Origin of the sequence: Eremococcus coleocola DSM 15696 (assembly GCF_000428865.1) — a bacterium.
GTDB classification, from domain to species: Bacteria; Bacillota; Bacilli; order Lactobacillales; family Aerococcaceae; genus Eremococcus; species Eremococcus coleocola.
On the sequence record NZ_AUAT01000002.1, the window covers coordinates 57,672 to 115,342 of the forward strand.

Genomic DNA, 57,671 nt, shown 5'->3' on the forward strand with positions numbered 1-57,671 from the left:
CCGATAGACCGCCGGATGCCAATTTCCCGGGTTCGTTCTGAAACGGAAATATACATCATATTCATCACCCCTACGCCAGCAATAAACAGAGAGATTGAAGCAACCGCTGAAATAAAGAGGGTGACCATATCCAATTGTTTGCCAATTTCTGCCATCATCTCTGAGGTATCATAGTAACCGTATTCTCCATTATCTTTATCGGGGCCATGGTCTTTTAGATAATCCGCTATGGCTTTAGATACAGACTTAATATTCGTCCCTTCTTCAAAATATGCCGTGATTCCAAAATTTTTGCTTTCTTGGGGATGGTCTCGTTTATAGCTTGCTTGCGGTATGTAGGCTTGGGGATTAGAACTGGTCCCAAAACCAAAACTATCCTGATTCGCCAAGTCTTCTTCACTCATCTGAGACTGAAAAATACCCACAATCGTATAAGGTTGTTCATCCAGGTCGACACTCTGATTGATGGCTGCTTGAAAATCCTCGAAATAATTAGCAGCTAAATGTTCGTCAATGATCAAATAATGACGCTTAGCCTGATTATCTGCTTTCATTAAGTTACGTCCAGCCAATAGTGGTAAATCAGTCTGTTCCTCATAGCCATAAACAATATCAACTTTGTCCTTCCGTCCCTGCTTAAAACTAGCATATACTTGCGGGTCACTTTCTTCTGAGTCAAGTTTAATTTCATCCACACCTGGAAGTTCTTCGAGTTCAGCTACAATTTGATCATTAAAAGGATTTAATTTCTGGTAATCCTCCTCTTCCAAGCTGGTCACGTTAAAATAAAAAGACTGACTCTGACGGCCCTGGTCGTCTTTGACTAATTCGTCCAAGGTTTTTTGGCGGAAACCATTTCCTAGACTTAATATGGTAATGACAGCAGCAATCCCAATAATAATGCCAAACATGGTCAAGAAGGTCCGGCGACCATTCATTCTTAAGGACGTAAAAGAAGATTTAATAATCTCAATAAGTTTCACGATTAAAAACCTCCTGAAAAATTAAAGGTTGATCTGCGAGTTGGTGTTCAATCTCAGTTGCGTAATTGGCTTCGATTTCGCCATCAACAATTTTAATCTGTCGATTGGCATAGGCTTGTAAATTAGGATCATGGGTAACCATAACAATCGTCACCCCTTCTTCTTGATGAAGACGGGCAATGATGTCCATAATAACCGCGGAAGTTTTGCTATCTAAAGCTCCCGTAGGTTCATCGGCGATAATAAATTTAGGCTGATTAATGAGCGCCCGCGCAATCGCCACTCTTTGCTTTTGGCCCCCCGATAATTCTTTAGGATAGGCTTGGGCTTTTTCCTTAATCCCCACGCGATCGAGGGCGGCTAGAACTTGTTTTTTCACTTTATAACTGGGATTACCTTGATATAACAAGGGTAAGCGCACATTTTCAGCCACCGTCATTGATTCGATTAAGTTAAAATCTTGAAAGACAAAGCCAACCATGCTATTTCGCAATTGCGAAACTTGTCGGTCCGTTCGTTGCTCAACTGCTTGACCTTGAAAGCGATAGTCCCCTTCAAAATCTTTATCTAGAAAACCTAAAATATTAATGAGGGTCGATTTTCCTGACCCCGATGGACCCATAATGGTCACAAATTCTCCGCCATAAATATTTAAAGAAATATTTTTTAAGATTTTGAATGACTGTTTGCCTAACTGATAGGATTTATTGACTTGGTTCAACTGGATTAGGGGTACTTCTGTTTTAAATTCTGCCATGCTCATCCCCCACTTTATTGGGATCCCTCAGCTGAAAGAGGGGCTTCAATATTTTGGTTATCTATTATATCAACAGTTTGACCATCACTTAAGTCAATAGGATTTAAAATAACTTGTTCGCCTGCTTTAAGTCCCCGTTTAATTATATCCTGACCGGCCTCTTGCTCTAGCTTTATTTCTTTTTTAAAGGCTCGTCCATCTTGGTAAATAAAGACATATGTTTTGCCCGCTTGATCAAGAATAGCCTCAGCTGGAATAACATAACCGGGTAACTTTATATTTACTTTTGCTGAAAAACCTGCTTGCAGTTTTGTTTCAGGTTTTACAACAAAGGCAAATTTAGCACTTTCTGCATTACTTGAGCTAGGACTAGGATTCGTATTAAGCCCTTCTTGTTGACTGCTACTAGCATTAGTGCCACTGTAGGCAGGAATATCTTCATACGAAATAATACTGCCTTTCACCGTCCGATCTTCGGCCGGTAGATAAATTGTCACCGGTCGGTCTTCGGCTAGGACATAGAAATCAAACTCATCGACTTGACCCCGAACCACAATATCTTCGGAAACAATTCTGACCAATGGCAGACTAGAATCCGTTTGCCCGTTTAAGTCTAAATAGACCTTTCCATCCGCTTGAGCCTTAACACTGGAACTCTGTTTTTCTTTCAAACGTTCAATCTTAATGGTTGCATCATCAATTTGCTGGTTTAGTTGACGAATTTGTTCCTTAACAGATTCCCCCCCATCTTGGTCATCTAAACCTTCCGATTCTGCTTCAGCTGAAGAATTGGGTGCAGACACACTCTGTCCGATTTCTGCGACAACATAGTATCCGTCCTTAGCGTTAGGATCTAATTCAATTTGATCTCCTTTAAAATTATAATAGACCCCAGTCAATTCAGTGAGTTGATTCAATAAAGATTGTCTTTGGTCAATCAGCCTTTGATTCTCCCTTTGGGCATCCTCTAATTCATATTTAAGATCTTGGCCGTTATTATTATAAGTAAAGAGAATATCCCCCCGCTGAACTTTCTGTCCATCCTTAACCTTAATGTCAGCAATATCTCCCTGATTCGAATCATAAAAATAAGCGCTATCCCCCGCTAATTGGACTGTCCCATTGACAGTAACTGGGGCTTGGTCTGCTACAGCATATACCATATAAGCTGCTCTATCATCCGCTTCACTTTGACTTTGCTCAGCATCCTCTACGAGAAGCAAAACTTGTTTGACCGCAAGGCCCAATCCTGAAAGAAACAATAGGACCAGGAGTCCAATAAATACACCTTTTCGAAGCTTGAACATGATACACCTCTCTTTTCCACGTTTTGTGGAAGATTTCACTATCAGTGTATCCTATCATTTTAACAAAATCAATATGATCATTACCATTTTTAATATTTTTTTAGGCGCGCCAATATATTTATTAATAGGATTTTTCTCATAAAATAAAAAAGACGACCCTATTCTCTATAATTAGAAGAGGTTCGTCTTCAAAGCTATGAATTATATCACTTAGGCTATCTCTTTACTTTTAATCGTTAAATGAAAGAAATAGTAACCTAATAAGAACATAAACGATAAAGAGAAAACCGCAATTTGTTGGTTGCCGGTCATTTGAGTAATCACAGAAACCAAGAGGGTTCCCACAAAGGAAGCTCCCTTTCCACAAATATCAAAGATACCAAAATACTCACCCGATTTATAACTTGGGATTATCTTGGCATAATAAGACCGGGACAAGGCTTGAATCGCTCCTTGGAACATCCCCACAGCCACCGCTAAAATCCAAAATTCATGCAGTTGATCCAATTGAACCCCATAAATTGCAATACCGGTATAGGCCAAGATACACACCTTAATTAAGGTTTCAGTTTTGAAGCCTTTAGAAAAACGAGCAAAAAGTAAAGCAAAAGGAAAGGCGACTATTTGCGTCACTAATAGAGCGAGAACTAAACCCATGGTATCTAGACCTAAAGAAGTGCCATAGGCCGTAGCCAGATTAATTATGGTATATACGCCATCAATAAAGAAAAAGAAAGCAATTAAATAAAGGAAAATTTGACGGTTTTGTTTAATTTCTTTAAACGTAAGAACTAAATCTTTAAAGACTTGACCTATCTTAGGCGTAGATTTATGACTAGAGATTTGTTGGTAACTTTTTAAGAGAGGCAAGGACATGATACCCCACCAGATTGCATTTACGAGAAAAGCAAGAATAATAGAAATTTGACTGGACAAGCCAATTTCTGGACCTCCAAAAATCAAAACAATCGCAATTAAGAAAGGCACGACTGAACCAATATAGCCCCAGGCATAACCATGAGAAGAAACCCTATCCATTCGTTCGGCTGTCGTCACATCATTCAACATCGAATCATAGAATATTAAAGAAGCATTATAGGCTGACTTAGTCACCACAAAGAGTAATAAATATGCCAACCAATGCTGGGCAAATGGTAAGGCTGTACAGCCTATCACACCAATTATTAAGGCAATGGTAAACATCCGCTTCCGTTGCTTGGGTAAATCTGAAAGCGAGCCCAAGATTGGCCCCATAAGGCCTACAATCAAGGTAGAGGCCGTCACAGCATAACCCCAATAAGCTAAATAGGTATCGTCATCCAAATGTCCTTTAGCTAAGTTATTAAAGACAATCGGAATAATCGTCGTCACCAGTAAAATAAAAGCAGAGTTACCAACATCATATAAAATCCAATCACGTTCAAGTTTGCTTAACTTATCCTTCATGTTCAATCTCCTGACCATTATAATCTAAATTAAAGTCTGCCAATAAGGGTTGGTCTTCAAAAATATAGGCAAAAGCATTTGCCAATAAATCTGGGGCTTGTCGTAGGCTTGCTTCATAGGCTGCTACTAATTGAGGATTGCTCTGACTTGCTTGGGGAAAGGCCGCTACTTGCATAATTAATCCGTTATAAGAGGCTTTCTTACCTACTAAATCAAAGATTTTCAAGAAAATCTCACCCTTAATCGGATTTGGACTATAAAACAAGTGTTTTATCATCCGAAAATATGCAACCGAAGCTTGTAGATTAATGAATGACCCTAACCCATAGGAATAATAAAAGTCATTCATTAGCTGACGATAAGTTTTCTTGCGCGGAATTAATTGAGCTGGATTAAACTGGGTTGGCTCATAACCATCGACTTCAAGAAAATACCTGTCAAGTTCTGTTTCTACAGTGAGATGGGTAAAATCATTAGGCTCACTGAGGGCATCCACTAAGGGGTGGACTTTTGAATCGAGAATATAGTGACACATTGTACCTAACAAATAAGCTGCTTGGGGACTATTGAGACCCAGATTTTTAAGCCAAGACTTTTGCCGGTTTAAATAATCCTTACCAGCATGATTATGAATAATCATTCCAAGACTATCTGGCCTCATTAACCATCTGGGATGAGCAAAAAAGATATCTGGGCCTTGTTGACCTAATTCATACAAATCAGGATATAGAATAGCGAGATTTTTTAATTCAGGTTTTAAATAGTCTACGAGGTCGCGACCAAAACGATGATGGGTATAAATACTAGGCATAGCAATACTCCTCTCTGCTTATAGTTTATCAGATAAAACGAAGTTTGCTTGTAAAGATTATGTAAATATTTCAATAATTCTCTCCATAAAAAAGAGCAAGCCCAAGAGCAGGACTTACGTCCTAACTCATTGCCTGCTCCAAAAACCTAGCTAAATGGATAAGTTTTCAGCTCATTTAATTGATTCAATGGGCTGATTCAAGACCTGCTTAATATTTACCCGTTTGATTCGCCCTTTTTCACTTTCGATTACTTTAAAATGCAAGCCTTCAATCTTACAATCATCCCCCAGTTGGGGAATCCGTCCCATTTCTTCCATAATTAAACCCACTACAGTAAAAGATATCCAAATATCAGGATTATCCATCTCAAAAAAATCTAAAATATCTTGAATAGCAGTTAAACCCTCTACCTGAATTTTTTTATCCGGCTCAATAATTTTAAGATCTTCACGGTAGACATCATACTCATCAAAAATATCTCCAACTATGAATTCTAAGAGATAAACCAAAGTTGCCAATAGCTTGGTAATTAAATGAAGAGGCTCTGCAAAACGCTTAGCTATACTTTCTGCTCTCATCTTAGCAATATACTTAGGTGAATTTTCCGAAAATATTAATAAGACTACTGTGGTGACAACCGTAGACACCATGGCCCCGTAATGGGGATACAATTATACAAAAGAAGTCAGTCGCAACCGCAGAACTGGCAATAATAAGAATATTATTTCCAATAAGAATCGTTGATAAGAGACGATCGAAATGTTCCATCAAATAAATTGCTTTAGCCGCCTTTTTATCTCCATTTTTGGCCTCGCCAGTCAGACGAATCTGATTCAAAGAGGTAAACGCAGTCTCTGAAGAAGAAAAAAACAGATAAACTAGCACACACGATGAAAAATATAATACTGGATATCTGGTCAGAATCCAAGAAGTAGTCCCCCTCAAGGTAAACTAATATTAGCTAGGTTAAAAAAACTGTATATGTAGAAAAACTCGGCCACTTCTTAGCATAAAAGTCTTAAACAAGCTTTTACAACTAAGTAGTGGCCGAGAATTATAATATTAAAAAATTATTTATTAACTAAATCATTAACTAATTGAACAACTTCTTCAGCTGTCGTACATTCAGTCACAGCCTTATGAGCCAACGCTTGAACATCTGGCATTGATAAGCGACTCATCAAGCTCCGCGTTTTCAAGATACTTGAAGCAGACATAGAGAATTCATCCAAACCTAAACCTAATAATAATGGCACAGCTGTTTGGTCACCAGCCATTTCGCCACACATCCCCGTCCATTTACCTTCTTTATGAGAGGCTTCAATTACGTTTTTAATTAAACGTAAAATAGATGGATTATATGGTTGGTATAGGTAAGATACTCGTTGATTCATCCGGTCAGCGGCCATGGTGTATTGAATTAAGTCGTTAGTACCAATTGAGAAGAAATCAACTTCTTTAGCAAATTGATCTGCTAAAACAGCCGCAGCTGGGATTTCAATCATGATACCTACTTCAATTTCGTCTGAAACTGGAATGTTTTCAGCCACTAAGTTAGCCTTTACTTCTTCTAAAATAGCTTTGGCTGCCCGAAATTCTTGTAAGGTAGCAATCATTGGGAACATGATTCTTAATTTACCATGGACAGAAGCTCTTAGTAGGGCTCTTAATTGAGTTTTGAACATATCAGGACGATCTAAACAGATCCGAATAGCCCGGTAACCCAAGAAAGGATTCATTTCTTCTGGTAAAGATAAATAAGGTAATTCCTTGTCGCCACCAATATCCATGGTCCGTACAACAACGGCCTTATCACCCATGGCTTCTAAGACAGCTTTATAAGCTTCATATTGTTCATCTTCAGTTGGGAATTCAGCTGAATCCATATATAAGAATTCAGTCCGGTATAAACCAATAGCTTCCGCACCATTAGCAATCGCACCCTCTGCATCCTTAGGCGTACCAATATTGGCCGCTAATTCAACATGGTTACCATCCGCCGTTACGGTAGGAACATCGACCAATTTAGCCCATTCTGCTTTTTGATCTTCAAAAGCTTGTGCTTTTGCTTGATATTCAGTAATTTCCGCTTGGCTAGGATTTAAAATTACTTTACCTTCTAAAGCATCCACGATAATCACTTGGCCATCTTGAACATGGTCCGTAATTTCTTTAGAACCTACAATGGCAGGAATTTCTAAAGAACGGGCCATAATAGCAGAGTGAGACGTCCGACCACCGATATTAGTTACAAAAGCTTTTACATACTTTTTATTTAACTGTGCGGTATCAGAAGGAGTCAAGTCATTGGCTACAATGATTACTTCTTCTTGAATGGTTGCAGGACTGGCTAATTTAACCCCTAATAAGGCAGCTAAAATACGTTCTGACACATCCTTAACATCGGCAGCACGTTCTTGCATATAAGGATTATCTTCCATAGAAGAGAAAATCATAATAAACATCTCAGAAACTTCTTTTAGAGCAGCTTCTGCGTTTACAGCTTCATCTTTAATCTTAGCAGTAACTTGACCCGTAAATTCAGGGTCTGATAAAAATAATAAGTGAGCATCAAAAACTTGAGCTTCTTCGGCCCCTAGTGATTCAGCCGCGATATCACGAATAGTAGAAATTTCGTGGGTTGCTTGTGCCACAGCCGCATCAAAACGAGTAGCTTCGGCTTCAACATCTGCAACTTTAGTCGTTTCAAAGCTTAAATCGGGGTCTGCTAAGAGATAAACAGGAGCAATTGAAATCCCATCAGAGGCAGCAATACCTTTTAACTCAGCTTTTGTCATTATTCAGACAAACCTTCTTTTTTCATGGTTTCTTCGATGGCGGCAATCGCTGCAGCTTCATCTTCACCTTCAGCAGTAATCACTACATCAGCACCTTGGCCAACACCTAGTGACATAACACCCATAATAGATTTTAAGTTTACTGATTTACCCTTATATTCTAAGTTTAAGTCAGAAGCGAACTTGCTAGCAGCTTGTACTAACAAAGTAGCGGGACGAGCGTGAATACCTGTTTCTGCTACAACGTGAAATTCTTTCTTTTCCATAATCAAAGTCTCCTTTAAAATTTAATATTCGCTGAGAAAAAATCAGCCTTTACTTATAGATAGTATCATTTTTGCTAATAAAGCACAAGAAATTTAGGAAAAGGCTTTAATTAAACCTCTTACAATAGCTTTTCCAGCTCAATGTCAGGATATTTAGATGTAAACCAATTTTCTGCAAACTGATTTTCAAATAAGAAGACCGGCCGATCAAAGCGGTCTTTGGCTAAAATATTCCGACTAGAGGACATCTTGGGATCCAAGTCTTCCGGCTTAATCCAGCGGGCAATCTTATGCCCCATTGGGATCATTTCAACTTCAGCATTATATTCATTTTGTAAACGATATTGAAAAACTTCAAATTGGAGTTGGCCTACCGCACCAATAATATAATCTTCGGTGTGGTAGGTTTTATATAATTGGACCGCTCCTTCTTGGACCAGTTGTTCAATCCCCTTATGGAAGGACTTCTGTTTCATAACATTCTTAGGCGTTACCCGCATAAATAATTCGGGAGTAAATTGTGGTAAGGCAGGAAACTTAACCACCTGTTTGCCCTCATAAATTGAGTCTCCAATTTGTAGATTTCCGGTATCATAAAGACCGATAATATCTCCCGCAACTGCACTTTGAACTTCTTCCCGGGTATCGGCCATAAATTGAGTAGTATGTGACATTGATAAGGACTTACCGGTCCGTTCTAACGTAGTTGACAGACCTTTTTCAAACTCACCCGAACAAATCCGAATAAAGGCAATACGATCGCGGTGAGCTGGATTCATATTTGCTTGAATTTTGAAAACAAAACCGGTAAAACGTGAATCAGCAGGATCAATTACTTGTTCATCTACAGTTAATGTTGCAGAAGGGGCAGGAGCTAGATCCACAAAGGCATCAAAGAAAGTTTGAACCCCGAAACCAGTTAAGGCTGATCCAAAGAAAACAGGGGTTAATTTACCAGAATTAATCCGATTTTGATCGAAAGGATTTCCTGCTTCGGATAGTAATTGAGCATCTTCCAGTCCTTGAGTATAGAGACTAGAGGATTTAAAGTCATAGTCCCCTTCAACTTGCCCTTCATCATTTAAAGGTAGGTAATGACTATCATCATCGCCCCGCCGTAATTCTACTCGGTGATTATATAAATCATATAAGCCTAAAAGACTAGAGCCCATCCCCATTGGCCAGTTCATTAAATAGGCATCAATGCCTAAGACTTCTTCTAATTCCTCGACCAATTCAAGCGGTTCGCGGCCATCTCGGTCCAACTTATTCATAAAGGTAAATATTGGAATGCCACGGTGACTCACAACCTCAAACAAACGCTTCGTTTGTGGTTCAATCCCCTTGGCAGTATCAATGACCATAACGGCAGCATCCACTGCCATTAAGGTTCGATAAGTATCTTCCGAGAAATCCTCATGGCCCGGGGTATCTACGATATTTACCTGATAGCCATCATAGTCTACTTGCATTACCGATGAAGTTACTGAAATCCCTCTTTGTTTTTCAATTTCCATCCAGTCTGACTTAGCAAATTTATTTGACTTCTTCCCTTTGGCCTTAACCGTGCCAGCTTGACGAATGGCACCTGAAAAAAGCAAGAGTTGTTCGGTTATCGTGGTTTTACCCGCATCTGGGTGAGAAATAATTGCGAATGTACGTCTTTTTTTAACCTCTTGGGCTAATTCCTTACTCATAGGTCACTTCCATTTCATAGTTTGCTTTTAATAAATAGGAAAAGGAGCGGGCAAGAAGCATGAAAATCTCTGATTTTCGCTACGTCTGCCCACCCCCGCACAGCTGATTAGGTTAAATTAAGCCGCCTAGCGACACCCAACCTAAAGTTAAATTCACCGTTCTATTTATGAATTATTTGAAAATAATAAGCGGATTTTTTCTTGATCACTCTCAACTGACTTATCTTCTTTATTCTCTTCTTTTTTCTCGTTATCAATGACATCAGAGATTAGCTTTTGTAATTCCGCTTTTTCAGCTTCACTCAAATTCGCTTCTGGACTGAGGTCTTGGTGACTCTTCCAGGCATCCATTGATTCAGTTTCAAAGTTCTCAACTTGGAGTGAAAATTGTTCAATTTTCTTCTTAGGATATATTTTATCAAAGTTAGTGGTATCGAGCATATCTTGGTATTCCTCTAAAATCGCTTGCATCCGATTTTTCATTTCTTTAAGCTGATCTTTAAGTCCAACCCCAGATTCAATGAGCCCCTGACTTTGAAAAACAAAATCTTCCTTATATTGAGTAATTTGCTCTTCCGTTTGATTTATCATTTGAACCGCTTTGTCATTTGATTCTTGGATAATTTGATTTCCTTTTTGCCGCGAATCTAAAATGGAGTCTTTAATGCTGGCTTCTAACTCTTTATATTTTTCAATTTCACTTTGAGCTTGAGCTAACTGTGCTTGTAGATCAGCTATTTTTTGCTTTTGTTCTCCGAGCAAATGATCAACTTGACTCTTTTTATAACCGAATAAGCTTGAGCTTAACTCTTTTCCTATTACCATCTGACTCCCCCCTTTTTCTTTTATTCAATCCGTTACTAATCTATTCTAGCAAAAAATCACAAAAGATTCATTAAATTATTGAATTAAATTCAAGAAGAAAGAAGCAATTGAAAAATAAATAAATACTGAGGTTAAGTCACTTAAAGTAGAAATAAAAGGTCCCGAAGCAACAGCCGGATCAAAACCTATCCGATCCATTAGTTTAGGAATCAGCGACCCTGCTAGATTAGCCACAATAATGGCCATCATCATAGCAAAACCAATAATAGCTCCTAAAAACAAATTATGTTGCCATACTAAAACAATAACCATGACCGCTAAACCAACCACTAAGCCCGTGATAGCTCCGGTTAATAACTCAAAAGATAAGGATGAAGTAAAATCATCTTCTTCACTTTTATTGGTCAGCTTGCGGACTGCAACCGCTAGGGATTGAGTTCCAGCGTTCCCGGCCGTACCAGTAATTAGGGTGACAAAAGCAGATAAGATTGAGGCTGAAGCAATGACATCTTGGTACTGGGAGATAACCGTAGAAGTTCCCATTCCCAAAAATAACAAGGTAATTAGCCAAGGTAAACGACTCTTTGCAGCTGAAAAAGGTGATAAATGTTGCTCTGATACATCGACGGCAGCCAAACCAGAGTAATCACTATCAGCCTCTTCCCGAATAACATCCATTATATCATCAACTGTAATCAGCCCTAGTAAAACTTGATCAAAACCAACTACAGGTAAGGCTAGCAAGTCATAATCTTGGACCATTTGAGCAACTTCTTCTTGGTTGTCATTCACTTGCACGGTAATAACTCGATTATTCATGAAGTCTTTTACCTGCTTATCTTCTTCATTTACAATTAAGTCCCGCAAGGATAAAACACCGGTTAACCTACCTTCTTCATCCACCACATAGACATAATAAATGGTTTCTGCTTCTGCCGCTTGTTTGCGAACTTTCCGATAGGCGTCACCCAAGGTGATATTTTCAGGAATCGATATAAATTCAGAGGTCATAATCGCCCCGGCAGTTTCTTCCATATAGGACATCAACTTAGAAATTTCGCGGGCACTTTCTACCGGCATCAGGTGCAAATAGATATTCACTTGATTACGGTCTTTCAATGAATTTAACACATCTACCGCATTATCGGAGTACATGGCTCCCAATAAAGAAGCTGCATAAGAATTCGACATCTCGTCAAAATAACCAATTACTGAGTCATCTTCGTTTTCTAACATATCAAAGATATCGGCTAACTCAGTAGGCGAAAGGTATTGATAAATTTTATTACGATCATCTACTTCCAAAGCCGCAAAAATTTGGGCCCGGTCATAATTATGCAAGGCCAAAAATTCAGTCCTGAACCGGGTCATCCGATTATGGGCTAATAATTGATGAATAATTTCAATATTTTCTTCTAAGGATCTTTCAAAGATTTCCATAACTAATTCCTCCTTAACTCCTTAGCTTTCTCAAGCTTGGGCCTCAAGCCATGCTTGCATATCAGCCGGTAAGGCTTGTTTAAGTATAATCTGCTCATGACTAAAGGGCTGTTTGAATTCCAGTTGGCCACAATGCAATGCTTGGCGCTGGATTTGGTCTTGATAAGACCCGCCATATAAAGTATCCCCTACGAGTGGACCTCCCAAATGAGCTAAATGCACACGAATCTGATGAGTCCGCCCCGTCAGCAGTTGTAATTTTAATAAAGTTGCCTCTGGATACTTATCTTGGACCCAAAACCGGGTCAAAGCAGGCCGCCCACTTACGTCTACTCTTCTTTGGATAATTGAATCAGGGTGACGGCCAATCGGCGCATCAATCAAGCCCTCCCTTGGCCAATCAATACCTTCTGAAATAGCATAATAGTACTTTTTAATGGTCTTATTCCTGATCTGTTGATCAAAGTAGGCATGAGCCAAGCGATGCTTAGCAATTAACATTAATCCCGAGGTATCTCGGTCTAAACGAGTCACTATATGAATCACTTGATCAGAGTAGCCCTGTTGCTGGTAATAACCTTTAATCCGGTTAGCCATGGACGAATCTGGATGTTTCTGTGATGGAATTGAAACTGTGTTAATAGGTTTATTTACCACCAAACAGTCTGGATCTTCATAAACGATTTCTATTGGGAGTTGAGAAGCAGGAACTGTTTCATGACCGAGTTCTGGTGCTGCTTGTACTTTCAATCGATCGCCTGGTCTCAAGCTTGCTCTGACTGTCACTGCTTGTCCATTTAATAATATACTACCGCCTCGATATTTAACTGCCGACAGAAACTTCCGCGGAATTCCCTGTGCTTGTAAAAAATTACGAACCAGTTGAGGCTGGTCGGCTTGATAAATCCATTCTAATTCCATACTATTTCCTTACTAGTCTATTATAATTTAATACTTGCGACCAATAAATGAGCCTTCAACACGGTTCCAAAAATGCAGGTGTTTAAAACTAGCAAAAGCAATTCGTTCTTGAGCAATCTGTACGCGAATGGCTTGAACCGCTTTATCTTCATAATGAAGATGGTCCACACTCAGAGAGAAGGCAGTTTTATCTGCGATCGGAATTAATTTAATCCATTCATCTTTAGCAATAATAATTGGTCCGCTTAAGGTACGATAAACCCGGTTATTAATTGAAGCCATTTCAGTCATTTGGAGAGCATCGAGTCTTGGATGGATAACTGCCCCACCCAATGACTTAGAGAGACCGGTTGACCCTGTAGGTGTTGCTACACATAAACCATCTCCACGAAATGTTTCAAAGAAGTAATCTTTAATAAAAACTTCAGAGACAATCGTTCCTTTATTAGACCTTAAAGTAAATTCATTCAAGGCCAAAAGCGATTCTTTCTTACCGTCCTTATATCTTAGGGTGACCTGTAAAAGAGGATAGGTAATGGATTGCCCTTTGGGTTGGCTTAGAAACTGAATTAATTCATCCATTTGTTGAGGTTGCCAATCTGTGTAAAAGCCTAGATGCCCCGTATGAATACCGACAAATTGAGCCTGGCTCAAGTATGCTTGAAATTGATGAAAAGCTTGCAGAAGCGTCCCATCCCCCCCAATAGTTACAATATAGTCTGGACTATCCTGATCATCGACGATCTGTAAACCTTTGGCTTGGGCTTTTCGTAAGAACTCCTCTTTCACCAACCGTGACCGTGAACTATTGTTAGTATAAATCAATAGCTTATTTTTCAAAGTTAGTCCTCCCATTCCTTGTTTCTTTCCTCATGACGTTTTTCGAAAAATCGAGTCGCCTCCTGGATTTCATTTCGAATCTCAGACATTTCTTCATCCAATAGGAAGGCAGCTTCTGAGGCTCTTTCTAAGCGTTTTAAAATATGATCAGGGTATTTTCCTTGATACTTATAATTTAAAGAATGCTCAATCGTGGCCCAAAAATTCATAGCCAACGTTCTGATTTGAATTTCACAAATGACTGGAATAACCTCTTGGGCTCTTTGAACCGGATATTCAATTACCATGTGGTAAGAACGATAACCAGATGGTTTATGATTAGCAATATAGTCTCTAATTAGAAGGACTTTAAAATCTTGACGTTTACTTAGTAAATCAGCAGTATAATAAATATCTTCGACAAATTGGCACATAATTCTAATCCCTGCAATATCTTGTACACCAATTAAAATGTCTTCTGGCGCAATTTGGCGAACTTCCATCTTTTCCAAGATAGACTCTTTTGATTTTACCCGCCCGGTTACAAATTCAATCGGCGCATGCAAGTGTTGGGCCTGATATTCTTGTCGTATTTGTTTTAATTTTAATTTAAGTTCTGAAACAGCTTGTTGATAAGGTGCTAAGAAAACCTGCCAATCTTCAATAAAATTATCTGCTATCATTTTTCTTGCGCCCCTTTCCTTAAGCTCACAGATAACATTTTAACATAAAATTCAACTGAAACTATATAAAATAAACAGAGATAAAATTATTATTAATTAATTTTTGAGCTTTCTATTGGTAATAAATTTTTTTCTTTGTTAACATGTAAATGAACGCAAAAGCAAGAAAGGAGGTCACTCGTGAGACAACAGAATTATCAAGTAGAATATAAATATAATGGCGTCCAAAATATTTTTGAATTTTATTTATTTATCAATCCTTTAGGCACTCTTTGTTATCAGTCTGAACAAGAAATTACCAAAGCAATTGATGTTATCTCCACGAATACTGACATCTATATCTTGCCCTTCCATAACCAGGATATCGTTAATTTATTTATGGAAAGGAAAGGGATTAAACGCTGCCATCTTGGTCTCCGAAACGAATTCTATCGTAAAATGTACCATGCTTCCCTGGCTTTTATTGCTGCTAGTATGCAGGGGCAGAAGAAAGGCCGACATTTTCTAATGGAAATGCAAGCCCAAGTTTCAGGTGAAATTGACCGTTTTGATAAAGCCTTAGTCTTAAAAATTGCCAAGCAATGTCATTTAGATTTGGAAACCTTCCGTCAAGATATAAATTCTGACTTTGTCCGAAATCTCTACCTAAAGAATCAAAACATTGCAAAAGAAATGTTAGTCCATCGCACACCTACCTTAGTGATTCAAGAATTACAATCAGGCGATGTACGTACCCTAACAGATAATGACATTGAATTTAATTCTATTCTGGATGAAACGGATGATATTGTGGCTCAGTACTTTTATCAAGTAGCCCAAGGGCCGGTACAAAAAACTAAAAAACACACCCAACTCCGTATCCTACGCAAAAAGTAGAATAAAAGGAAGCGGCTGGAACCTAAGATTGTTCCAGCCGCTTCCTTTTTCTATAATTTATAAAATTGACTAAGACAATTGACATCACTCATCTTCTTATATCTATCTGTTGTTCCTAATCCTTAGCTGACGTGAATTGGCTATTATACAAATCATAATAAAAACCTTGGGCCGCTAATAGGGAGGCATGGTTACCAGACTCAATAATATGCCCCTGATCCATCACTAAAATTAAATCAGCATCTTGAATGGTAGATAAGCGGTGGGCAATCACAAAAGAAGTCCGCCCTTCCATTAATTTATCCATTGCTTTCTGGATTAGGAGCTCTAAGCGGGTATCTACAGAAGAAGTCGCCTCATCTAAAATTAAGATTTTTGGATCGGATAAAAGAGCCCGAGCGATGGTTAATAATTGCTTTTGACCCAGAGATATATTAGAGGATTCTTGATTCATATGCATATGATAACCGCCTGGTAAAGTACGAATAAAATGATCGACATTAGTAGCTTTTGCAGCCGCTACGATATCTTGGTCTGAAGCATCTAAATTTCCAAACCGTAAATTATCCTGAATGCTTCCTTCGTACAACCAAGCATCCTGTAATACCATTCCAAACTGTTTACGATACTCTTGGCGGGATAGTGACCGGATATCAATGCCATCTACTTCAATAGACCCTTCATTTACATCATAAAACCGCATTAATAGATTGATTAGGGTGGTCTTACCGGCTCCAGTTGGTCCAACAATCGCCACAGTCTGACCAGGTTCTACTTCAACTGAGAAATCTTCAATTAAGGGTTTATCCGGACTATAAGAAAAAGCCACATCTTTAAAGGAAACCTGACCACTAAGAGCTTGCTGTAATTCTTGGTCATAAGCTTGAGTCTCTTCCTCAGCCTCTAGTACTTCCATCACCCGGTCAATGGCTGCGGTGGCAGATTGAACCATGGCTGATAATTGTGTAATCATTTGGATAGGTTGGTTTACTTGCCATACATATTGGGTAAAGGCCTGCAAATTACCAATTGTCAAACGTCCAGCAATGGTCAAAAGTCCACCGACAAGAGCTACCGCTAAATAAGCTAAATGAGAGACCACGGACACAAGTGGCATCATCAAACTTGAAAGAAAGGAGGATTTAAAACCTGTATCAAATAATTCTTGGGTAATTTGACGGAATTCAGTCTTAGATGAATCCTCATGGCCAAATAACTTGATGACATTAAAGCCAGTCAGGGATTCTTGCACAAAGCCATTTAATTTACCGAGAATATTGGCTTGCTTTTTAAAATGAGGCTGGGAGACTTTTACAATCGCTCTAGCGACTGCATAAGATAGGGGCATTGAAATTAAAACAATTAAAGCTAATTGCCATTGGAGAATAAACATCATAATTGCCACAAAGAGAATTGACAAGATAGCATTGACAACCTGGATAATCGCTTGCTGTGCAGCATTAGCAATCGCTTCAACGTCATTAGTAAAGCGACCTAACATATCTCCAAATTGTCGTCGGTCAAAATAAGATACGGGCAAACGATTAATTTTGCTCATGATTGCATCTCTCAAATCCCGGGTCATGGCTTGAACTGCTTCAGTTACATAGTAGTTAGACCCATATGTCCCCAATTGATTAATTAAACCCCGTAGGAAATAAAGTAGCAAAATCATTAAGATATAGCGGTAATTTAAGCCCGCTCCTGCTTGACCTTGAGCCATGGCGAGGACATTGGCGGTAATTTCAGTAATGGCAAGACCTAAAACGAAGGGCTCTAGGACATTAGTGATGACCGTCATAACCACACAGACAATCGATAAAATTAATTTAAACCGATAAGGTTTGAAGAAAGGCCAGATTTTTTGAAATGAATTAAGCATGATCTTCATCCCCTTCCTTAAATAATTGATCACCCTTCATTTGTGAGGCGGCAATTTCTTGGTAAATTTTATTTTCAGCCATTAGTTGTTCATGAGTGCCACGACCAACAATCTCCCCTTCATTTAAGACAATGATTTGATCAGCTTGGCGGATTGATGAAATACGTTGGGCCACCACAAGGACGGTCGAGTGTTTGGTAATTTCACTTAACCGACGCCGAAGTTCGGCATCGGTTTTGTAGTCTAAGGCAGAGAAGGAATCATCAAAAACATAGATTCCTGGCTCTTTCACAATGGCACGCGCAATGGATAGCCGTTGTTTTTGGCCTCCTGATAAATTAGCGCCACCTTCCGCTAAAAAGGTTTGATACTTTTCTTGCGTCCGTTCAATAAAATCAGATGCCTGGGCCACATCACTGGCCCGGATTAATTCCTTTTCTGAAGCATCATATTTACCATAGCGTAAATTTTCACTAATGGTGCCGGTAAAAAGTAAGGCTTTTTGCGGAATATAGCCAATTTTCTGCCGCAGGGCTGAAAGTTTATAATCTCGCACATCGACCCCATCGACTAATATCCGTCCTAGCGTCACATCAAAAAAACGCGGCACTAATTGAACCAAGGTTGATTTCCCCGACCCGGTCGAGCCAATAAAAGCCACCATCTGTCCTGGCTGAGCTTTGAAGGAAATATTATGTAAAACCGGACTTTCAGTTTCACCAGGATAGGCAAAAGTTACATTATCAAATTCAAGGTAACCATTGGTCTCAGTTTCGGTCACCCCATCTTCATTCGGTGAGATAGAAATTGGCATTTCTAAGACTTCAGAGATTCGATTGGCTGAAACATTGGTCCGCGGATACATCATAAATAATTGGGAAAACATCATAATTGAAAACAAGGCATGAAAGGCATATTCAATAAAAGCCACTAATACCCCAATATTTAAGCGACCTGCTTCAATCGGTCCTAAAGAAAACCACATAATTAAAATAATCATCCATATTAAAATATGGAAAAAGAGCGGATTGGCTAAGCCCATTAATTTAAATAAACGCCCTGCCACTTGGCTATAATGGTTGGTTTCCTGATGGAATTTATCTGCTTGGAAGTCTTCGCGACTAAAAGCCCGAATGACCCGTAAACCCGTTAGATTTTCACGAGCATATTGGTTAATTTGGTCCAAAGACTCTTGTTGTTCTTTAGAAATTGGGCGAGATTTCTTAGCAATCCAAACAATCGAAGCAATTAAAAATGGCATGGCAGCGAGTAGAATCCAAGCTAAAGAAGGACTGGTAGTAAATATCATAATGATAGATCCTAAAAACATCAGCGGCGTATTGAAACCTAAACGTAGGGTCATTTCCGTAAATTGCATGAGGACAAAGGCATCCGTAGTAATCCGGGTAACTAAAGAGGAGACCCCAATTTTTTCATATTCTTCATGCGAATATAATTGCAATTTTTCAAACATATCATTTCTTAAATCCCGAATCATTAAAGTGGTTAATTTGCTCGAAGCGTAGGATAGTAATACTCGCCCAGCTGCCCCTGCAATAATCACCAAGATCATAATAATAGACCAAAAATATAAAAGATTAACCTTTTGAGGAATAATCGCCTCGTTAATCATCTCTGCTAAAATCGTAGGTAAACCGAGGTTAATGAGAACGAAGAAAATTGCACCAATAAAATTTAAAAAAAGTAATTTTGGTTCACGTTTAATATAACGCCATATATGTGCCATAAGAGCCTCCTTTTCAATAGATATTTTATAGATATAAAAAAGATGAGTACCTACATCTAAAAAAATATTTTAGATACCAGCCCCATTTTATCATAGATATAATAAGAGGTAGAGCAAGCGGTGAAGGCCGGATACTCTACCCTAATAATTTAATTATTTAACAGCAGCTTTAGCTTGATCAACTAATGCTTCAAAAGCTTTAGCATCATTTACAGCTAAATCAGCTAACATTTTACGGTTCATTTCAATTCCAGCTTTTTTAAGACCATTCATTAATACTGAATAGCTTACGCCATGTTGACGAGCAGCTGCATTAATCCGAGTAATCCATAAACGACGGAAGTTCCGTTTAGTTTGTTTACGGTCACGGAAAGCATACATCCGAGATTTCATGACTTGTTGTTTAGCCATCTTGAATGAAATTGATTTTGCTCCGTAATAACCTTTTGCTAACTTAATTGTACGTTTACGACGTTGACGCGTAACGTATCCACCTTTAACACGTGCCATGCTTCGTTTCCTCCTCTAGTCTTATAATGATGAAATCATATGTTTAATACGTTTGTAATCACTTGCAGATACGAGTGATGCTTTACGTAATTGACGACGTTGTTTTTTAGTTTTACCGTGGAAACGGTGAGAAGTAAAAGCACGTCCCCGTTTTAATTTACCTGAACCAGTTCTCTTAACGCGTTTAGCAGTTGCGCGGTGTGTTTTTTGCTTTGGCATAATAATCCTCCTAGTTAATTTACTTAATTAGCACTTGGGGCTAAAATCATAAACATTGAGCGTCCTTCCATTTTGGGTTTAGATTCTACAGTAGCTACCTCAGCAGTATCTTCAATAAAATCTTCCAAAACATCACGGCCTAAATCTTTATGCGTAATGGCCCTTCCTCTAAAGCGAATGCTTACTTTGACCTTGTCACCTTTTTCCAAGAACTTAATGGCTTGTCTTAGTTTAGTTTGATAGTCATGTTCTTCGATTGAAGGACTTAAACGAATCTCTTTAACATTGACAACTTTTTGGTTTTTCCGTTGTTCTTTTTCCTTCTTTTGAAGTTCAAAACGGTACTTACCATAATCCATAATTCTTGCAACAGGTGGTTGCGCATTAGGCGATACTAAAACTAAATCAAGTTCAAATGATTCAGCAATCGTCAATGCATCGTTCAGAGATTTAACACCTAATTGATCCCCATTATCTCCAATAACACGTAGTTCTCGTGCACGGATTTGTTCGTTAATAGGTAATTCTTTAGCGATAATTTCCACCTCCATATTTGTTTGAGAGTGACAAGTTAAAAAAAGCCAGTTCTAACGAACTCGCTCCACATAAAATAGCATAGGTTATCCTTACACTAACTTTATTTGCCAATCGCTCTTGCTTATGGCGAGAAACGCGAGTTTCTACTTGTTTTCTCAACTTTTAAATAATAACACACGTTTCTTCCCTTTGCAAGGATTATTTTAATTTTTCTAATTTCTCTTTTGAAACTAGAATAACAATCAAGAAGATGTAGGCAGTTTGCACCCAAAAAATAGCCACATCCATCGTCCCATGCACCAATACAATCAAAATGTAAGCAGAAATCAAAGCAAATTCTGGTCTTAAAGATTTGTCCTTAAATAATGTGATTAAATGGTGCCATAAAGGCTTCAACAAAACCAGTATTAAAGTAGCCCCAAGAACTCCATAGTTAGCTAGGGTATTGATATATAAATTATGGGCGTGCATTTGAGCATAATCACTATATAGGTAATAAAAATTTACAAAGGCCATGGCGCCCCTACCAAAGAGTGGTCGGCTCAAGAAAATAGCTAGGCCAACCGCCCACAAATTAAACCGGTCTTGAAAGGCATATGTTAAAGTTTCCATCCGTGGGATGAGCCCCGGTTTCAAGGTTAAAACCATCCCACCAACTAGGGCCAAACCAATAATATACTTGACCCAACGTGGTTGTAACCAAGCTAACATCCAGATTAGAACAATAACTAAAGTAGGTAAAAGCATTCGTGATGCAGTTAATATGATTGAAATTAATACTGCTCCAATGGCTCCCGAGCCGAGTAATAACCACTTATGATTGGACTCTTTTTTCATTATATAAAGGTTGGTCACCAAAGCCATTAAACAATACATACCGTAATAATTAGCATTAAAAAAGGTTGCTTCAGCTCGGGTTTGAATATTGGCATATTTAAAAATATACCAAGGACCATAGCCATGACCTAGTGCATAATTCAGATAAGTATAAAGACACATGACAGTTAAAGGAATAATTGCCAGGGCAATCACCTTTAAGGATAGATAATAGGTTTTCGCTTTAATTTGCTGAAGATAAAAATAAAAGAAAAAGAAGCCAAAAGCATAGACTAAGGGGACGGTCATCCCCGAAAGTGTCTGATTATAGATACCTACTGCCAAACTATACAATACAAAAATATAAAAGAGAAAATTTTTCTTTATAATCGTCCCTAAATGTTTGCGATTTTGAATACATAGAAAAAGTGTATATAGGATAAATGCTGCCGATCCTAAATAAAAAGAGAGAAACATCAGAATCAAGATAAGTAGAAACATCAGTTGGTCCAATTCCCACTTATTCTTTTCAAAAAAATTACTTACTTTTTTCTTCATAGCTTCCCCCTTTCTATTGATCCTGGTTTTTATTATAATTTCTCCACGATTACTTGTCATCTATTTAAAACGATATTTTATGGATTTTCTATGAATTTTCAGGTATTTATTGAAGACTACGGTTTCACACCTAGTCAACCTAGCTTGTTTTCGTTATAATATCCTAGAACGATTTTATCCTAGGAGGAATGATTTTGAAATTTTCAAAAAATATATCACTACTGGTTCTTGCTGTGATGACCATTACTTTAAGTGCTTCAAGCCCTGCCACTATTTTTGCCCAAGAACTTAGTAAAACACCAAATTTTGGCAAGGAATCAACACTAAATACTGTTGACCCATATACTATGCCAAGTGATTATCCCCAAGAAATTCTTGACTGGTATAGGGATAATATGGATGCCCGTTCTTATATCGCAATTGATCAGGAGACAAATCGGGTTTTGGCTCAACAAGAGGGAAATAAACCATATCCAATTGCATCCATGTCAAAAATTATCTCTACTTATTTAGTTTATCAAGCAATCGACGAAGGTAAATTATCAATGGATCAAATGATTTCCATTGATCCAGCAATTATTGATAACTATACTTCAAATCCTAACTTATCAAATGTAGGTTTGGTAGCTGACCAAGAATATAGTGTGGAAGATTTACTCAATGGTGTGCTCCTGTCTTCAGGTAACGATGCTACCTCAGCCCTTATGTGGCAAATCTATGGTAGTGAAGAAGCAGGTGTCAATGCCATGAGCGACTTGCTACACTCTTGGGGCATTAATAATTTTAAACTTGTCTCAGTTTCGGGAACTCCTAATATTGAGCTAGCAGAAAATATCAGAATACCAGGAACAGGTGAAAACGATGAAAATACCATGTCTGCAGCAGACATCGCCTTAGTTGCTCAACATCTAATCACAGACTTCCCTCAAGTCTTAGATATTACTAATTCTGATTCTTATCAATTCAAGGCAGGTACTGACTACGAACAAACTTTGGTTAATAATAACCTTCTTAGAGCGGGCCAAGAGTATGGTCGGGACGGTATCACTGGTTTGAAATCTGGATTCACAGATGGAGCAGGCCGTTGTTTTGTCGCAACTTCAACTGAAAATGGGCGTAAGGTAATTGCTGTCACTATGGGGACCTTCACTGACCAATCAAATTCTTATTGGGAAACTGAAATTCTTCTAGATGAGTTGCTAAAATTCCCAGATCTTTATAAGAACGAAGCTCTACCTACCAATCTACCACAAGCAGATCCAAAAGAAGATGAAGCATCAGAATCTGACAGTTCTGAAAGCAACTCAGATAAGAAAGAAAAAACTTACGAAAACAAACGAAATAATCCACTGACTAATTTCCTAGGAAACCTGTTCTAAAACAAGAATATTGATTTAACAACTTAAGGGTTAGACTTTTATCCACTTAAAAGATTTTATAAGAGAAGAAAAGAAGCTGGGCAAAAAGCCCAGCTTCTTTAGTTAATTGAAAACAAATAATTTATCGCAGTAGTTGATTAGATGGAGACCACGTCGCAAAGCGACTTGTTCCATCCTAATCAACCTTGCGGGGGCGATCAGACGAAGCGAAAATCTGAGATTTTCTACTTCTTGTTCGCTCCCTTTTATTTATTACAAACGCCAATACAAGTATGACGGATCATCCATTAACTTATCACCTTGAATTCCTGAAACATCAATTAAGACCTTTTTAACTCGATCATCTTGGCTAAAGAATCCATCAATTTTATTTTTATCTAAATCTTTAAAGACTTGATGGGAAACGGCTAATATGATTGCTTGGCATTCTTTAACTTCAGCCATAGGTGACAGCTCAATATCATAGGCTAACTTAGCATCATCTGCATCAGCAATAGGATCTACCACTAGTGGGTCAATCCCATATTTCTGCATCTCTTTATAAATATCTAAAACTTTGGTATTACGAACATCGGGCACATCCGCTTTAAAGGTAAAACCTAGGATAGCAACCTTGGCAGATTTAATTTTTAAATCTGCTTGAATCATCAGTTTAATCAGGTTATCAACGACAAAGTGTCCCATTTGATCATTGATCCGGCGTCCTGAAAGAATTATTTCAGAATGATACCCTAATTGTTCAGCCCGATAGGTTAAGTAATATGGATCTACTCCAATACAGTGGCCTCCAACTAAACCTGGTGTAAAGGGAAGAAAATTCCATTTGGTCCCCGCTGCCTCCAAGACAGCACGGGTATCAATATTCATTCGATTAAAAATCATAGCTAATTCATTCATAAAAGCAATATTAACATCCCGTTGAGAATTCTCAATCACTTTAGCAGCTTCCGCTACTTGAATAGTTGGTGCACGATGAACGCCAACTTCTACCACTAATTCATAAACCTTAGCAATTAGCTCTAAAGCTTCAACATCTGATCCAGAAACGATTTTGGTAATATTCTCTAAGCGGTGAACCTTATCCCCAGGATTAATCCGTTCAGGTGAATACCCTACTTTAAAGTCTTGACCAAATTTTAAACCTGATTCTTCTTCTAAAATTGGAATACAAATATCTTCCGTAACCCCAGGAAAAACTGTAGATTCATAAACTACATAGGATCCCTTTGTTAAATACTGGCCCAGTGTCCGTGATGCGCCAATGACAGGCCGTAAGTCGGGTGTATGATCAGCATTCACGGGTGTTGGTACCGCAATGATATGGAATTTTGCTTGTTCTAATTGACTTGGATCACTGGTAAAGCGTACCCCTGAATCCTTAACCGCTTGATCACCCACTTCATTCGTTGGGTCGATTCCTGCCTGATATTTGGCAATTTTGTGTTCATTGACATCAAAGCCAATAACATTTAATTTTTTGGCGAAAGCCACCGCCAGTGGCATACCGACATAGCCCAAGCCGACAACTGCTAAGGGTACATTCTTTTGTTTTAAATCTTCGTACAAATTCATTTTTCTAGCTCCTAATCTCTTACTCTGGATAAAAAAGAGCCCGACCTCTTGTCGAACCCTTAATTGGCCTATCTTAAATTCTATAGGTTGATCCACCACTATTTACGATTGTTATGTTTATAACGATGGGTTAATTGACAATATCGTTCATACCATATATCAATAAATGCTGTATTAAAAGGGCCTTTTTCCTCTTCAATCCAACGTACTAACTCCTGGATTTGATACTTAATAATGGTATCAATTTCCTTAGAATAATGGTATTGACGTCCATGTAATTCGTACTCATCTAAGTCAAGCAAACGCTTTTCACCATCTGGGAAAACCTTAATATCTAAATCATAATCGATATATTTTAAAGCCTCCTTGTCCTGCACATAAGGCGAGGCCAAGTTACAATAATATGTAACCCCCTTCTTACGCAGCATGGCAATAATATTAAACCAAAAATGACGGTGATAATAAACAAGTGCGACTTCACGGGTCCGCCAACGGCGTCCATCAGATTCTGTGACAAGAGTGTGGTCATTACAAGCAATGATCGACTGTTCGCTCGTTTTTAAAACCATATTATCATGCCAAGTCCGATGTAATAAACCATCGTGTTTATAACTCTTAATAGTGATGAATTCACCTTCTCTAGGTTGTCTCATCACTGATCCCTCTTTCTTTCAAGCATATGGGGAAGCCCCATATATTCTTAACCATTATATACCACATTGAGGGAAAGTTACAAGGATAAGACTAATCGAATTGGCCAGCACTTTGGTGAGCCATTTGTAATTGATAATAGAAGCCTTTAGCCTGCATTAATGTTTTATGGTTCCCATGCTCAATGATATGTCCCTTATCCAAAACCAAAATATGGTCAGCATTTTGAATTGTGGATAAACGGTGGGCAATAATGAAGGAAGTCCGATTAACCATTAATTGATCAAAGGCTTTTTGAATCAATACTTCGGTCAAGGTATCTATAGAGGAAGTCGCTTCATCTAAAATTAACATTTTAGGTTTGGCCGCAAACACTCGTGCAATTGAAAGCAATTGTTGTTGTCCTGTTGACAACTCTGCTCCCGCTTTATCTAAATACGTATCATAACCTTGGGGGAGCATATCAATAAACCGATCTGCCTTGGCGGCTTTGGCGGCCCGAATAATATCAACCCGACTAAGGTTCGGATTAGCATAGGCGATATTATCCGCAACTGTCCCAACTTTAAGCCAAGTCTCTTGAAGGACCATACCAAATTGTTGGCGGATGCTTGCCCGGGTATAGACTTCAATATTCGTCCCATCTAACTCAATTTTCCCTTGGTCTACATCATAAAACCGCATCAATAAATTAATTAAAGTTGATTTCCCTGCACCTGTAGGACCAACAATCGCGACTGTTTGCCCAGCTTCAGCATTAAAAGATAGATTTTCAATTAAAGATTCAGTTTTAACATAGGCAAAATCGACTTGATCAAAGCCAATATCCCCCTTCAACTGCTCGCTATCAAAGACAGCTTGACCAGTTTCAACTTCATCTTTTTGGTCAAGTAACATAAACATTCGTTCTGCACAGGCTAGAGATGCTTGGATTTCAGAAAGCACACTAGAAATATCATTAAACGGCTTCATGTATTGATTAGCATAATTTAGGAAGGTCGTTAATTCTCCGACAGAAAAAGTACCTGAAATAATTCGCACAGCACCAGCAAAAGTCACTGAGGCATAGATTAAAGCATTGATGAAACGCGTAGTCGGATTGGCTAAAGCTGAATAGAAAATTGCCCACTTAGAATAATCTGCATAAGTGTGGTTCCGATTAATAAAGTCATTATTCATGGTTTGATGGTGATTATATAAGCGAATGACCTCTTCTTGCTGGACACTTTCTTCAATAAATGAAGCTAACTCTCCCCGACTTCTTGTTTGTTTTTGGTACATTTTATAAGAACGACTTGAGATAAACCGCGCCACAATAATAGACAAGGGACTTAACCCTACAACTAATAACACCATTAGTAAGTCTAGCCATAACATTGAAATCAAAGTAAATACAATTGTTAGAATTCCTACAAAGAACTGATTAAATACCATGACTAAACCATCGGCTAACTGGTCAGAGTCAGTGGTAAGCCGACTCACCAAATCTCCAGTTGACTGTTGGTCAACAAAAGATAATGGCAAACGATGGACTTTCTCTAAGGCTTCTTGTCTAAGACTTGAAACCATCTTATAGATCATTCGGTTATAGAGGTAAGGATTGAGGTATTGCAGTAAGGTAGTTACGCCAATAACCACTAGCATCTTTAAGATTAATAGGCTTAAAGCTTGAAAATTAACCTGGCTCGGTCCGACAATATAATTAACTGCCTGTCCAATAAGCACAGGTAAGTAAACCGTTAAGAGCACTTGAAAAATTGTCGCAATCACAATTATAGTAAAAGAGAATTTATCCTCCAACAAACGATCAAATAACCGTCGAGTCGTTGTCGACCCTTGGCGGTTTGATTGAACTTTATTGTTCATGGTCTGTCACCTCCATAACCGTTTGAGACGCATAGATTTCTTGGTAAGTTTCATTGTTTTCTAATAAATCATAATGATGACTCAGTCCCACAACCTTCCCTTCGTCCAAAACAACAATCTGGTCGGCCGCTTGTAAGGAGTGGACGCGTTGTGAAATCATAAGAATCGTCATATCTTGGTAGTTTCTTTTCAATTCAGCTTGAAAATTAGCTTCAGTGACATAATCCAAAGCTGAGGTTGAATCATCAAAAATTAGGATGGGGGCCTGTTTTAATAAGGCACGCGCAATGGCTAACCGTTGCCGCTGACCGCCAGAGAAATTCCGTCCAAAGGCTTCCACTGGAGCATCCAAAGCTTGGTCTAATTGGGACACAAAGTCCTTTGCTTGTGCACCTGCTAAAGCTTGCCACATTTCCTCGTCACTGGCTTGAGGATTGGCCACTAGGAGGTTAGACCGAATAGTCCCTTTAAAAAAAGCTATTTTCGCCGGTACCAAGGCCATCTGCTGACGAAGCTTTTTTCTTGAACCATTTGGAAAATAAGCTTGATTAAAGATAATTTCACCTTGGTCTGGTTGATAAGATTGGGTTAATAATTTAAGTAAGGTTGATTTACCTGACCCGGTTGCTCCAATGATTCCGATAAATTGTCCTGCTTTGATATCTAAATCAATTGAATCTAAGGCTAATTCATTGGCTTGAGGATAGGTAAAGGACAAATCCTTCATCTTAAAAATTGAGTCACCCAAATCACCTGTTTTAGCTGTATCGGTTGCTTGGAGATTCTCCACTGGACGTGTGATAATCTGACTAATCCGGTTAGCCGATACCATCGATTTATTAATAGTTGTTACGACCATGGCCATCTTTACTAATTCCACCAGAATTAACAGTAAATAATTAATAATCGCGACGGTCTCCCCTTGGGTCATAATGCCTTGATTGACTCGTCCCCCCCCCTGCCAAATGATAATCACCAAGAAGACATTAACTATCACATACGTTAAGGGATTGATTAAGGCGCCAATTTGCGCTACCTTGACTTGCTGACGGGTCACACTTTGATTATGGTCTGAAAACTCTTGTATTTCACTAGCTTGTTTGTCAAAGGCTTTAATCACACGGATTCCTTGAATCTGTTGCCGCGTTAATTGGACTAATTTATCAAAAACTTGCCGAATTGCTTGGTATAGCGGACTAGTCCAACGTAAAATCAAGAAGACCACCGCAAAGAGCAGCACAATCATCATCAAAAAAAACATGGATAAGGAAAAATTTAACCGCATAGCCATAAAAAAGGCCCCAAACACAATAAAGGGGGACCGTAAAAATAAACGCAAACTAGTATTTAACCCGGCCTGGACCTGAGCTGCATCAGCGGTTAACCTGGCAATCAACGACTCTGGACTAATTTGATTAACTGCCCCCTCACCCAGTTGAATTACTTGACTGTATAAATCATTCGTCAAATTTTCCGTAAATCCAACGGCTGCTTTAGCTGACATAAATTGTGAAGAGTCAGCCATAATTAAGGAAATAAAAGCGACCGCAAACATGGTTAGAAGATAAGGGTATAATTCACTGACTATTCCTGTTGGAATCGCCTGATCAATAATCTTAGCCACAATCAAAGGTACGGTTAACTCTAAAAGGGCTTCAGCTAATTTCAACAAGGGGGCCAACACAGTAACCAAGCAATATCCTTGGAAATATTTTAATAAAACTTTCATAGCTTACTCCTCACCTAAATCAAAATTATATTGATACATTTTTTCTTGGAGGCTGGAATGTGGATGGTCACTTAGATGGTCCAAATCGACCCATTCTAAATGATCTCCTAATGGAAGATCTTTAGGCCATGTGCCCTCTAAAACATCCACCTGCCAAATACGGTGACTAAAAATATGCTTAACATGACCCCTGACTGCCAAATTCAAGCGGTCAGCTTGGCCTTCCAAGACATGATATTTCTCAATGAAGGGCTGGCTTAATTCATCTTGAGAAGCAGCTTCTATCACTAAATCTGCCTCTACCATGGGATAATGCCATAGACCTTGCAGGAGTTCTCCTTCTTGATGTTGGCGCATCAACCACTGCCCTTTTTCATTCGATATATAATAAGCTAAATAATGCTGACTTTTAGATTTTTTCTTTTTAGGCTTATTGGGATAGTTTTTAGCAGTTCCATGTTGGTAAGAAAGGTCAAATTCTTTTAAGGGTGAAGCGTTAATATTCAAATTGTCTGGCGTCATCACCGTAGCACCTAAATCCATCATGGCTTGGTTAAAATCTCCCGGTCTATCCGGATCAATTAATTGATAGAGAATGCCCAATAATTCTTGCTTGGTCTTGGCCTTGGTCACATCATGGTCAATTTCAAAGAGCCGGGTTACGATTCGAATTAAATTGCCATCGAGAGCGGGTTCCACTTGACCAAAAGCCATAGAGGCAATGGCAGCAGCAGTATAGTCACCAATACCTTTTAAAGTAAGTAATTCGGCTTTGGTTTGTGGAAATTGTCCGTCAAAGTTTGTCACAATTTCTTGGGCAGCCGTCTGCATATTTCGAACTCTTGAATAGTAACCCAAGCCCTGCCATAGGCTGAGGATTTGCTCTTCACTGGCCTTTGCTAAGGCCGCAACATTAGGTAAGGTTGTCATAAAGCGTTGGTAGTAAGGAATCACGGTTTTAACTTGAGTTTGCTGCAACATAATTTCTGAAACCCAAATTGAATAAGGATCTTGATTCTCACGCCAAGGTAAGCTCCGCCCCATTTGGTCATACCAATTTAATAAGGCTTGACGAAAAGCCTTAATTTTTGTTTGAGACCAGCTAATAGGATAGGTTTCAATTAATTCTTGTCGTGTTTTCATGGGGGCTCCTTATCTAATATCCTTTATTCATTCTCAAAAATTGGGGTTTGGGCAAGCCAGTCATTAATCCTGTCATTATCAAAGCCTTTCCGTCTTAAGGCAAGATAAAGCTTCTGTTTTAAGTCATAACCTTGGGCTTTTCTTTGGTATTTAGCTAATAATTTATTGGCTTGGTGCGCCAAAACTTTGTCTTGGTCTTCCAAATATGCTTGGAAATCAAATTCAGCCAAAAGTCTTTTAATAGTGTCCCTAGTAAACCCTTTTTGATATAAATGTTGATAGGCCTTATCCTTAGCGGCCTGTAGGCTCAACTTTGATTTGGTCCGTAGATATTTATCTAAAAGGGTGTGGGCATTAGCAAGCGCTTGGTCTTCAGAATAATTTTCTAAGACATGATTAATTATTTCAGCTTGGACGCCCTTTTGCCGTAAGTCTTGTTCAATCAACTTGGGACCTTTAGCATTCAAGTGTTGGGCATCATCCAAATACATTTGGGCAAAAACCTGGTCATTCAAAAGGCCTTCACTTTCTAACTGGGTCAACAAGTGGTCACAGGCTTGATGGGGTAAATCTAATACTTTGGCCTGTTTTTTTAAATAAGTGGTCATTTCTTGTTTGGACCGCATGCGGAAAGATAAATAATTTAAGGCTTTCTGGTAAAGTTTGCTTTCAACTTCATAAGCGGTAATTTGATCCATTAAAGCTTGATCCAAGCTTTGCCCCTTAAATAAGGCAAACTTCAATAAGACCCGTTCATTAATTCCTAGCCAAAAAGCCTCATCAACATAAAGAGAATACCGGCCTGGGTGTTTTTTTTGGACTTCAATTTTAGTAATTTTCATTGGCTTCACCTCCAAAAAAATCTAGGGAAATATGCTCTTATATGGTAACATTAAATGGTATTTAACCCAATTAAAAAACTTGGAAGAAGGGATTAAATGGTCACTAAATATAAGAAAATTGCTGAAGTGGCTGCGTTAGCCGGTAAAATCCTGCTGGAATCCCATGCAGAATCTTATCGAGTTGAAGAAACAGTCTACCATATTTTAAAAACATCTGGTTTCTCAATGACCGAAGTAGTTTCAACCTCAACAGGTCTCACAATGACCCTAGATGATGATGACGAAGCCATTGACCCTATTACCCTAGTTAGACGGGTCAATGAACGAACTACCCATTTGAGTAAAATATACCGGGTCAACAATATCTCACGGGCTCTGGTAAAAGAAGAAATGGATATTGAAACCGCCTATAAAAAGCTACTCAAAATCGATGCGTCCGAATATAATGTCTTTTCAAAAGACCTAGCGACCATCTTACTGGTATTAGGCTTTGCTATCCTCTTTGGGGCTAATGGAATAGAATTAATTCTTGCCTTTTTGACAGGGTGTCTCGTTGCTTTTTCACGTATTTTAAAAGAATGGTTAGCCTTGAATGGGTTTATCTACGGGATTATTTCAACCTTGATTAGTTCCTTTTGCCTTTCCCTAATAGTCACCCTAATCCCGGGGAAAATTAACCAAGATATTATTATCGTATCAGCCTTAATGCCCCTCTTTCCAGGAACAGCTTTTACTAATGGGATTCGTGATGTCCTTAAAGGAGACTATGTCTCTGGGGTTGCCCGAATTGCCGATGCTTTCGTGATAGCTGTCAGCCTTGCCTTGGGCGTTGCCTTGGGCCTCTTCTTAAGTCAGGGGGTGCAGTCATGGTTCAATTAATCGACCCCTTCTTTAAAATTATGGGAGCTGGCCTAGTAGCAGTCACAGCGGCCATTATCCTAGAAGCACCCCGAAATAGTCTTAACAAAATCACCCTTTTAGGGGCACTTTCCTATACAATCTATTTATTAACTCTATCCTTCACTTCAATTGTGAATGCTGTCTTTATTGCCTGTCTTTCAGCCTCCTTAGTGGCCCAGGCCTTCGCCCGGTGGTTTAAAATGCCCGTGACCATCTTCTATGTCCCGACTTTCTTTCTCTATGTCCCAGGGGCTTCAATCTATAAAACCGCCTATTATTTTATTAATAACCAACTTGACTCGACCCTCTTTTATTTAACCGAAACCTTACTGATAGCGGGTGCTATTGCTCTTGGCGTCTTCATTTCAGACTCTCTCTTAGAAATCCTTAAATCACTGAAAAGCAAAACGAAAGGAAAAGCCTCATGATCGACCTTGACCAACCTGTATTTCAAACCATAGAAACCCATCCTGAACTATTAGATATTTTAGTCGACCTGGGTTTTAAGCCTCTGGCTAATCCTAAGATGCTAAACTCTGTGGGAAAAATCACTAGCCTACGATCTGGTTGTAAATTAATTCGTTTAGATATAAAAAAACTTATTCAAACACTCCATAACAATGGTTATCAAGTAAAAGGAGTTGAAGACCATGACTAATCATCAAAATCGTATCCAGACCTTGAAAGAAATCTTATTAAAACTGCATGATGGAGCTGCCCCTGAAAGTGTCCAAGAAGATTTTAATCACCACTTTACTGGGGTTTCTGCGATTGAGATTTCCCTCATGGAGCATGAACTCATGTCAACGGATACTGGCATAAATTTCCAAGATGTGATGCGCCTATGTAATGTTCACGCTAACTTATTCAAAGATGCTATCGACCCTGTTATAGCAAATGATATGGACCATCCCGGTCATCCGGTTTTTCTCTTTAAAGCCGAAAACCAAGCCCTCCAAGCTTGCTTAATTCGTATCAGTCGCATTTTAACCCGCATCCAAGAACAAAAAGACCTTTTGCAAGACCCAGACGTCATCCGTGGTCTCCAAAGACAATTAGCTCTCCTAGACCAATTTAAAATCCATTATAAACGTAAAGAAGAAGTCCTTTTTGCCCATATGGAACGATACGGGCACGATGCGCCACCTAAGGTTATGTGGGGCGTCGACGATGACATTCGCGACCTCTTTGACCGATCCGTGGCGATCAGTCAATCTCTTTCAGCCACTAACCTTCCTGACTTTATCAAAGCTTTTAAGGAATTTCAGGTCGAATTTGAAGAAATGATTTTCAAGGAAGAACAGATTTTGTTAAATATCTTTCTCGAAATTTTCAGTCAAGAAGATTGGTATCAAATTGCTCAAGAATCTCAAACTTATGGTTACGCCATTATTCGTCCTAACCAAGAATGGCAGCCCCAAAACGTAAGTAACCTGAATAAGCCGCGTCAAGTCTTATCACAAACAGAAGCTCCTAAAATTAATGAACAAAAAAATAAGCTGGACCTTGACCCAAACCAACATTCTATTCAAGTGCCGGGAGGCCAAATAAAGTTTGAGTGGATTCCTGATCAGACCCATCCAAATCTCACTTCCAATCCTGACCAGATGTTGCCCCTAAATCATGGTAACCTTAATTTAAAGCAAATTGATCAAATCTTTAGGCATTTACCGATGGAAATTTCTTTTGTTAATAAAAATAATATTTTTCAATATTTTAACGACCTAGGAAAAGAAGGTCAAATGATTCTTAAACGAGTTCCGAGCCAAATTGGACGAACCATAGAAGAATGCCACCCTCCTCGTCTAGTAGCTATGGTGACTGACCTAATCAGTGATTTTGCTCAGGGTAGACGAGACCGAGAATCGCTCTGGTACCAAAAAGGCAAGCAAATGATTCTCATTACTTATATTGCGCTTAGAGATGACCAAGGAGACTTTCTAGGAGTTTTGGAATTAGTCCAAGATATTCAACCCTATCTTGATTTAGCCGGAACTTCAAAAACTGTGATATCACCTTTAGATACTGACCAAAAACCAGAATAAGATTAAATAGCAAAAAGCCATTTTCACTGATGAACAAGTGAAAACGGCTTTTTGTTTTTTAGTTTAGTTAAAATCCCAGAGGTCTGGCTGTCTTCTAATATCTAGACTGGTGGCAATGGTTGGCCATTGAACCAAGACAGTTAGGATACCTAAACCAATCGTCAACCATTCAATATAGGCAATATCAAAAGCATTCAAGATGGCAGCTAGGGTCATGATAATAATTGAAATAAGCTGCAATTTCTGACCAAAATAGAAACCCGTTCGACTGGAAAAATAAGTCCTAGCCAAATAAAACATAATATAGGCTACAGTTGAAGCTAGAGCAGCACCACGATAACCCCACACAGGTGTCAATAAAGCATTCATCAATAGACTAGGAATAATCGTTAAAACCGAAACCCAGATATTGTATTGAGTTTTACGGGAGAAAACAATCCCTAAAGTAGTTGTTTCCGATAAAGTGTACATGATATGGGGGAAACATAGTAAGGCAAAAATGTATTGAACATTTAAATAGCCCGGGTCTTGGGTTGAGACCAACCAACCCACTGGTTTTTTAAATAAAAGTAAACCATAAAAGAGAAAAGTTAAAACTAAGAGAATAGCGTCAGAGATAAATTTATAATGCTTCATCGATTTCTTTTCTTCATACCAACGATAGGCTGTCGGTACCCAGAAACTCGAAAAAGCTGTCTTAATAATCCCAATAACTCCGGCAATCCGGATTCCCACTGAATAAACCCCTTGATCAGCTACGGTACTATACTGTTTTAGAAACATAATATCCACTGAATTAAGAGCTGATTGTAAAGCTGTGGCTACCATCAAGGGTAGTCCAAACCAAAACATACGCCGGATTAATGATTTATCGACACTAAAACCTTTAAAATTCAAGAGTGACCGATATTTATAGAACAAGTATAAATCCACCACAATTTGACCAAAAATTAAGCCATAGACGATAACGCGGAAGTCCCGCATCCCAATTGCAATTAAAATCATAGATAAAGCAAAGACACCAATTTTGAGAATTAAATTATACATGGAATATTCATATGCCCGTTCTTCCATCCGAATACTTAAGAGGATAAAACGCTCAAGAATAGCAGATAAGATCCAAATCGCTGAATACCAGACAATATAAGTGTAATCAGGACTATTGAACAAATAATTCGAAATTGTCCCATCAAAAAGAATAAAAACTGCAAAGATAATTAAGCCCACCAGCATAGGAATAAATAAGGCAGCCTGAATTAGATGTCTTTTATCATCGCTGGTATGATATTCACGGGTATAGGCTTGGTCAATCCCAATATAGATAAAATTTGGTAGTTGAAGCAAGAGGGTTTGAAAAGCCCCAGCATAACCGTATTCATCGACCGATAAAAAATAAGTTAAAACGGGAACCTGAATAAACGATATAACTGCACCGAGAATTGGACCTAAAGAAAAGCCAAACAAACGGTAAAAGAATTTTTTCATAGTGTCATTCCTTAAATAATATAGTGAGAAATGTCTTGTTTAAGAAACTTTACATAAAGTTGGGCTGAACTTTCATTTGAGAAATTCTCTTGTTCAATCCGATATTTCCGACTTTGCAAGTCAGGGATTTTTCTCTGACTTGCTTGCGAGATAGCTTGATACCAATCAGCCATCGGATCTTTAAGATTCAGTTGCTGAACTAAGTTCAAGTTTAAATCAACTTCTTTAGTAATCGTATCTGACATTACAACGGGTAAACCAATGGCTTGGGCTTCCACTACCACGGTTGGGAGCCCTTCATAGATAGATGGTAATAGTAGGACATCAAACAAAGGGTAATAGTCTTGCATCGGACTTAACCGTCCCATGAAGGTCACATAATCTTCTAAATGCCTTTGAGATACCTCCGCTTTAATTTCTTCTAAAAGATTTCCAGTTCCAGCTAAAAAAATCCGTCCTGGTAGTTTATTTTTTTTCATGTAATAAGCTAATTTTAGGGTAAAATGATGATTTTTTACTTTTTCAAAACGGGTGACCTGGCCAATCACAAAGTCCTCATTCTTTACGCCAAACTGTGCTCGTAAAGCTTGTTTTCGTTCATTTAATTGTTCTTGGGATTGGATGAATTGATTGACATCAATACTATTAGGAATCATCATCATCTGATTTTGTTTGACTTGATGCCCATAGACGCCTGATATGGCCAGCTTACCACAACCTAAATAAGCTTGCGTTAAGGACCGATTTAACCATTGATTTATATCCAATTTTACATGGTTTAAAATACTATTACTCATAGTATAGGACTGATGGGCATGGATATAAAAACGTTTAATCCCCCACTTATAAGCAAGATAACGATAAGGAAGTACCCGGTATCCATCAATATGACAATGAATTAGGTCATAATGATAGGCTTTTAAAACCTTGGTAAAGGAATGTTTAAAAGCGGACCAACCCTTTTTCTTTGGGTTAATTAATTGATAGACATCGCCACCTGTGGCTTGAATTGCTGCTACAAATTCTGGCGAACATTGGTCATAGGTGACAACATCAAAGGTAATTTGATATTTTGGCATGGCAAGAGCTTTATTATAGATAAAAGAAGAAATACCCCCACCAAATCCAGACATGATATGTAAAACACGAATGCCTTTCTGGGTATTCTGTAATTGAGCTTGCATAGAAACCCCTTTCTACGGGTAAACACATTTAAAAAGCGGTCTTCTTTTTCAAAGAAGCAGCCGCTAATTATTTAGGTGTGATTATTTTTATTAGCAATACTAATCTAATCCATCACTTGGGGCCGATTATCTTGGTTGTGATTCCGGAGTTTCAACGGGTGGCACTTCTTCACTGCCAGGAATCTCTTCTGGAGGATCACTTTCCTCGGGGATCGGCGTTGAGGGATCAGGATAATTAGGGATAGATTCGCTTTCTAACGGCCCATTTTCTTCTGGCCTTGGCTCCGGCACAGTGGACTCTTGATTGTCGGTAGTGCCTCGATTGGGATCATTATAATAGCCATTATTAGCAGGTCTACTTGGACGATAGACTTCAGTTTGTCTTATAGTTTGAACCGCCGCTTGATCTGATTCAATCTCTGCTAATTTATCATCAGAAACCCCTGTAGGATACTGGTTAATTACAACAATAAGATTTTTGGCCTGAGAAATAGCTTGATCAGATGGCTCACGTAAATCCTTACTACTAATGCTAGCTAAATTTAATTGACTCCGCAATTCATTAGAGACCCGAACGCGATCCGCTAAAGGAATATGGAAATAAAAAACACTATCAATATAAATTTGCTCTAATTGAGTAAATTTAACTACAGAAATTGTTTCCAAAGCTGACCGGTACTTTGCTAATAAAGACACGGCTTCATTAAGGTTAACATTGGTCTGGATATTCTTGCTGACTACCTTCAATAATTTTTGATAATTAAAGACTGTGCCCACATCAAGGGCTTTATTCACAACCGCTTGAATAACCAATTTTTGACGGTCTTGACGTCCCAATTCTCCCCGGGGATCATCATAACGCATCCGGGCAAAATTCATGGCTTTAACCCCATTTACTTGGCGAGTCTCACCTTTCTTAAACGAGGTACCCCGATATTCGAAGGTTAAGGGACTTGTGACCTCAATCCCTCCCATAGCATCAATGAGTTCTTCTAAGCCACTCATGTTCACAACAGCATAATAGTCAATTGGAATATTCAAGAAATTTTCGACTGTTGAAATAGTTAAATCAATTCCACCATAGGCAAAAGCATGGTTAATTTTATCGGCTGGATGATCACTATTAATTTCAGCTAAAGTGTCCCGAGGAATTGAGACAATTTTAGTCTGCTTTAATTCAGGGTTTAGGGTAACTAACATAAGGGTATCAGAACGTCCCACAAATCCCTTGTCTTCCGTTCTTTCCAAATCATCAGCATCAGTCCCTACTAAAAGCACATTAATAGCTTGTCCTTCAATTGGGGCTGTGTCCTCTTGATTATTAGATTCACTGACGCTAATTTCTTTATTTATATCGCCAATCGTTTGGGATATATCAGCATAAAGCTTTCCTGCAAAGGCAGCTCCGCTTAGTAAAAGAATAATAAAGATATTACGAATAAATTTCCACCATGAGAACTTATCCTTATTATTTGTAAAATATTTTTTTAGCATTTTTTCAACTCATTTTCTGTTGTTAAATTTCAGCGTTTTATCTTTGCTAACTCGTCTAATGAAGTAATTAAGTGATAAGAAATTCTTAATTGCTTAAGATTATAATCAAAATATAGGTCTCTTAGCAAAGGAAAAGGTAGCTCACTATGAACAAAATCTTTTGCAGCCTTTAAATTTCCAGATAAGTGAGGCAGGTTTCTCCAATCAGTCATTTGTTCAAGAACTTTACTCAATAAGACATTTTTTCGTTCTTGGTCACTATGATGATCCTGATTTAGGTTTGTAAAAAGCATCTGGTAGTCACGGGTGCTTAGTTTATAAGCTTGATTTGCTTGGTAACTTGTTTTAGGACTAGTCACTGGATCAGAGAAATCAGCAATGATTGGTTCTAATTGATCCAATAATGGTTTACTTTCCGCATTGTTAATTAAAATAAAAGGCAATTTTTCTACTTCCAAATAGGCTGCCAGATCCTGTCTAATAGCTAGATAATTTGCTTGACGGTCATAATCTTTAATTTCCTGATTTTTGTCCATTAATTTCAGGTCAAGTTGAATATTAGCAATATTAAGTTGACCTGCTTCATTATTTAGGGAAAGTAAATAAAGTAATTGTAAACCATGATTACCCAAACGACCAAATTCATCATAGTCTGTTACCATCACTAAAAATTGTTTAGACTCATTTTCAGTAAAAGTCATGGCCTGTTCATTTTGGTCATAATTAGGCTTTAAAGCCAGATAATTTTTTTGAATTGAATTATATTGGTTCATACCAGCAATGGATAAAATACCAAGGGATAGTAGGACCACCATTAAAATAATAAATTTAGATAGAGACCAGGTTTTAAACTTTGGCTTTTCCTCTAACGTTTTGACCCGTTTTGAAGACGAGTTAAATTGATTATTTTCTAGCTTAGGCATAATTACGCTTCATAACCCTCAGGGTTTTGTGACTGCCAATGCCAAGAATCACGACACATATCCACAATATTTTTTTCAGCCTGCCAGCCTAACTGATCATTAGCACGACTAGGATCGGCAAAACAGGTTGCAATATCCCCCGGACGACGGGCTACAATTTTATATGGGATTTCAATCTGGTTGGCTTCTTCAAAGGCCTTGACTAAGTCTAAGACGCTGACACCCTGTCCAGTTCCTAAGTTAAAGACCCCACTTTTTTGATTACGTGCAAGCCATTCTAGGGCTTTAACATGACCCTTAGCCAAATCTACCACATGAATATAATCACGAACCCCAGTACCATCTGCAGTATCATAATCATCCCCAAAGACTGATAAATAGTCCCGTTTGCCAATAGCTACTTGGGTAATATATGGCATCAAGTTATTTGGAATTCCTTGCGGATCCTCACCAATTAGGCCAGATTCATGAGCTCCAATCGGATTAAAATACCGTAGCCGAATGGAATGAAATTCTGGTTGGGAAATTTCTAGATCTTGAACCAGTTGTTCATTCACAATTTTAGAGTAGCCATAGGGATTAGTGGCCTGATAGGTAGGCATATCTTCTTTTAATGGAGAGGGGTTATTTAAACCATAAACAGTTGCTGATGAAGAATAAATAAAGTGGTTTACTTTAAATTCCTGCATAACTTCTAAGAGCGAAACCGAACCTTCTATATTATTATGGTAGTATTTTAAGGGTTGTGCCACTGACTCACCTACGGCCTTAAAGGCAGCAAAATGAATGACTGCTTCAATCTGGTGTGTCTTAAAAACACTACGTAAGAATTCTTTATCTAAAATACTCCCTTGATAAAATTCAAAGTCTTTGCCAGAAATTTGGCGAATTCGATCTAAGACTAAAGGTTTTGAATTTGAAAAATCATCTACAATGACCACATCATAATTAGTTGCTAACAGTTCGATTACTGTGTGACTTCCAATATAGCCAGCCCCACCCGTTACTAAAATAGACATTAAACCACTCCTTAAACTAATTTTATCGGTCTGCTCAATTCGTAATTTAGATTATACCATACAAAACCCCTAATTATTACTGAGGAAATACTAAGTTTTTGTGACTTTTTGTAAGCTATTCTCTCATAAAATAAGACAAGATTAGGCTATCCCTCCCATTTTCTGATATAATTGTTACTGATTACAAACAAAAGACAAAGGAGATTGTATAATGCATAAAGCACTTATCATTTATTCTTCCCTCACTGGTAATACAGCCCAAATAGCCGATATCTTGGCCGATGAATTAGAAGACCGTCAAATTGATGTCAGCATCTTGGATGCCATGGAAGCAGATCCTGTGGATTTACTTGAATATGATATCATTTGTATTGGTTCTTACACTTTTGGAAATGATGCCGAAATCCCTGATGAAATGCTAGATTATTATGAAGAAATAGCAACCATGGATTTAAGTGGCAAACCATTTGGTGTCTTTGGTTCTGGCGATGATTATTATCCTAAATTTGCCACAGTAGTTGATGATTTTGAAGCACAATTAATTAAATCAGGTGCCATCAAGGTTGCACCTGGGGTAAAAACCAATATCGCACCTGACACTGAAGAAGAACTTGAAGCTATTCAAACTCTAGCACAAGCTTTAGCTGATTATTTTAAATAGAAAGTGTGTGTCTAATGACTTTACAAAACTTTGATCAATTACTCAAAAAATATGCTGATTTATTAATTTACAAAGGAATTAATGTGACTGAAGGTGACTATGTTAATATCCAGACCGATGTTAACTCAATTGAGCTTACCCGCTTACTTGTAGCGGCTGCTTATGAAGCGGGCGCTGCGGATGTCCATATTCAATGGTCCGATGATCAAATTGCTCGTTTAAATTATCAAAACCAAACCATTGACCAGCTTAAAGAAGTCCCTGATTATGTCGTTGCAGAGTCTGATTACTATATTGAAAAACGAGCTAAACGCTTAGCTATTCGGTCAACCGACCCTAATAATTTCAAAGGCATCGATGCTGATAAAATCGCGGCAGCCAACAAAGCTAAGTCCATAGCCATGCACAAGATGCGCCTAGCGACCCAAGCTAATGTCGTATCTTGGACCGTAGCAGCGGCAGCCGGACAAGCCTGGGCCCAACTAGTTTTTCCGGATAAATCACCAGAAGATGCTTTAGATGCCTTATGGGATCAAATATTTAAGACAACTCGGGTTTATGAAGAAGATCCAATCAAGGCTTGGGATGACCATGAAGCCAAGCTCCAAGAAAAAGCAAAATACTTAAATGACCAACAATTTGACCAACTCCATTATACTGGTCCAGGTACAGACTTCACGGTCGGTATGCCCAAAAATCATGTTTGGGAATCTGCCGGCAGTCATAATGAAGCCGGCCAAATCTTTATTGCTAACATGCCAACCGAAGAAGTTTTTACGGCACCAGATTCATTCCGAGCCCAAGGTTATGTTTCTGCCTCTAAACCACTTTCCTATGGGGGGGTTGTCATTGATGGCATGAAATTTTATTTTGAAGATGGTAAAGTTACTAAGGTTGAAGCCAGTCAAGGCCAAGCAACTTTAGAAAAATTAGTAGAAGAAAATGATGGGGCCCGTTCCCTCGGTGAAGTTGCCCTAGTTCCCCATAAATCTCCTATTTCTCAATCAAATATCATTTTCTTTAATACCTTATTTGATGAAAATGCTTCTAACCATATTGCCCTTGGACAAGCTTATGCTACGTCTATCCAAGATGGCACTAAAATGTCCCAAGACCAATTAAAGGCAGCCGGTCTAAACCGGTCGACCGTCCATGTAGACTTCATGATTGGAAATGGTCAAATGGATATTGACGGCATTAAGGCCGATGGCTCAGTTCACCCAATATTTAGAAATGGTGAGTGGGCGTTTTAATCTAACTAAAGGAGGAATTTGCAGTGGTTCAACCAAACAATGATAATAAAACGACTGCCCTACCCCAACAAATCGAACAAGAAATTCGCCGACAAATGGAAGAAATGGATAAACGACTCGATCGGTCTGGCTGGTTGTATCTTGTCTTAGCCCTCGTTGCCCTATTTATATTCTTATACTTTTTTATGGAACTCAATCCTAGCTCCGATGAAGCCTATGATAGTTCTTATCAGGCCCTAGTGGAACAAGTCGATCAACTCGACAATCAAGTGGAAAGTCTTCAAAATCAAGTGGACCAACTCTTAGAAAAACAAGCTGAGGAGTAATTTTAATGCGGATTTTACATATAAACTCTTATTTTTCTACTTCTGGCTTATTCAAGCAACTCTATCAGCGCCAAGAAGCCGTCGGATTAGACCTAAATGTGTATGTGCCAATCGCTCATGAATATGACATGGAAAAATTAGCAGCCAGTGGTTCCTACACTGATGTCGTCAAAAATTTCCACCAATGGGAACGGGTCATATTTCCGATGAAACACCACCATATCTTGAAAGATTTAGTGGGGCGGTATAACTTTGAAAACTTTGACTTAGTCCATGCCCACTCCCTCTTTTCTAATGGTTGGCTGGCCTACCAATTAAAACAACGATTTGGCCTCCCTTATATGGTGGCAGTCCGATCTGCTGATATAGCCACCTTCTTTGGAAAAATGCCCTGGATGCGGGCTACGGGGATTAGGATTTTACAAAATGCCGAAAAAATTATTTTCATCTCGCAAAATAATTACAATGAAGTTTTTGAAAAATATATTCCTAAACATAAACTCGATGATATTCAAGCTAAAAGCCAAGTCTTAGCCAATGGAATTGATGACTTCTGGCACCAGAATGCCCCTAGTCAAGCAAAAGAAGCACCCCACCACCCGCTTCGAATGGTCTCAACCGGTAAAATAATGAAACGAAAACGCTATGAAAATTTGGTAGCTCGCCTGGATAGTTTCCAAAAAAACCACCAGGAAAAACTGGAACTACATTTAGTTGGACCAGAATGGGAAAAAGGCCTCTTAGATAAACTAACAGCCTATCCTTTTGTCCATTATCACCCAGCTATGTCAAAAGAAGAATTAGCTAACTTTTATGCCGATATGGATGTCTTTATCTTGCTATCTTATCCAGAAACCTTTGGCTTAGTCTATGCTGAAGCCATGAGTCAAGGATTACCTATCATCTACACTAAGGGACAAGGCTTTGATTCCTTCTTTTCCAATCATTTAGTTGGCGAATCAGTTGACCCTCATGATCAAGACCAATTAGATCAGGCTATTGGCTACATTCAAGACCATTATACGACCATGTCTGCTGCCGCCTTAGCTAATGTCCATTATTTTGATTGGAATAAAATCAACCAAGAATATTTATCAATTTATCGAATGATGCTCGATAAGCAATAGTTAAAAGTTAAATAAAAAAACATTATCCCCCAAGCTTATATAAGCTGTTGGGAGATAATGTTTTTTAATTTATTCTAGAGGTTAACGGGGTCTAATTTATCTTGTGAGGTTAGGAGAACAGGTCCTTCCTTAGTGATAGCTAAAGAATGTTCATATTGGGCACAATAACCCCCATCGCGAGTATAAGCGGTCCAGCCATTCGGATCCATTTTCATTTTCCAAGTCCCCATCGTAATCATAGGTTCAATCGTAATAACCATACCCTCTTTAAGCCTTAAACCTTTTCCAGGTACCCCAAAATGTGGAACAGCGGGAGCTTCATGTATGGTTGGCCCAATGCCATGACCGATAAAGTCACGCACGACCCCATAACCATATGACTCAGCATAAGTTTGGATGGCATGGCCAATGTCACCAATTCGATTACCGACTTGGGCTTTTTCAATCCCCTTATACATAGCTTCTTTAGTTACATCCATTAAAGCTTGATGTTGAGGTGAGATTTGACCCACAGCATAAGTCCAACAAGAGTCTGAAATAGCACCGTCTAGGTCAACACAAAAGTCAACTTTGACAATATCCCCTTCTTTTAAGACCCGATTACTTGGAAAACCATGACAAATCTCTTCATTAACAGAAGTACACGTCGCAAATTCATAGCCTTCGAAGCCAATTTGAGCGGCTACAGCACCATGTTTTTCAATCCGTTTTTGGACAAATTGGTCAATTTCATGGGTCGTCACACCTGGCTTTACAAAATCTCTCAGAGCCACATGGATACCTGCCAATAATTTGCCTGATTCATGCATTTGTTGAATTTCACGTGTTGATTTTAAGGTTAACATATTACCATCCTTTATTTTATTGCCAGCAGAAGCGAATCTGACAGGCTTCTTCATTTTTTGTCATATTTTTTATCTTAAATAGATATTGAGGAGAGTCATCAATACTTGTTTTTTTTAAGTCAATCATCACTCGGTGACCGGGTAAAATTTCTTTGCTATATTTCACATCAATGCGGCTTAATTGTCTATTTTCCTCGATGGGTAAATATTTAAGACACCAACGGAGATAAACCAAATTATTGACATGGGCATTTTCATCAATATCATCCGTTTGAATATTTACTTCATAAGCCCCTAAGTATTGGTCAAATTCATCTGCTTTAAACCGATAAAATTGACTGCTGATAGTTTGATCAACTAAGTCATTATCAGTTAAAAAATCTCTTCTTAGTGGCACCATCTTCCGTTCCTGGAAGTCCAGCGCAACAAATTGCGCATCAATCGTCATAATTTGACGCCCCGCCTGACTTAATTCAAAATATCGATCAACCATAAAACGATTAACCTTTGTTAAACGAGTAGATATTGAAAGTGGCTGCTCTTTTTGTAAAAGAGCTTGACCAAAGGAAATCCGATATTGGGTGACCACCCAAACTTGTCCAGGTTGAATAATATAGGCTTGATCTGGGAAGGCTTGACGTAAGGCATGGTCATGGTAACCCGAAACTTGTAAGGTCGACTCCATTAAATGAGAAAAATCAACGACACGGCGATTTTTAATTTCTTTAAAAAATGAATCATTTACAACAATATTCTCAGTATATACTTTTAAGGATTTTGTCATTGAAATCCCCCCTTTACGACAAACCCGATTATAGCACTAATATTAAAATAATAAAAGCACCTGAACTGGGTGGACTCTTAGACAATATATGGTGGCACACAAAAAATAAATTTTTCTTAAGCTGTTATGTCTTGTTGATTAGGAAGGGACAAAAAAGAGGGACTGAGCTAAATGCTCAGTCCCCCATTTCTTATATTAAATTATGCTCTACGTTTCAACACAAATGAAACAATAAGGATTAAAATAATTGCTCCGATTAATGATGGAATGATAAAGAATCCACCCATTTCAGGTCCAAAACCAGATAATAAATTATTACCAATCCATGAACCTAGGAAACCGGCAACGATATTACCGATAACACCACCAGGGATATCTCTACCTAAAATTACGCCAGCTAACCAGCCGATGACACCACCGACGATTAATGACCATAACCAACCCATATATATCAACTCCTTTTTCTTAGGGTAATTAAATTATATAACTATTTTACAAAAATTACCAAATATATGCTCACAGCAATATTTTTTCAACTAAACCTCTTACAATTTTTTGAAATTTTACCGCATAGTGACGAATTCTTCTGCACCCGTTGGATGAATGGCAACTACTGAATCAAAATCAGCCTTAGTCGCTTTCATTTTCATAGCCACACCGAAGCCTTGGATCATTTCGTCAACCCCTTCGCCAATGGCATGAAGTCCCACGACTGTTTCATCAGGACCTTGACAAACTAATTTAAAATGACAAGCTTCACGGTCCAAACCGCCTGAAGCGTACATGGAAAAGAAGCGGTTGGTATAAACCTTTATATTTTCTGTTCCAAATTCTTTCTTAGCTTGGTCTTCGGTTAAACCAATCATTCCAATCGTTGGATGAGAGAAAACTACCGTTGGGATATTAGTATAGTCCATCGCTCCACTAGGTCCATCATTGAAGAGATATTCAGCTAGGCTCCGGCCTGCTTTAATCGCAACCGGGGTTAATTGAGGCCGGTGGATGACATCACCCAAGGCAAAGACATTCTCTTCTCCTGTTTGATGATTTTCGTCTACTTCAATGAAACCTTTATCATCCAGTTTAATGCTAGTTTGTTCAAGTCCTAAATTTTCTGTATTAGGTCTACGACCAATGGCTTGAATCACCCTATCCACTGTCAGGATTAATTTACCATCTTGATAACACTCAATTTGGCCAGATTCATTTTGTTTGTAGGCATCAAAATTAGTATAAGGATGGAGCTCAGGACCATTTTTGGCCATCATTTCTACCAACTCATCCGTAACCATCTTATCAAAGGTTCTCAATGGACGGTCATGCCGAACTACTAAATGTGTTTCAACACCTAGACCATGCAAGGCTTGAGAGAGTTCCACCGCAATGTAGCCGGCCCCAACCACAGCAACAGATTTAGGTAGGTCAGTCCATTTGAAGAAATCATCAGAATTATCCAATAGTTCATGACCCGGCACTTCCAATTCACTTGGGCGACTACCCGTGGCTAAAACAATATACTTAGCCTGATAAGTCTTTTCACCGACTTGAACTTGGCCTTGACCTAAGAGTTGGGCGTAACCCTCAATATAGTAGACCCTATTTTTTTCAAAATTACGGCCATAAGAAGCTCTTGACCGACCAACATAACCATCCCGTGATTCTAGAAATTTATGATAATCAAAGCTTACCTTATCGGTATCAAAACCATAGCCCGGTCCAAAGCGGTGAATAGCTTCCGCAACCCGAGAAGCATACCAGGTTAATTTCTTCGGCACACACCCGCGGTTCACACAAGTCCCAGCTAAAACACCCGCTTCAATAACCGCTACTTTCGCCCCACGTTCAGCTGCTCGATTTGCAGATGCAGAGCCTCCAGACCCAGAACCAATAATAATTAAATCAAATTCTTCCATTCAAGCCACACTCCTTTTTCTAAATACAATTATAAAGGATAGGCGTAATTTTAGCTAAAAGATTGCCTAAAGCCTAAACTAACAAACAATAAAAAGATTCCTATATGAAGCATTGCCCTTAAAAAAAGCCAAGCTTTCAGTCCTTCACTAAAAGCTTAGCTATCTTCATCTATCTTATTTAGAAAAATTAGAATAGGCCGACAATATTACCTTCCGCATCAACATCAATCCGTTCAGCTGCAGGTTCCTTAGGTAAACCTGGCATGGTCATGATTGAACCGGTTAGGGCCACAATGAAGCCAGCACCGGCGGACACTTTAAGTTCTCGGACGGTGATATCAAAATCTTCGGGTGCTCCTAATTTATTCGGATCATCTGAGAATGAATATTGAGTCTTGGCCATACAAATTGGTAATTGACCAAAGCCTAGGTCAGCTAATTTCTTCATTTGACGACGGGCTGGACCCGTTAATTTAACCCCACGACCGCCATAAACATTTTGCACAATTTTGTTTAATTTTTCTTCAATTGAATCATCGGCTTGATAAGCAAAGTGGAAATTATTTGGTGCCTCAGTTAATTCAACCACCTTTTCTGCTAAGGTTTTGCCCCCTTGACCACCGTGGGCCCATACATCAGACAAGACCACTTCAACCTTCCCTTGCCGGCAAGCTTGATCAATCGCATCCAATTCAGCTTGGCTATCGGTTGGGAATTTATTGATAGCAACCACGACCGGTAAGCCATAGGTGTCTTGCATATTATGGATATGACGTTCTAGGTTAGGGATACCAGCCTTAACTGCTTCAACATTTTCACCATCTAATTGTTTCTTAGAAACTCCCCCATGCATTTTTAGAGCCCGCACGGTAGCAACTAGGACTACAGCTGCTGGTTTTAAATTTGCTTGACGACATTTAATGTCTAAGAATTTTTCGGCACCAAGGTCACCACCGAAACCAGCTTCGGTTACAACATAATCAGCATATTTCATGGCTAGCTTAGTCGCGATCACAGAGTTACAACCATGAGCAATATTAGCAAACGGGCCACCATGAATTAGAGCTGGCGTATGTTCTAAGGTTTGAACCAAGTTAGGATGGATTGCATCCTTGAGTAAAACGGTCATGGCACCATGGGCCTTCAAATCTTTAGCCGTCACCGGTTGTCCTTGGTAATTGTAACCAATAATGATCCGACCCAAGCGTTCTTTCAAGTCAACAATATCAGTTGCTAAACAAAGGACCGCCATAATTTCAGAAGCCACGGTAATATCAAAGCCATCTTCTCGTGGCACACCATTGGCTTTCCCTTGTAAACCATCCACCACATAACGTAACTGACGGTCGTTCATATCAACCACCCGTTTCCAAGTAATATTACGCGGATCAATGCCTAAAGCATTACCATGATGCATATGGTTGTCCAACATAGCTGCTAATAAGTTATTAGCAGCAGAGATGGCATGGAAGTCGCCCGTAAAATGCAAGTTTATGTCTTCCATCGGTACCACTTGGGCATAACCACCCCCGGCAGCGCCCCCCTTAACCCCAAAAACAGGCCCTAAAGAAGGTTCCCGTAAAGCAATGACCGTCTTCTTGCCAATTAATGACAATCCATCCGCCAAGCCCACAGAAGTTGTGGTCTTTCCTTCACCAGCTGGGGTAGGATTAATCGCTGTTACTAAGATTAATTTTCCATCTGGCGTATTAGCCAAACGTTCCATTGAAGTCATGTCAATTTTTGCTTTGTATTTTCCATAAGGAATTAAATCTTCATCGCGTACATCTAATTCTTGGGCAATTTCAGTAATGGGTTTCATTTGATTGGCTTGAGCAATCTCAATATCAGTTAAAAAAGTCATAATCATAACCCCTTTTCATAATCTAAATTAATTAACCATAAAATCACAAATAAAATAAAGGCCCCTCTTTCTATGAAGGTAACCGTTGTCATCATCTTATCATAATTTCACAACCAAAAGAATAAAAACGATTTTTTATCATAAAGATGATGATAATAATTCCTTTTCTGTCCTTCACAGGGATGGCTGAGACTATATTTATTATTCAAATCTAAACCAAGACCAAAGTGTTACAGTTAAATATCTCCTTCTCCATCCTGAATTACGACCTGAACCACAAGCTGATGGTTGGGGTTACTATCCAGAAGAATTCCGCGATATGGAAAGTGAATACCAAGCCCTAGCTAAGAAACATATTATTCCACTCAAAGAATTGGAAGACCACTTGGCTCAAATCGTCTTAGACTATGACCTTTGGGAATCACAGATGTACTTTAATGAGGATGGTAGTTTTGACGTCCGAGACGATGAAGGAAAAATTTACCACTTCTCATATCTCACAGGTGAACGATTAGACCAAGAAGAAACCAATTCAGAAGAAGGAGAAGAAAAAGAAGAAAATAACCTGAATCTAGAAAAATGGGCCCAAGCCTATGGTATGGATCCAGAAGACCTCAATAATCGTTTGATTAAGATTGCTATTAAGTTTAATGTTCCTTTAGCCAAAATAGAACTTGAAGCTCAAAAAGTAGTCAGACTAAACAGTGATAGCAAGACTCTCCTGGTTTCCATCGAAAGTCTAGAAATCATTGAAACAGAAAAATCAGAAAAAGAGTCTGAAATGACAGGTAATCCGACAATTCATTCTGACTCTGACCTAGCTGATGCTGGTGATCAAGGTGAGGAAACATTAGCTAAAGAAGATGAGGAGGAGGAGGAAGACCAAGAATTAAGTCAAGAATCAGATAATCAAAGTGAGCGTGAAACTGACGACTCTAATCAAGATTCTAACTTAGGTTCCTCTCTAGCTTCTGATAGTGATGTTCCTATCAGTGAATAGGCTTCCTCCAGCCTCTTTTAACAAAAAATTCCCACTTAAGCGGATTAAGATATAGCTTAAGTGGGATTTTTTTATTTAAGACTCTATAAGTAAAAACGTTTATTTTTATTAGTTGGATTAAAGAAAGTAAAACCTTGACCGATAACTTGTTGAACATCCGAAATGGTGACAAAAGCATGAGGGTCAACGCGGGAAATTAAGCGTTGAATCCGTACAAGTTGGTTACGATTCACAATCACATATAGTACATCCTTGTCTTTATGCGAATAATATCCATACGCTTTTAGCACCGTAATCCCACGATCGATCTTTTCAATAATTTCTTTGGCAATGGCATCTTTCTGGTCTGAAATAATTAACATGGACTTACGGCGGCTTAAGCCTTCAGCCATAAAATCCAGAACATTGGTAGTGATATATTTCATGATTAAGGTAATAACCGTATTCTCTGCCCCAATAACAAAAGAAGACCCAAGAATGATTAAGGAATTACACAAGAAAACACCAGCTGAAAACTGAAAGCCAAAAGAATTCTTCAACATAATCGCAATAATATCGGTTCCAGCTGTCGTTCCGTGACCTCGAACAATAATCCCCATACCCGCTCCCATTAAGACCCCAGCAGCAATCGCTGAAATCAAGGCATTATCCGAAATAAAGACTGGCAAATGAACCCAGTTCATCATGGCTGACATGGCAAAGAGACAATATATAGTAAAAATTAAGGTTCGTTTTTCTAGGTACTTCCACCCAATCGCAATTAAAATGGCATTTACAATAAAGTTGGTGGTCCCAGTCGCTATGTTAGTTATATAATAAACCACAATGGCGATCCCGGCTACGCCCCCATTCCCAAAATGATTGGGAATGACAAAAGAGTTCACTGCGATAGCATACAATAAGGACCCCAAAGTAACCATAAAAATGGAATAAGCAAGGTGTTGGGGGGACATCTTAATGTAGCTGAAAATTTTATTCATCGTTTACATAAGTCCTTTCACAAAATAACTTACTTTCCCCTATCATACTTAAAAGCCAGACACTTGTAAACGGTATTTTTCTTGTCTAAGTTAATTCTAATCTGGATTTTTTAAATCGACTAATAGTATTCCTGAAAAGACCAAAATAATGCCAAACACCATTCGGAGGGTCAATAGCTCCTTAAAAAAATTGTCGCTAGGATGAGAGCCACAATGGGATCCAGATAAGAGAACAAGGCCACCCAATGACTAGGGAGCTTGCCAATACTAGAAAAATATAAAACATAGGCAAAACCAGTGTGGATTAGACCTAGGATGAGGTCGCTGCCAAGCTAATAAGAGACCTAGGGCTAAAGCCCCTAAGATACCACGACCAAAAGCAATCACAGCTGACGAATATGGGATATACCGGGTTAAAATCCCAATGGTTCCAAAAATAACCATAGCCGTGATTAATTGACGTAGCCCTGTGCGTCTGGACATTTCTCTCATCCTTTTCTCATTTTTTCGTATTATTGTAACAAATTTGCTAGCAAAGAACCACTTATTTCACCCCAAAAAGTATAAAAAAACCTAGTTAAGGGATTGTCATTGATTTAGGACAATTTCCTTAACTAGGTTGTTATTATTTTTCAGTTGGTTACTTTAATCCATTTGGGCGTAATCAGCGGCTTCAATTTCAATATTAGAATTGAAATAAGTGGTCAAGGCTTCGATCATATATAAAGTATCCTTAGAACCCGCTGTCTCATAAGTTGAATGCATGGCTAATTGAGCCAAACCAATATCCAAGGCATGAACAGATACTTGAGTATTGGACAAGTTACCTAAAGTTGAACCACCTGGTGTATCAGACCGGTTGGCAAAATTTTGCACAGGCACTTGAGCTTTCTTACAAATTCGTTTGAAGACGGCTTGGGAGAAGGCATCGGTGGTATATTTTTGATTGGCTGCTTCTTTGATAACAATCCCTTGATTCATAAAGGTCCGGTTTTGGTCATCTGTTTTTTCAATGTGGTTAGGATGGGCTGCATGGGCATTATCAGCTGAAATCAAGAAGGACTTTGCTACCGCTTGGTGGTATTGGTCTAAGTCAAAGCCTAAAGCAGCATTAATCCGTTTCAAGGTGTCGGCTAGGAAGGTCGACATGGCTCCTTGCTTGGTATTAGAACCCACTTCTTCATTATCAAAGTTACAGTATACATTAACTGCTTTAGGATTATCTCCAGCTAAGAAGCCCATCAAGGTTGAATAAGAACATTGGAGGTTATCTAACTTAGGTGAAGACACAAATTCATCTTTATACCCCCAGATAGACGGTGCTTGGCGGTTAACCAAGAAGAGATCACGAGCCAAGATTTGGTCAGGATCGACACCTAATTCTTCAGCAATCATCTTATCAAAATCACCCTTTTTCAACTCACCCGCTGAAAATAAAGGTAAAAGATCAACTTGACGATTGTAATCATAACCAGAATTAATTTTGCGGTTAAAGTGGATGGCCACATTTGGAATAATCAAAAGGTCCTTGTCGATATACAATAATTTAGACACAGCCTTGTTGCCTTCTTCAACAAGAACCCGACCCGCAATGGATAAAGGCCGGTCAAACCAAGTTGAATCAATCATGCCGCCATAAGCTTCTACATTTAAACGTAAATACTCGGCAGGGCCTTCTAATTCAGGCACGGATTTAATTTTAAAGGTTGGAGAATCACCGTGAGCGGCAGACATTTGAAAGTGGTAGTCAGATAAGTCGGACCCGATTTGGAAAGCAATAATAGAAGAATCATTTCGCTTGGTATAGTAATGGCCGTCCTTTTCTAGCTGCCAAGTACTTGATTCTGATAAATAAGTATAACCAGCTTCTTCTAAACGCTTAGCAATCGATTGGTTGGAATGGAACATAGAGGGAGACTCTTGGATAAATTGGACGAGGTCCTTTGAAACTTCTATATGATTCATAGTAAAACTCCTTTATTGATTTAATTGCTGTAAAAGTGACGGTAATTGATTTAAATGCTGGATTTGATGATCGACTTGACGAGGATTTTGGTCTACTATTCCTTGAGGATGATACCAGACCGTTGTAATACCGGCATTGCGGCCTCCTTGCATATCCGACGATAAACTATCGCCAATGATTAAGGTTTGATCTAGACTAAATTCCTTATCTTGAGCCTGAATCTGGTCAAAAACGTAATCAAAATAAGCTCGGTCTGGCTTAAAAGATCCTACTTCTTGGGACAAAAAAATGTCTTGGAAATACTGTGTCAAACCTGCTGCGGTTAATCGCTTAGTCTGAATATAAGTAATTCCATTAGAAGTAATATAGAGGGGGTAATCCTTTTGAAGTTGGTTTAAGAGTTCTAGGGCCCCATCCATATAGTAGACCTCTTGGGCCAAGTGGTCAGCATACACCCAGCGGGCCTTTCTCGGGTCTAAGTCAGGTCTATCAATGGCTTTAAAGAAATCCGAAAACCGACGGTCTTGCAGACTTTCTAAGTCAATCTTGCCCTGTTCAAAGAGTGCCCACATGGCTTGATTAGCAGTTAGATAGGCCTGCTCATTGGTCGGACTGGCTTCAATCTGATAATCATTAAAAGTTGCCAGCAAGGCCTGGTGCTCTGAAGTATGGAAGTCCAAGAGGGTATTATCTAAATCAAAAAGTAAATACTTATAATTCAAAGCTAGCATCCTTTCCAAAATCAGCCTAACCATGAGTTACTAAGTTTACTATACCATAAAATAATAAAGAGAATTAGCTAACCAATTCTTTTTTTACTCTAGATGTGGCGTTTCCTGCAATGCTTGCAGCTGAGCTAAGCTTTCATACCTCTCTTTCATCACTGGCATAATGCAGTCGAAATTCATCCTATAAAAACGGTGTACTCCTTGTTTTCTAACAAGGAGCACCTCAGCCTGCGTCATCAATTTAAGATGATGAGAAATTGGAGGCCGAGACAATTCAGATTTCTCAGTAATACTGTTAACGTTCAGCTCCTTATTTTCCAAAATCATCAAAAGAATGGCCTGACGCTGCTCATCACGTAAAACATCAAGCAAGGGAGTAGCTTCTTGCAAAAGTTTCGCTAAATTATTCATCTTGGCTCCTGTACTTATTTGAAAATGCTGTCATCGTAATATTAGTCCCTTAGCAATTGAAACAAGGTCATACATTGCGAGGCATTCATTTTCTAGTCGCTACCAAGAGAGGTCCCTGTTCAATCTCTCCATTATACTATTTTTTATGAATTATCTCTAATCAATCCTCTATCCTTCTTTACTTAAGTTACAGTGTAACATCAAAAATTTTAGCGACTATAGCCAATCTTATCATAAGTTCGTGGTATTATTTAGCACGTCGTGCTGCTGGTCCGTGCATAGACAAGGCATAAGCAATCGCTGACCAAGCATTGATATGAATTTTAACCGGTTTATTCTGTCCCAATCTGACAATCTGTTGCTCATAGTAGCTCAATCCAATGAAACTTCCCAATTCCTTGTCTAATTTCTTAAGGCCTGTCGTTAATCGAGGTAAGGTCATTGTCTTTAACTAAGTTCGGGTTAAGGACAAAGGGTCTAGCCATGCCAATCATGGCTCTACTGCCTTCCTCAATTGCTTGTTCCATGCTAGCTTGACTTCGAAAATCACCTGTCACCACAATAGGTCAGTCAATCTGGGCTTGAACCCGACTAGCAAAATCAATAAAGAAGGGTTTCACATTCTCATCCGCTAAAAAGACGGACTTCTCATAGTTCCCGCCAAATTGCCCTAGCTTAGCATAAATGGGATACCTTACCCCTGACCACCAAACGATTTTTAACCTATATAATTGAAAACGTAGAAAAATAAAAAATCAGGCCACAATATCTACAGGTATATGCTCTTAACAGTTAAATTAATGGATCTAGCCGTAATGAGATAGACAGTTTTGATAAAGTGTCCTGATTTTTAATTATTTTTACATCAAAATTTACTTAATTCATCAATAAATCGGTTTGCTCAATTGTTTTTACAATTTTTGCAGGAACGCCTGCTGCAAGACTGTTTTTAGGAATATCTTGAGTTACCACAGACCCTGCCGCAATCACAGAGCCAGACCCAATGGTCACGCCGGGCATGACCGAAACATTAGCACCAAACCAGACATTGTCACCGACTGTAATCGGACGGGCTTGTTCCAAACCTTGGTTACGCCGATCAGCATTTAAGGGATGACTCGCTGTATAGAAACCCGTAAAGGGACCCACAAAGACATGGTTACCAAGTCGAATCGGCGCCCCATCCATAAAATAACAAGAACTATTAACGAAACAATCATGGCCAAAGGAAATATTATAACCATAATCACAAATAAAGGGGCTGACAATGTCTAAACTGGGATAGTCTTGGCCTAATAATTCTGTCAGTACCGCTTTACGAGCTTCTACTTGACTGGGTTTCAATTGATTTAAGTCAAAACACAGATCTTGGGCTTTGCGCCGTGCCGCAATTAATTCTTGGTCGTAATTGGCGTCATACCAATCACCAGCCAGCATTTTCTCTTTTTCACTCGGCATTCAATCACTCCTTTTTACCAGTATAGCATAGCTAATGGTCTACCTTAATCCACTTGTAACATTCTTATATCAAATTCAATATTTTCCCTGGCAGCCAGGGCGAAATTCACCAACGCCTAGAAAATGGTAAAAGCGATATCGCTTTTACCTCTAAGTACGGCTCAGACGATTTTGAATATAATCCTATTCTTAAAGACGAGTTGGTTGCGGTTCTCCCCTTGGACCATCCTCTGGCCAAAGATATTTCTGTACCGATTGCAAATATTCAGGACTACACCTATATCTGCTCTGGAGAAAAAATCGATTTTGAAATCGGTGATATTCTCAAAAGTCAACATATTAAACCGATACAGACCTTGAAATATTTGATGAGATGTTCGCCCTTCACCTGATTGAAGCTGGTTTTGGAATAACCATCTGTTCCAAATTTTTCCTTGACTCCATCCCCAACCATGCTCGGATCGCAATTCGACCATTTAGTGAACATTTTTACCGGTCGATCATGATCGCCCAAAATAAAGACCGCTACAATTCAGCAGTCTCAGAGCTATTCCGGCAATTCTGCTTCGAATGGTAGCATAAAAATGTTGAGAATTTAAATTAAAATTGACAAAAAAACCTCCAGCCAATCGCAGACCTGCGATTAAAACTGGAGGGATTATTAAATTCCACCTAAAAAACTATTTACTTATTCTTGGCCTTCGGGAGCTAGGGCTTCTTGAACCACTTCGATGGTTCCATCATTGTGGACATGATAAACACCGGCAGACCTTTGATCATCATCGAAAATAATTGAAATAATCCAAGAACCATCAGTTTCATCTTGACTAGCCACATCTAAAGATACACCTGTTAGACCTGTTTGATTAAGGACCGCAGTTAAGGCTTGATCTTGGCTAAGCGCCTGACTTTGGCCACTTTCTTGACTTTCGTCTTCGCTAGACTCACTGCTTTGACTATCATCACTGGCCGCTGAATCTGACTCAGGCAATTCGGGTACAGGTAACAATTCAAAGTGATTTTCTAAAGCAACCCCATTAATCATTTTGCCAGAGGTAATGCTTTCAAGTGCGCCTGCACTTAAGCCATTTAAATTCTGTAAAATAGTGACTTCCTTACTTTCCTTATTCACGCTGAAACGGTTGAAGACATTATCTTCATTTAATTTTTCCACTAAATAAGGATAAGCCATGTAAGTATTGACTTGATCATCAGAATTCAAATCATCAAAATCATAGTCCAAACTTTGCGGCATATAGCCAGAAGTCAAACCAATGAGCATAATATCATTGTAAGATGCTGGATCTTCAATCTTCAAACGATTGACCTCAGCTAACCCAGCCAAGAGTTTATCCTTGAGACTTGCCCCCACTTCTTCACCAGCAGCCATACGAGCTTCCACATAAGTGGTCCGAATTTGATTGAGGGCCGCTTTTTCATCAGCGTTTAAGTCAGGCTTCATGGCTTCAATAATAAAGGTATCATTATATACATTAGAATCTGCAATGCTACCGTCATTGATAGCTGCCATTAGGGCATCGGCTGTCGCTTGGATAACTGGATGATACTTATTGGTATCTGAAAAATCAGGATTACCCTTGGCTTGAATTTCTTCAAGACTTTGGCTAGCTTCCGCTGGCATTTCTTCCAGAATTGATTGCCAGTCCCCAGCCAGGTTCACATCTAATTGTTGAACGGTATCTTTATTCTTGGCTGTTTCAGTTTGAGCATATTCCTTTAAGAGACCAATGATATTTTCTTTATCAGCATCGTCCATTTGTATTTGTTTATCGGCTAATAATTTATCAACTAAGGCATTCACATCAAGATCTTTACCGTCTACCAAGTTAACCGTAATTTCTTGTTTCAGTTGGGTAATGACTTGGTTAATTTCTACATTAGATATTTGGGTATTAGCTTGAACATTTTGAATGACTTGGATTTCTTTTTCAGCGACTTTAACCGAAGCTTGGTCTAACTTGGCTCCAGTGGCTTCCATTAAAGCATAAACTCCAGCTAAAGCCCCTTCCCCGGTAACGGGCTGAATGGTCGCAATCCGGACTAAGACATCCTTGGCCCCCGCCGTAATAGCAGCATTCTGATAGGTATCACGACTAACCTTTTGGATATTTTCAGGGGTTACGATTTCAACTCTGACACCAGATCCAGGAGCTTGGGGCATAATATAAGCTGATGAAAAAACCTGGGTAGCTTCATTAGAACC

Annotated in this window: 59 protein-coding genes and 1 pseudogene (2 of these 60 cut by a window edge); 13 read left to right on the forward strand and 47 right to left on the reverse strand. The window is 38.8% G+C overall.

The features are described from left to right. The 15 genes and pseudogenes from G396_RS0101120 to G396_RS0101185 form a co-directional block, all read right to left on the reverse strand. On the reverse strand, positions 1–983 hold the 5' portion of the coding sequence (locus tag G396_RS0101120; protein WP_028124780.1) for an ABC transporter permease. Its footprint begins 253 nt before the window's first position; 983 of the gene's 1,236 nt are visible here — the first part of the coding sequence; the start codon lies at positions 981–983; the stop codon falls past the left edge of the window. Further along, on the reverse strand, positions 970–1,740 hold the full coding sequence (locus G396_RS0101125) for an ABC transporter ATP-binding protein (protein ID WP_028124781.1): 771 nt from the start codon (positions 1,738–1,740) through the stop codon (positions 970–972). The genes G396_RS0101120 and G396_RS0101125 overlap by 14 nt, the downstream gene beginning before the upstream one ends. A 14-nt stretch (positions 1,741–1,754) precedes the next feature. Further along, positions 1,755–3,047 (reverse strand): efflux RND transporter periplasmic adaptor subunit, encoded by a 1,293-nt coding sequence (locus G396_RS09805; protein ID WP_051221033.1) that lies wholly within the window; start codon positions 3,045–3,047, stop codon positions 1,755–1,757. A 210-nt stretch (positions 3,048–3,257) separates the two neighbouring features. Next, entirely contained in the window at positions 3,258–4,493 is a 1,236-nt protein-coding gene (locus G396_RS0101135) for an MFS transporter (protein WP_081683511.1), read from the reverse strand. Beyond that, positions 4,483–5,304: a zinc dependent phospholipase C family protein gene (locus tag G396_RS0101140; RefSeq protein ID WP_028124783.1), complete on the reverse strand. Its 822-nt coding sequence runs from the start codon at positions 5,302–5,304 to the stop codon at positions 4,483–4,485. The genes G396_RS0101135 and G396_RS0101140 overlap by 11 nt, the downstream gene beginning before the upstream one ends. A gap of 171 nt (positions 5,305–5,475) precedes the next feature. Then, a complete protein-coding gene (locus G396_RS0101145; RefSeq protein WP_248623894.1) occupies positions 5,476–5,823 on the reverse strand; it encodes a transporter associated domain-containing protein in 348 nt (115 codons plus the stop codon). A gap of 15 nt (positions 5,824–5,838) precedes the next feature. Continuing rightward, a pseudogene (locus tag G396_RS11110) lies at positions 5,839–6,190 on the reverse strand (CNNM domain-containing protein); the annotation flags it as partial. A gap of 185 nt (positions 6,191–6,375) precedes the next feature. Next, complete coding sequence (gene ptsP / locus G396_RS0101150) at positions 6,376–8,103, reverse strand: phosphoenolpyruvate--protein phosphotransferase (protein ID WP_028124785.1); 1,728 nt, start codon at positions 8,101–8,103, stop codon at positions 6,376–6,378. Beyond that, positions 8,103–8,369, reverse strand: coding sequence for a phosphocarrier protein HPr (locus G396_RS0101155; protein ID WP_006418248.1), 267 nt, complete (start codon positions 8,367–8,369; stop codon positions 8,103–8,105). The genes ptsP and G396_RS0101155 overlap by 1 nt, the downstream gene beginning before the upstream one ends. A 119-nt stretch (positions 8,370–8,488) precedes the next feature. Beyond that, positions 8,489–10,066 carry a peptide chain release factor 3 gene (locus G396_RS0101160; RefSeq protein WP_028124786.1) on the reverse strand — a complete coding sequence of 526 codons (1,578 nt, stop codon included), beginning with the start codon at positions 10,064–10,066 and terminating at the stop codon, positions 8,489–8,491. A 165-nt stretch (positions 10,067–10,231) separates the two neighbouring features. Next, positions 10,232–10,891, reverse strand: coding sequence for a DivIVA domain-containing protein (locus G396_RS0101165; RefSeq protein WP_028124787.1), 660 nt, complete (start codon positions 10,889–10,891; stop codon positions 10,232–10,234). A 75-nt stretch (positions 10,892–10,966) separates the two neighbouring features. Beyond that, complete coding sequence (gene mgtE / locus G396_RS0101170; protein ID WP_034907339.1) at positions 10,967–12,331, reverse strand: magnesium transporter; 1,365 nt, start codon at positions 12,329–12,331, stop codon at positions 10,967–10,969. A 30-nt stretch (positions 12,332–12,361) separates the two neighbouring features. Further along, positions 12,362–13,252 carry an RluA family pseudouridine synthase gene (locus tag G396_RS0101175; RefSeq protein ID WP_028124789.1) on the reverse strand — a complete coding sequence of 297 codons (891 nt, stop codon included), beginning with the start codon at positions 13,250–13,252 and terminating at the stop codon, positions 12,362–12,364. 27 nt (positions 13,253–13,279) lie between these two features. Continuing rightward, positions 13,280–14,092: an NAD kinase gene (locus tag G396_RS0101180; RefSeq protein WP_028124790.1), complete on the reverse strand. Its 813-nt coding sequence runs from the start codon at positions 14,090–14,092 to the stop codon at positions 13,280–13,282. Positions 14,093–14,094: 2 nt separating this feature from the next. Then, complete coding sequence (locus G396_RS0101185) at positions 14,095–14,754, reverse strand: GTP pyrophosphokinase (protein ID WP_006418569.1); 660 nt, start codon at positions 14,752–14,754, stop codon at positions 14,095–14,097. A 180-nt stretch (positions 14,755–14,934) separates the two neighbouring features. Between G396_RS0101185 and G396_RS09810 the strand changes: the two genes are divergently transcribed. Continuing rightward, positions 14,935–15,630 (forward strand): DsbA family protein, encoded by a 696-nt coding sequence (locus G396_RS09810; protein ID WP_051221035.1) that lies wholly within the window; start codon positions 14,935–14,937, stop codon positions 15,628–15,630. Between the two features lie 115 nt (positions 15,631–15,745). Here the strand turns inward: G396_RS09810 and G396_RS0101195 are convergent, their stop codons facing one another. From G396_RS0101195 to G396_RS0101220, 6 genes are all read right to left on the reverse strand, one after another. Next, positions 15,746–17,512, reverse strand: a complete 1,767-nt coding sequence (locus G396_RS0101195) for an ABC transporter ATP-binding protein (protein WP_428829636.1) — start codon at positions 17,510–17,512, stop codon at positions 15,746–15,748. Next, complete coding sequence (locus G396_RS0101200) at positions 17,505–19,259, reverse strand: ABC transporter ATP-binding protein (protein ID WP_028124792.1); 1,755 nt, start codon at positions 19,257–19,259, stop codon at positions 17,505–17,507. Before G396_RS0101200 ends, G396_RS0101195 begins: the two co-directional genes overlap by 8 nt. Before the next feature lie 153 nt (positions 19,260–19,412). Next, positions 19,413–19,769 (reverse strand): 50S ribosomal protein L20, encoded by a 357-nt coding sequence (gene rplT, locus G396_RS0101205; protein WP_006418269.1) that lies wholly within the window; start codon positions 19,767–19,769, stop codon positions 19,413–19,415. A 21-nt stretch (positions 19,770–19,790) separates the two neighbouring features. Then, entirely contained in the window at positions 19,791–19,988 is a 198-nt protein-coding gene (gene rpmI / locus G396_RS0101210; RefSeq protein ID WP_006418487.1) for a 50S ribosomal protein L35, read from the reverse strand. A gap of 23 nt (positions 19,989–20,011) precedes the next feature. Further along, on the reverse strand, positions 20,012–20,539 hold the full coding sequence (infC, locus tag G396_RS0101215; RefSeq protein WP_006418226.1) for a translation initiation factor IF-3: 528 nt from the start codon (positions 20,537–20,539) through the stop codon (positions 20,012–20,014). A gap of 184 nt (positions 20,540–20,723) precedes the next feature. Beyond that, on the reverse strand, positions 20,724–21,899 hold the full coding sequence (locus tag G396_RS0101220) for an O-antigen ligase family protein (protein WP_028124793.1): 1,176 nt from the start codon (positions 21,897–21,899) through the stop codon (positions 20,724–20,726). A gap of 188 nt (positions 21,900–22,087) precedes the next feature. Here G396_RS0101220 and G396_RS0101225 point away from each other — a divergent pair, with 188 nt between their 5' ends. Then, complete coding sequence (locus G396_RS0101225; RefSeq protein WP_034907341.1) at positions 22,088–23,278, forward strand: serine hydrolase; 1,191 nt, start codon at positions 22,088–22,090, stop codon at positions 23,276–23,278. A 252-nt stretch (positions 23,279–23,530) separates the two neighbouring features. Here the strand turns inward: G396_RS0101225 and G396_RS0101230 are convergent, their stop codons facing one another. From G396_RS0101230 to recX, 6 genes are all read right to left on the reverse strand, one after another. Further along, a complete protein-coding gene (locus G396_RS0101230) occupies positions 23,531–24,850 on the reverse strand; it encodes a nucleotide sugar dehydrogenase (RefSeq protein WP_028124795.1) in 1,320 nt (439 codons plus the stop codon). A gap of 98 nt (positions 24,851–24,948) precedes the next feature. After that, on the reverse strand, positions 24,949–25,503 hold the full coding sequence (locus G396_RS0101235) for a DUF402 domain-containing protein (protein ID WP_006418294.1): 555 nt from the start codon (positions 25,501–25,503) through the stop codon (positions 24,949–24,951). 91 nt (positions 25,504–25,594) lie between these two features. Then, on the reverse strand, positions 25,595–27,367 hold the full coding sequence (locus G396_RS0101240; RefSeq protein ID WP_028124796.1) for an ABC transporter ATP-binding protein: 1,773 nt from the start codon (positions 27,365–27,367) through the stop codon (positions 25,595–25,597). Then, on the reverse strand, positions 27,357–29,096 hold the full coding sequence (locus tag G396_RS09815; protein WP_034907343.1) for an ABC transporter ATP-binding protein: 1,740 nt from the start codon (positions 29,094–29,096) through the stop codon (positions 27,357–27,359). Before G396_RS09815 ends, G396_RS0101240 begins: the two co-directional genes overlap by 11 nt. A gap of 3 nt (positions 29,097–29,099) precedes the next feature. Then, positions 29,100–30,239 carry an A/G-specific adenine glycosylase gene (gene mutY / locus G396_RS0101250; RefSeq protein WP_034907344.1) on the reverse strand — a complete coding sequence of 380 codons (1,140 nt, stop codon included), beginning with the start codon at positions 30,237–30,239 and terminating at the stop codon, positions 29,100–29,102. Between the two features lie 23 nt (positions 30,240–30,262). Further along, positions 30,263–31,081 (reverse strand): recombination regulator RecX, encoded by an 819-nt coding sequence (recX, locus tag G396_RS0101255; protein ID WP_028124798.1) that lies wholly within the window; start codon positions 31,079–31,081, stop codon positions 30,263–30,265. A gap of 96 nt (positions 31,082–31,177) precedes the next feature. Between recX and G396_RS0101260 the strand changes: the two genes are divergently transcribed. The 4 genes from G396_RS0101260 to G396_RS09820 are packed head-to-tail and all read left to right on the forward strand — an operon-like array spanning position 31,178 to position 34,026. Next, positions 31,178–31,960, forward strand: a complete 783-nt coding sequence (locus tag G396_RS0101260; RefSeq protein WP_006418445.1) for a threonine/serine exporter family protein — start codon at positions 31,178–31,180, stop codon at positions 31,958–31,960. Beyond that, a complete protein-coding gene (locus tag G396_RS0101265; protein WP_006418150.1) occupies positions 31,948–32,409 on the forward strand; it encodes a threonine/serine exporter family protein in 462 nt (153 codons plus the stop codon). The genes G396_RS0101260 and G396_RS0101265 overlap by 13 nt, the downstream gene beginning before the upstream one ends. After that, positions 32,406–32,639 carry a DUF1858 domain-containing protein gene (locus G396_RS0101270; RefSeq protein ID WP_006418172.1) on the forward strand — a complete coding sequence of 78 codons (234 nt, stop codon included), beginning with the start codon at positions 32,406–32,408 and terminating at the stop codon, positions 32,637–32,639. The genes G396_RS0101265 and G396_RS0101270 overlap by 4 nt, the downstream gene beginning before the upstream one ends. Continuing rightward, complete coding sequence (locus G396_RS09820; RefSeq protein ID WP_051221039.1) at positions 32,632–34,026, forward strand: DUF438 domain-containing protein; 1,395 nt, start codon at positions 32,632–32,634, stop codon at positions 34,024–34,026. The genes G396_RS0101270 and G396_RS09820 overlap by 8 nt, the downstream gene beginning before the upstream one ends. A 63-nt stretch (positions 34,027–34,089) precedes the next feature. Here the strand turns inward: G396_RS09820 and G396_RS0101280 are convergent, their stop codons facing one another. The 5 genes from G396_RS0101280 to galE form a co-directional block, all read right to left on the reverse strand. Beyond that, on the reverse strand, positions 34,090–35,511 hold the full coding sequence (locus G396_RS0101280) for a lipopolysaccharide biosynthesis protein (RefSeq protein WP_028124800.1): 1,422 nt from the start codon (positions 35,509–35,511) through the stop codon (positions 34,090–34,092). An 11-nt stretch (positions 35,512–35,522) separates the two neighbouring features. Further along, the gene (locus tag G396_RS0101285; RefSeq protein ID WP_006418240.1) at positions 35,523–36,695 is read right to left on the reverse strand and encodes a glycosyltransferase; all 1,173 of its coding nucleotides are present in this window, start codon (positions 36,693–36,695) and stop codon (positions 35,523–35,525) included. 126 nt (positions 36,696–36,821) lie between these two features. Continuing rightward, positions 36,822–38,189, reverse strand: coding sequence for an LCP family glycopolymer transferase (locus tag G396_RS10835; protein ID WP_051221042.1), 1,368 nt, complete (start codon positions 38,187–38,189; stop codon positions 36,822–36,824). Between the two features lie 29 nt (positions 38,190–38,218). Next, a complete protein-coding gene (locus tag G396_RS0101295) occupies positions 38,219–39,112 on the reverse strand; it encodes a hypothetical protein (protein ID WP_028124801.1) in 894 nt (297 codons plus the stop codon). 2 nt (positions 39,113–39,114) lie between these two features. After that, entirely contained in the window at positions 39,115–40,131 is a 1,017-nt protein-coding gene (gene galE / locus G396_RS0101300) for a UDP-glucose 4-epimerase GalE (RefSeq protein WP_006418148.1), read from the reverse strand. A 211-nt stretch (positions 40,132–40,342) separates the two neighbouring features. Between galE and G396_RS0101305 the strand changes: the two genes are divergently transcribed. From G396_RS0101305 to G396_RS0101320, 4 genes are read left to right on the forward strand one after another with little or no spacing between them, the layout of a single operon-like run. Next, positions 40,343–40,792 carry a flavodoxin gene (locus G396_RS0101305; RefSeq protein ID WP_028124802.1) on the forward strand — a complete coding sequence of 150 codons (450 nt, stop codon included), beginning with the start codon at positions 40,343–40,345 and terminating at the stop codon, positions 40,790–40,792. Positions 40,793–40,806: 14 nt separating this feature from the next. Then, a complete protein-coding gene (locus G396_RS0101310) occupies positions 40,807–42,045 on the forward strand; it encodes an aminopeptidase (RefSeq protein ID WP_028124803.1) in 1,239 nt (412 codons plus the stop codon). A gap of 23 nt (positions 42,046–42,068) precedes the next feature. Beyond that, the gene (locus tag G396_RS0101315) at positions 42,069–42,371 is read left to right on the forward strand and encodes a hypothetical protein (protein WP_006418164.1); all 303 of its coding nucleotides are present in this window, start codon (positions 42,069–42,071) and stop codon (positions 42,369–42,371) included. A 5-nt stretch (positions 42,372–42,376) separates the two neighbouring features. Next, on the forward strand, positions 42,377–43,498 hold the full coding sequence (locus tag G396_RS0101320) for a glycosyltransferase family 4 protein (RefSeq protein WP_081683514.1): 1,122 nt from the start codon (positions 42,377–42,379) through the stop codon (positions 43,496–43,498). Positions 43,499–43,572: 74 nt separating this feature from the next. Here G396_RS0101320 and map read toward each other — a convergent pair whose 3' ends face one another. The 5 genes from map to G396_RS0101345 form a co-directional block, all read right to left on the reverse strand. Further along, entirely contained in the window at positions 43,573–44,343 is a 771-nt protein-coding gene (gene map / locus G396_RS0101325; protein WP_006418536.1) for a type I methionyl aminopeptidase, read from the reverse strand. A gap of 16 nt (positions 44,344–44,359) precedes the next feature. After that, the gene (locus G396_RS0101330) at positions 44,360–45,127 is read right to left on the reverse strand and encodes an acyl-ACP thioesterase domain-containing protein (protein WP_028124805.1); all 768 of its coding nucleotides are present in this window, start codon (positions 45,125–45,127) and stop codon (positions 44,360–44,362) included. 200 nt (positions 45,128–45,327) lie between these two features. Next, the gene (locus G396_RS0101335) at positions 45,328–45,573 is read right to left on the reverse strand and encodes a GlsB/YeaQ/YmgE family stress response membrane protein (protein WP_006418383.1); all 246 of its coding nucleotides are present in this window, start codon (positions 45,571–45,573) and stop codon (positions 45,328–45,330) included. 117 nt (positions 45,574–45,690) lie between these two features. Then, positions 45,691–47,040, reverse strand: a complete 1,350-nt coding sequence (gorA, locus tag G396_RS0101340; RefSeq protein ID WP_028124806.1) for a glutathione-disulfide reductase — start codon at positions 47,038–47,040, stop codon at positions 45,691–45,693. Between the two features lie 187 nt (positions 47,041–47,227). Continuing rightward, positions 47,228–48,904 carry a formate--tetrahydrofolate ligase gene (locus tag G396_RS0101345; RefSeq protein WP_028124807.1) on the reverse strand — a complete coding sequence of 559 codons (1,677 nt, stop codon included), beginning with the start codon at positions 48,902–48,904 and terminating at the stop codon, positions 47,228–47,230. Between the two features lie 319 nt (positions 48,905–49,223). Here G396_RS0101345 and G396_RS0101350 point away from each other — a divergent pair, with 319 nt between their 5' ends. Next, positions 49,224–49,904: a hypothetical protein gene (locus tag G396_RS0101350; protein ID WP_028124808.1), complete on the forward strand. Its 681-nt coding sequence runs from the start codon at positions 49,224–49,226 to the stop codon at positions 49,902–49,904. A gap of 83 nt (positions 49,905–49,987) precedes the next feature. On the opposite strand, the gene G396_RS0101355 is transcribed toward G396_RS0101350, so the two are convergent. The 9 genes from G396_RS0101355 to G396_RS0101380 all read right to left on the reverse strand — a co-directional run bounded on the left by G396_RS0101355 (position 49,988) and on the right by G396_RS0101380 (position 55,447). Continuing rightward, entirely contained in the window at positions 49,988–50,857 is an 870-nt protein-coding gene (locus tag G396_RS0101355; RefSeq protein WP_248623892.1) for a YitT family protein, read from the reverse strand. A 197-nt stretch (positions 50,858–51,054) separates the two neighbouring features. Further along, positions 51,055–51,201 (reverse strand): EamA family transporter, encoded by a 147-nt coding sequence (locus G396_RS12060; RefSeq protein ID WP_081683521.1) that lies wholly within the window; start codon positions 51,199–51,201, stop codon positions 51,055–51,057. Further along, positions 51,152–51,367, reverse strand: coding sequence for a hypothetical protein (locus G396_RS0101360; RefSeq protein WP_006418588.1), 216 nt, complete (start codon positions 51,365–51,367; stop codon positions 51,152–51,154). The genes G396_RS12060 and G396_RS0101360 overlap by 50 nt, the downstream gene beginning before the upstream one ends. A gap of 162 nt (positions 51,368–51,529) precedes the next feature. Beyond that, the gene (locus G396_RS0101365; protein ID WP_028124810.1) at positions 51,530–52,849 is read right to left on the reverse strand and encodes a M18 family aminopeptidase; all 1,320 of its coding nucleotides are present in this window, start codon (positions 52,847–52,849) and stop codon (positions 51,530–51,532) included. A 12-nt stretch (positions 52,850–52,861) separates the two neighbouring features. After that, positions 52,862–53,572 (reverse strand): YjjG family noncanonical pyrimidine nucleotidase, encoded by a 711-nt coding sequence (locus G396_RS0101370; RefSeq protein ID WP_028124811.1) that lies wholly within the window; start codon positions 53,570–53,572, stop codon positions 52,862–52,864. A gap of 93 nt (positions 53,573–53,665) precedes the next feature. Continuing rightward, positions 53,666–53,989, reverse strand: a complete 324-nt coding sequence (locus G396_RS0101375; protein WP_028124812.1) for a metalloregulator ArsR/SmtB family transcription factor — start codon at positions 53,987–53,989, stop codon at positions 53,666–53,668. A 247-nt stretch (positions 53,990–54,236) separates the two neighbouring features. Continuing rightward, complete coding sequence (locus G396_RS11895; protein ID WP_282705422.1) at positions 54,237–54,365, reverse strand: hypothetical protein; 129 nt, start codon at positions 54,363–54,365, stop codon at positions 54,237–54,239. A gap of 34 nt (positions 54,366–54,399) precedes the next feature. Continuing rightward, positions 54,400–54,549 carry a hypothetical protein gene (locus tag G396_RS11310; protein ID WP_248623893.1) on the reverse strand — a complete coding sequence of 50 codons (150 nt, stop codon included), beginning with the start codon at positions 54,547–54,549 and terminating at the stop codon, positions 54,400–54,402. Positions 54,550–54,865: 316 nt separating this feature from the next. Next, complete coding sequence (locus tag G396_RS0101380) at positions 54,866–55,447, reverse strand: sugar O-acetyltransferase (protein WP_028124813.1); 582 nt, start codon at positions 55,445–55,447, stop codon at positions 54,866–54,868. Positions 55,448–55,527: 80 nt separating this feature from the next. Between G396_RS0101380 and G396_RS12065 the strand changes: the two genes are divergently transcribed. Both G396_RS12065 and G396_RS11900 read left to right on the forward strand, forming a co-directional pair. Continuing rightward, positions 55,528–55,839 (forward strand): LysR substrate-binding domain-containing protein, encoded by a 312-nt coding sequence (locus tag G396_RS12065; RefSeq protein ID WP_428829637.1) that lies wholly within the window; start codon positions 55,528–55,530, stop codon positions 55,837–55,839. Then, positions 55,821–56,024 carry a LysR substrate-binding domain-containing protein gene (locus G396_RS11900; protein ID WP_081683517.1) on the forward strand — a complete coding sequence of 68 codons (204 nt, stop codon included), beginning with the start codon at positions 55,821–55,823 and terminating at the stop codon, positions 56,022–56,024. The genes G396_RS12065 and G396_RS11900 overlap by 19 nt, the downstream gene beginning before the upstream one ends. Before the next feature lie 111 nt (positions 56,025–56,135). Here the strand turns inward: G396_RS11900 and G396_RS0101390 are convergent, their stop codons facing one another. Further along, positions 56,136–57,671: the 3' portion of a DUF1002 domain-containing protein gene (locus G396_RS0101390; RefSeq protein WP_028124815.1), read on the reverse strand. 231 nt of this gene lie beyond the right edge of the window; the window shows 1,536 of its 1,767 coding nt (coding positions 232–1,767); the start codon falls outside the window, past its right edge; its stop codon occupies positions 56,136–56,138.

What these genes read in the sequence shown, in the direction of transcription:
- G396_RS09820 (WP_051221039.1), top strand. Translation starts at nt 32,632, where the DNA reads ATGACTAATCATCAAAATCGTATCCAGACCTTGAAAGAAATCTTATTA.
- G396_RS0101320 (WP_081683514.1), top strand. Translation starts at nt 42,377, where the DNA reads ATGCGGATTTTACATATAAACTCTTATTTTTCTACTTCTGGCTTATTC.
- G396_RS0101265 (WP_006418150.1), top strand. Translation starts at nt 31,948, where the DNA reads ATGGTTCAATTAATCGACCCCTTCTTTAAAATTATGGGAGCTGGCCTA.
- G396_RS0101335 (WP_006418383.1), bottom strand. Translation starts at nt 45,573, where the DNA reads ATGGGTTGGTTATGGTCATTAATCGTCGGTGGTGTCATCGGCTGGTTA.
- G396_RS0101285 (WP_006418240.1), bottom strand. Translation starts at nt 36,695, where the DNA reads ATGCAAGCTCAATTACAGAATACCCAGAAAGGCATTCGTGTTTTACAT.
- G396_RS0101235 (WP_006418294.1), bottom strand. Translation starts at nt 25,503, where the DNA reads ATGAGACAACCTAGAGAAGGTGAATTCATCACTATTAAGAGTTATAAA.
- G396_RS0101295 (WP_028124801.1), bottom strand. Translation starts at nt 39,112, where the DNA reads ATGCCTAAGCTAGAAAATAATCAATTTAACTCGTCTTCAAAACGGGTC.
- G396_RS0101350 (WP_028124808.1), top strand. Translation starts at nt 49,224, where the DNA reads ATGGAAAGTGAATACCAAGCCCTAGCTAAGAAACATATTATTCCACTC.
- G396_RS0101230 (WP_028124795.1), bottom strand. Translation starts at nt 24,850, where the DNA reads ATGAATTTGTACGAAGATTTAAAACAAAAGAATGTACCCTTAGCAGTT.
- G396_RS0101125 (WP_028124781.1), bottom strand. Translation starts at nt 1,740, where the DNA reads ATGGCAGAATTTAAAACAGAAGTACCCCTAATCCAGTTGAACCAAGTC.
- galE (WP_006418148.1), bottom strand. Translation starts at nt 40,131, where the DNA reads ATGTCTATTTTAGTAACGGGTGGGGCTGGCTATATTGGAAGTCACACA.
- G396_RS0101200 (WP_028124792.1), bottom strand. Translation starts at nt 19,259, where the DNA reads ATGGCACATATATGGCGTTATATTAAACGTGAACCAAAATTACTTTTT.
- G396_RS0101260 (WP_006418445.1), top strand. Translation starts at nt 31,178, where the DNA reads ATGGTCACTAAATATAAGAAAATTGCTGAAGTGGCTGCGTTAGCCGGT.
- G396_RS0101225 (WP_034907341.1), top strand. Translation starts at nt 22,088, where the DNA reads ATGATTTTGAAATTTTCAAAAAATATATCACTACTGGTTCTTGCTGTG.
- G396_RS0101175 (WP_028124789.1), bottom strand. Translation starts at nt 13,252, where the DNA reads ATGGAATTAGAATGGATTTATCAAGCCGACCAGCCTCAACTGGTTCGT.
- G396_RS0101220 (WP_028124793.1), bottom strand. Translation starts at nt 21,899, where the DNA reads ATGAAGAAAAAAGTAAGTAATTTTTTTGAAAAGAATAAGTGGGAATTG.
- G396_RS0101330 (WP_028124805.1), bottom strand. Translation starts at nt 45,127, where the DNA reads ATGACAAAATCCTTAAAAGTATATACTGAGAATATTGTTGTAAATGAT.
- G396_RS0101240 (WP_028124796.1), bottom strand. Translation starts at nt 27,367, where the DNA reads ATGAACAATAAAGTTCAATCAAACCGCCAAGGGTCGACAACGACTCGA.
- G396_RS0101155 (WP_006418248.1), bottom strand. Translation starts at nt 8,369, where the DNA reads ATGGAAAAGAAAGAATTTCACGTTGTAGCAGAAACAGGTATTCACGCT.
- G396_RS0101185 (WP_006418569.1), bottom strand. Translation starts at nt 14,754, where the DNA reads ATGATAGCAGATAATTTTATTGAAGATTGGCAGGTTTTCTTAGCACCT.
- G396_RS0101270 (WP_006418172.1), top strand. Translation starts at nt 32,406, where the DNA reads ATGATCGACCTTGACCAACCTGTATTTCAAACCATAGAAACCCATCCT.
- rplT (WP_006418269.1), bottom strand. Translation starts at nt 19,769, where the DNA reads ATGGCACGTGTTAAAGGTGGATACGTTACGCGTCAACGTCGTAAACGT.
- G396_RS0101305 (WP_028124802.1), top strand. Translation starts at nt 40,343, where the DNA reads ATGCATAAAGCACTTATCATTTATTCTTCCCTCACTGGTAATACAGCC.
- rpmI (WP_006418487.1), bottom strand. Translation starts at nt 19,988, where the DNA reads ATGCCAAAGCAAAAAACACACCGCGCAACTGCTAAACGCGTTAAGAGA.
- G396_RS0101365 (WP_028124810.1), bottom strand. Translation starts at nt 52,849, where the DNA reads ATGAATCATATAGAAGTTTCAAAGGACCTCGTCCAATTTATCCAAGAG.
- G396_RS0101380 (WP_028124813.1), bottom strand. Translation starts at nt 55,447, where the DNA reads ATGCCGAGTGAAAAAGAGAAAATGCTGGCTGGTGATTGGTATGACGCC.
- mutY (WP_034907344.1), bottom strand. Translation starts at nt 30,239, where the DNA reads ATGAAAACACGACAAGAATTAATTGAAACCTATCCTATTAGCTGGTCT.
- G396_RS09805 (WP_051221033.1), bottom strand. Translation starts at nt 3,047, where the DNA reads ATGTTCAAGCTTCGAAAAGGTGTATTTATTGGACTCCTGGTCCTATTG.
- G396_RS0101195 (WP_428829636.1), bottom strand. Translation starts at nt 17,512, where the DNA reads ATGCTTAATTCATTTCAAAAAATCTGGCCTTTCTTCAAACCTTATCGG.
- G396_RS09815 (WP_034907343.1), bottom strand. Translation starts at nt 29,096, where the DNA reads ATGAAAGTTTTATTAAAATATTTCCAAGGATATTGCTTGGTTACTGTG.
- G396_RS0101140 (WP_028124783.1), bottom strand. Translation starts at nt 5,304, where the DNA reads ATGCCTAGTATTTATACCCATCATCGTTTTGGTCGCGACCTCGTAGAC.
- G396_RS0101160 (WP_028124786.1), bottom strand. Translation starts at nt 10,066, where the DNA reads ATGAGTAAGGAATTAGCCCAAGAGGTTAAAAAAAGACGTACATTCGCA.
- G396_RS0101360 (WP_006418588.1), bottom strand. Translation starts at nt 51,367, where the DNA reads ATGTCCAGACGCACAGGGCTACGTCAATTAATCACGGCTATGGTTATT.
- G396_RS0101280 (WP_028124800.1), bottom strand. Translation starts at nt 35,511, where the DNA reads ATGAAAAAATTCTTTTACCGTTTGTTTGGCTTTTCTTTAGGTCCAATT.
- G396_RS0101135 (WP_081683511.1), bottom strand. Translation starts at nt 4,493, where the DNA reads ATGAAGGATAAGTTAAGCAAACTTGAACGTGATTGGATTTTATATGAT.
- recX (WP_028124798.1), bottom strand. Translation starts at nt 31,081, where the DNA reads ATGAAAATTACTAAAATTGAAGTCCAAAAAAAACACCCAGGCCGGTAT.
- mgtE (WP_034907339.1), bottom strand. Translation starts at nt 12,331, where the DNA reads ATGGAAATCTTTGAAAGATCCTTAGAAGAAAATATTGAAATTATTCAT.
- G396_RS0101355 (WP_248623892.1), bottom strand. Translation starts at nt 50,857, where the DNA reads ATGTCCCCCCAACACCTTGCTTATTCCATTTTTATGGTTACTTTGGGG.
- G396_RS0101165 (WP_028124787.1), bottom strand. Translation starts at nt 10,891, where the DNA reads ATGGTAATAGGAAAAGAGTTAAGCTCAAGCTTATTCGGTTATAAAAAG.
- G396_RS11900 (WP_081683517.1), top strand. Translation starts at nt 55,821, where the DNA reads ATGTTCGCCCTTCACCTGATTGAAGCTGGTTTTGGAATAACCATCTGT.
- ptsP (WP_028124785.1), bottom strand. Translation starts at nt 8,103, where the DNA reads ATGACAAAAGCTGAGTTAAAAGGTATTGCTGCCTCTGATGGGATTTCA.
- G396_RS10835 (WP_051221042.1), bottom strand. Translation starts at nt 38,189, where the DNA reads ATGCTAAAAAAATATTTTACAAATAATAAGGATAAGTTCTCATGGTGG.
- infC (WP_006418226.1), bottom strand. Translation starts at nt 20,539, where the DNA reads ATGGAGGTGGAAATTATCGCTAAAGAATTACCTATTAACGAACAAATC.
- map (WP_006418536.1), bottom strand. Translation starts at nt 44,343, where the DNA reads ATGTTAACCTTAAAATCAACACGTGAAATTCAACAAATGCATGAATCA.
- G396_RS0101345 (WP_028124807.1), bottom strand. Translation starts at nt 48,904, where the DNA reads ATGACTTTTTTAACTGATATTGAGATTGCTCAAGCCAATCAAATGAAA.
- G396_RS0101310 (WP_028124803.1), top strand. Translation starts at nt 40,807, where the DNA reads ATGACTTTACAAAACTTTGATCAATTACTCAAAAAATATGCTGATTTA.
- G396_RS0101375 (WP_028124812.1), bottom strand. Translation starts at nt 53,989, where the DNA reads ATGAATAATTTAGCGAAACTTTTGCAAGAAGCTACTCCCTTGCTTGAT.
- gorA (WP_028124806.1), bottom strand. Translation starts at nt 47,040, where the DNA reads ATGGAAGAATTTGATTTAATTATTATTGGTTCTGGGTCTGGAGGCTCT.